The sequence below is a fragment of the Methylobacterium sp. CCH7-A2 genome (genome assembly GCF_001557075.1).
GTDB lineage: Bacteria > Pseudomonadota > Alphaproteobacteria > Rhizobiales > Beijerinckiaceae > Allobosea > Allobosea massiliensis.
This window is the reverse complement of sequence record NZ_LSKN01000119.1, coordinates 1-53,170: the sequence shown is the minus strand read 5'-3', so window position 1 is coordinate 53,170 and position 53,170 is coordinate 1. Positions and strand designations below refer to the sequence as shown.

Genomic DNA, 53,170 nt, shown 5'->3' with positions numbered 1-53,170 from the left:
CCAGAAGGAAATCAACGCGACACGTATCGCTGCTTGACAAACAGAAGGGCGTCCAGGGCAGCCAATATACCAGCCAGCACTTCCAGGAACTGCTGGCTGAGAACGGTGTCACCTGCTCGATGAGCCGATCGGGCAACGTCTGGGACAACGCCGCGATGGAGAGCTTCTTCTCCTCGCTGAAAACCGAGCGGATCAGGGGCCAGATCTACCGCACGCGCGATGAGGCCAGGGCAGATGTGTTCGACTACGTCGAGAGGTTCTACAACACGATCCGCAGGCACTCGACCATCCGCTATCTCAGCCCGGCCGAGTTCGAAAAGAAGGTCGGATTAGCTTAACTGCGCGTCCACGGAACCGGCAGCAGGCCAGATCCGCATGACTGGCTGGTGATGCCTTGGCCGCGTTATCGCGTAGACTTCAGCACCGGCAGGGTGTCGGAATCACAGGCCATGGCGTGGCAGGCGTTGAGGGACGTGTCGAGAATGGCCTATGACGTGATCGTCGTCGGGATCGGCGGCATGGGAAGCGCTGCCGCCTGGCATCTCGCCCGCCGCGGCGCGAAGGTTCTTGGTCTCGAACGCTTCGACATCCCCCACAGCATGGGCTCGTCGCACGGCATCAGCCGGATCATCCGCATGCCGTATTACGAGGATCCGGCCTATGTCCCTCTGTTGCGGCGGGCCTATGAGCTTTGGGCTGAGATCGAAGCGACGACGGGCGAGGAACTTCTGGTCATCACGGGGTCGCTCGACGCCAGCCCGGAGGACGACGCGCTTTTTCAGGGTGCCTTGAATTCGGCCCGCCTGCACGATCTGCCCCACGAGGTTTTGACCGGTGATCAGGTCAATGCGCGTTACCCCGGCTATCGCCTGCCGTCATCGCATCGTGCGGTGTTCCAGGCGCGCGGCGGGCTGATCGCCAGCGAGCGGGCGATCGTGGCGCATGTCCGCGCCGCTCAGGCGCATGGCGCGGAGATCCATGCCCGCGAGGCCGTGCTCGGCTGGGAGGCGAACCCCAACGGCGACGGCGTCGTCGTGACGACCGATCGCGGCCGCTACGAGGCTGCGCGGCTGGTGCTGACCGCCGGCGCCTGGATCGGCGACCTCGAACCCTCGCTTCGGGCCGTCGCGGTGCCCGAGCGACAGGTTCTGGCCTGGCTTCAGCCTGCGAAACCGGAGCTGTTCGCGCTCGATCGCTTCCCTGTCTTCAATCTGCAGGTCGATGAGGGCCGCTATTACGGCTTTCCGATCTACGAGGTGCCGGGCTTTAAGTTCGGCCGCTATCACCACCGCGGCGAAACCAGTCGGGCCGACGAGGTCAGGCGTGAGCCGGACGCGGAGGATGAGCGTATCCTGCGTCAGTTCAGCCAGCGCTATTTCCCCGAAGGCAGTGGCCCGACCATGGCGCTGCGGAGCTGCCTGTTCACCAACACGCCCGATGAGCATTTCATTCTCGACCGCCACCCCGCCCATGAACAGGTCGTCCTTGTTTCGCCCTGCTCGGGGCATGGCTACAAGTTCTGCAGCGTGATCGGGGAGATCATCGCCGATCTCGCCAGCGGAGACGGCACGACCCGCCACGATATCGGCTTCCTGCGCCTGTCTCGGGCTTCGCTGGCGGCTCCTCATGCGTGACGGCCTCGACGTCGCCCCACGCGGCGGCCTGCGTCTCGGCATCGACATCGGCGGCACCTTCACCGATTTCGCTCTGGTGGATTCGGCGGGCTCGCGGGTTGGCGTCCACAAGCAGCTGACGACCCCGCGCGATCCGTCTCACGCCGTGCTCGAAGGCACGCTTGCACTCTGCGAAGCCGTCGGCTGCAGCGTGTCCGACCTTGCCGAGATCGTTCACGGCACGACGCTGGTCACCAATGCCCTGATCGAGCGTCGCGGCGACCGCACCGGCATGCTCGTAACGCAAGGCTTCCGCGACCTCTTCGATATCGGCCGCGAGCAGCGCTACGACCTGTTCGATCTCAGGCTTCGCTATGCCGAGCCGATCGTCGAGCGAGGCTTCCGGGCCGAAATCCCCGAACGGTTGAAACATGACGGCTCCGTGCTCGTGCCGCTGGACGAGGACGCAGTCGCTGCGCAGACGCACCGGCTCGTCGAGGAGGAGCGGATCGAGGCGTTGGCGATCTGCTTCCTCCATGCGCATGTCGACGATCGTCATGAACGTCGCGCCCGCGAGATCACACAGGCGCTCTATCCGGCGTTGCACATCTCCCATTCGGCGGATGTCTTCCCCTATCCGCGCGAATTCGAGCGCTGGACCACGACCTGCGCCAACGCCTATTCGCAACCGCTGGTCGACCGCTATCTCTCCCGCCTCGAAACCGGGCTAGGCGAGGGCGGCTTCAGAGGGCGGCTCTGGATCATGGCCTCCAGCGGCGGTCTCATGAGCCTCGAGATGGCCCGACGCTATCCGGTGAAGCTGCTTGAATCGGGACCCGCCGCCGGTGTGCTCGTCGCGGCTCGGATCGGCACGGCGGTCGCGGGAGGTGACCTGCTCTCCTTCGATCTCGGAGGTACGACGGCCAAGGGCGCGCTCATCCGCAAGGGCAGGCCTTTTCGCGCCTATTCCTTCGAGGCCGCGCATGCCTATGAGTATCGCAGCGGCAGCGGCCTCCCGCTGCAGATCCCCGTTCTCGACATGACCGAAATCGGGACCGGAGGCGGCAGCCTCGTCGAGCCCGATGCGCTGGGTCGGCTCAGGGTCGGCCCGCGCAGCGCCGGCGCTGAACCCGGGCCTGTGTCTTATGGCCGTGGCGGCCGGACCGCGACCTTGACCGATGCCAATCTCCTGCTCGGCTACCTTCATCCCGACAGCTTTCTCGGCGGCACCATGACGCTGGATCACGCTGCGGCGGCTGAGGCCTATCGTGAGCAGGTCGGTGTGCCGCTGGGCGTCGACGCGCTGCGCGCCGCCTGGGGCGCGCATGACATGGCCAATGAGGACATCGCGCGGGCCTTCCGAATGCATGCCACCGAACGCGGTTTCGACTATCGCAGCTGCTCCATGGTCGCCTTCGGCGGCGGCGGGCCGCTCCATGCGGCGCGGATCGCCCGCAAGCTGCGGGTGCCGCGCGTGATCTTCCCGCGGGGAGCCGGCGTCATGTCGGCTTTCGGAATGCTGTCGGGCGCACAGTCCTTCGAGACCGTGCGCGCTTTCCGGCGCGGACTCGACGCGGTCGGGGAGGGCGAGCTCGAGGCCCTTCTCGCCGATCTCGACGCCGAGGCCGCCGCGCCGCTCGGCTCCGGCGGAGCCACGCATTGGCATCGCCGCTTCGACATGCGCTATCGCGGCCAGCACTACGACATCGAGGTCGAGCTTCCAGAGGTCTGCAAGCATCTCCGCGAGGCGCTGCGCACGGGTTTCATCGAGCGTTACCGCGAGATCTTCCACACCAGCCTCGACGAGCCGATCGAGATCGTCGGGTGCAAGGTCGAGGCGAGCGCTTCCGCTCCCCAGAGTTTCTCGACCAGCCCGGAGGACGACAACGACGGCGGCGAGGCGATGATGGGCCATCGTCCAGCCTATTTCCCGGCAGGGGGCGGCCTCGTCGATTGCCCCGTCCTGGCGCGCTCGCGCCTGTGGCCGGGCATGGTCGTGCACGGGCCGGCGCTGATCGAGGAAGCGGAATCCACGATCCTGCTCGACGCCGGGGATCGCGCTAAGGTGCATGGCGACATGAGCCTCGTTGCGGAGATCGCGACCCCATGACGACAGCTCACTCCACGTCCCGCCGAACCCTCGATCCGATCGACCTCGCCATCGCCTGGGACAGGCTGATCTCGATCACCGACGAAGGCGCGGCGGCGCTGATCCGCACCTCCTTCTCGATGCTGGTGCGCGAGGGCTTCGACCTTTCGGTGATGGTCTTCGACACGCGCGGCAGGCTCATCGCGCAGAGCCGCAAATGCATCCCCGTCTTCATTGGCACGGCGCCGGTGACGATGGCGCATATGCTCAGGCGGTTCCCACCGCAGACGCTGGCGCCGGGGGATGTCATCGCGTCGAATGACCCCGTCATCGGCACGGGCCACATGTTCGACCTCGCGTTGATGAAGCCGATCTTCAGGGGCGGGCGCATCGTCGCCTATGCCATGAGCATCACGCATTTGCCCGATATCGGCGGCATGGGTTTCTCGGCCGCCGCGACCGAAATCTACCATGAGGGTCTGCGGCTGCCGATCTGGAAGCTCTTCGCGGCGGGCCAGCGCGACGAGACGCTGATCGAGCTGATCAAGCTGAATGTCCGGGTGCCCGAACAGGTGCTGGGCGACATCATGGCGAGCGTGAGCTGCCTCGAGGTCGTCGACCGGCAGCTCGGCGAGTTCCTGTCCGAAGCGGGGCTTGCCGATGTCGACGACCTCGCGGTTTCGATCATCGACCAGACCGAGGCCGCCGTCAGGGCGGCACTGGTCGCCATTCCCGATGGCGTCTATGGCAACGAGGTCGAGGTCGAGGCCTTCGGCGACATACGGCGGCTCGTCTGCCGGATCGACAAGCGAGGCAGCGAGGCGGCGATCGATTTTGCCGGGTCGGGCCCCTGCGTCTTGGCCGGCATCAACGTGCCGCTGCCTTATACGCGCTCGATGGCGCTCTACACGCTGAAATGCATCACCGCGCCCAGGCTGCCCAACAATGACGGCGCCACCGTGCCGATCTCAATCAGCGCTCCTGTGGGCTGCTTGCTCAACGCCGTGCCCCCGGCACCGTCGGCCGGGCGGCATGTCATTGGCCATTTCATTCCCCCGCTGATTTTCGGGGCGTTGGCCGAGGTTGTGCCCGACCGGGTGATGGCGGGCAGCGGGCTGATCGACTTCATCACCCTGCAGGGCCGCCGGCCAGATGGCTCGGGCATGAGCACGACCTTCTGCGCGGCGGGTGGTTTCGGTGCATTGAGCGATCTCGACGGCCAGCCGACGACGCCAGGCTCTTCGAATATGGGCGGCATGTCGGCGGAGCTGTTCGAGCCCGAGAGCGGGCTCGTCGTCGAGCGCAAGAGCTTGCGGCCGGATTCGGGCGGGGCAGGGGCCTATCGCGGCGGTCCCGGGCAGGAGATCGTGCTGCGAAACGACAGCGGCTTTCCGGTTAGCGTCTTCTCCATGGCCAACCGCACCCAGTTCCCGGCGCAGGGCTTCGCTGGCGGGCAGCCGGGAGCGTGCCGCGAGCATCTCGTCAATGGCGAGACCATCTCGCCGCAAGGACGGCATGAGCTCGCGCCGGGTGATCGCCTGACGCTGCGCGAAGCGGGTGGTGCGGGTTTCGGTAGCCCTGACGCGCGGCCGGCCAGCAAGATCAGGGACGATCTCAGACGCGGCTACGCCACGCCGGAGGGCGTGTCCCACGCTTATGGGCCGGACTGGATGCGGCGTGAGGCTTAATCGGTTCGGTCACCGCACCAGTCTAATGCGTTGCCGAAACCAGGCCTCGGGCAGCGGTCTTGAAAACCGCCGTGGGTGCAAGCCCACCGTGGGTTCGACTCCCACCCCTTCCGCCATTAATTCGGCCCCTCGCTCTTTCGTCACGGGTGCCATCGAGCCGTGACCGCCCGGCCACGCCCTCCCGGAAAATGGCGGCGCTGTGGAGCGGGTTGACAGACGCCGCATTTCCGACACCTTTGTGCCCGCTCAAGGGCGGGCGGCACAAAGCCGTCGACGTCGGCGCGACCCGTCGCCTGGCGTTAACGGCCCGTTAACGTGATTGACCGAAAACTCTGGCTTCGCCGCTTTCGCGGCTCGGCCGGCCTGCTGGTTTTCGGCGCAGAATGCGGAACGACTTCATGACGCGAAGCGCGCGCTCCTCGGCCCCGGACATGACCTCCGCCACTGCCGATCAGGGCTCCGCTGCGTCTCCCGCCCCGCTGGCCGGCCGCGCGCTGCGGCTCGGCTGCGTCGCGCTCGCCGGCCTTTTCCTCGCCAACTGCGCCAACGACCAGGTGGCCCGGCGGGGCAAGTCGAAGGAGATCGGCGCCTTCCCCTCGTCGAAATACGGGCCGGCCAGCCCGCGCGTCGTCGCCGAGGGCCAGGACGTCCCCAAGGGCGGCGGACGCCAGATGATCGGCAAGACCTACACCGTCGCCGGCAAGCGCTACACGCCTTACGACAAGCCCGTCGGTTACACCGCGGTCGGCACGGCCTCCTGGTATGGCGAGGCCTTCCATGGCCGCCGCACCGCCAACGGCGAGGTCTATGACCGCCACGGCATCAGCGCCGCCCATCCGACGATGCCGCTGCCGGCCTATGCCCGCGTGACCAACATGCTCAACAACCGCTCGATCATCGTGCGGGTCAATGATCGCGGCCCCTATCATGGCGGTCGCCTGATGGACGTCTCGCAGAAGACTGCCGAGGCGCTCGCCTTCCGCCATCTCGGCACCGCGCGCGTCAAACTTGAATATCTCGGCCAGGCCTCGCTCGCCGGCTCCGACGACAAGCTTCTGCTGGCAACCCTGCGCACGGACGGCCAGCCCGCCGCGATTCCGGGCACCAGTGCCCGCACCATGGTGGCGAGTTCCGCCCCGGTCGGAACCGCGCGCTCGCAGAGCGCCGATCTCGACGACGAGCAGTCAGATCCGGCGCCCGCTCCGGCGCCCGTCGTGCGGGCCTATGCCCCCGCGGTGCCCGCTCCGCAAGCGGCGTCGGGTTTCTCGACCGCTTCCGACAGCTCGCGCCCGGTCTTCCAGACCGTGTCGACCGGCAGCGCCGAACCGCTGGGGGGCGTCCCTGTGCGCGGCGTGAAGCTGCCGCCGAGCCGCCCCTTCGACCTCGACACCATCGCCAATGCCGCAACGCCCGTCGTGGTGCCCGCCGCCATCCGCACGACGCTGCCGCCCAGCCGCTCGACGGTCGCGAGCCTGTTCGCCGCACCAGATCGCGCGCCGACCGAGCGTTTCGCCGCCTCGCATCCGCTGAACCGCGCCCTCGTCCCGCAGAATCTGCAGCCCCTGTCCGGCCGCTGAACCGGGCTTGACCATTGGCCCCGGCCTCTGCTTGAGATCGGGCATGACGATGGCCGGTTGCATCAGGGAAGGGGCCTCGGCCCGTCACGAGGCCCGCAAAGGCCCGTCGCACTGGCTTCGCCTGGCAATCGGTGCCTCGCTCGCCTTTGCGGTGACGCTGTCGAGCGTAGCGGCGCAATCCTTCCAATCCGCCGCGCCCTATGCAGTGCTGCTCGATTCCGCCAGCGGCACCGTTCTTTATGAGAAGGCCGCAGACGAGCTGATGGCGCCGGCCAGCATGGCCAAGGTCGCAACCGCGCTCGTCGCCTTCCAGGAAATCGCCCAGGGCAGACTCACGCTGGACAGCGAGATCTCCATTTCCGAGAACGCCTGGCGCAAGGGCGGCGGTGTCTCCGGTGGATCGACGATGTTCGCCCAGCTCAACAGCCGGGTGAAGCTCTCCGATATCCTGCACGGCATCATCGTCCAGTCCGGCAACGATGCCTCGATCGCGCTCGCCGAGGCCGTGGCCGGTGACGAGGCGACCTTCGCCCGGATCATGACCGAGCGCATGCGCGGGCTCGGCCTGCCGAAATCGGTCTTTCGCAACGCCACCGGCATGGGTGACCCGCAGCAGAGGGTCACGGCCCGCGAGATGGCGCTGCTGGCCGACCACATCATCAAGACCTATCCCGAGCACTACCGAATCTTCGGCGAGCGGGAGTTCACCTGGAACAAGATCCGGCAACAGAACCGCAACCCGCTGCTGACTATGGATATCGGCGCGGACGGGCTGAAGACCGGCAACATCGATGAGTCCGGTTATGGTCTCGTGGGCTCGGCGGTCCAGAACGGTCAGCGGCTGATCGTGGTGGTCAACGGGCTCAAGACCGGCCGCGAGCGCGCCAACGAGGCGCGGAAACTGCTGGAATGGGGTTTTCGTGCGTTCGAGGCGCGCCGCATCTTCGAGGCCGGCGAGATCGTCGGCGAGGCCAGCGTCTTCGGCGGCGAAAAAGGTCGCGTCGGCCTCAAGGCCAAGGGACCCGTCAGCCTGCTGCTCCCGCGCGGCAGCAGCGAGCGGCTGAACGCGCGCATCGTCTATCGCGGCCCGCTGACCGCTCCGCTTCAGGAGGGTACTGAGGTTGCGCGACTGCTCGTCACGCGCGGCGAGGTCAAGACGCTCGACATTCCCCTCTACACCGCCGAGAGCATCCAGACCGGCACGCTGCAGAGCCGCGCGCTCGACGCGCTGCTGGAGGCCGCCACAGGCTGGGTCCGCAAGGCGATGGGCCGCAGTTGAGACCGGCGGCGGCAGCGGGGCGCCTCATCACGCTCGAAGGCGGGGAGGGGGCTGGCAAATCCACGCTGGCGCGCGCGCTCAAGGAGCGCGCGGAACAACTCGGTCTGCAGGTCACGCTGACGCGCGAACCGGGAGGCTCGCCCAAGGCGGAGGCGATCCGCGAGGTCATCCTCTCGGGAGCCGTCAAGGAGCACGGCCCTTTCGTCGAAGCGCTGATGTTCTCGGCCGCGCGCATCGACCATATCGACCGCCTGATCCGGCCCGCTCTCGCCCGGGGCAACTGGGTGCTCTGCGACCGCTTCATCGATTCGACCCGGGCCTATCAGGGCGCCCTCGGCAGGGTCGACGCGGCCCTGCTGGCGGAACTGGAAGCCGTCACCATCGACGGCCTCCTGCCGGACTTGACGCTGATCCTCGATCTCGATCCCGCCATTGGCCTGGCCCGCGCCGCGCGCCGCCGGGCACCCGACGAGGCCGTCGACCGCTTCGAGGGCGAGGCGCTGGCCTTCCACCGCACGCTGAGGCAGGCCTATCTCGACATCGCCGCCGCCGAGCCGCAGCGCTGCGTCGTGCTCGACGGGGCGCTGCCGCCAGCGGCGCTGGCCCAAGCCGCCTGGACGGCCATCCGCGAGCGGCTGCCGGCGCCACAACCCGCCTGACGATCGGGGCTTGCCCCGCCGCCAGCCCCGGCCCAAAGACGGGCAAGGCGCGACGAAGGACCGACCATGCTGCCCACAACCGACGAGCCGGACCGGCTGCCCAGCGCCCCGCATCCGCGCGAGACGCTGGCGCTGATCGGCCACGAGGCGCAGGAGCGGGCGTTTCTCGCGGCGCTCGCCTCTGGGCGGATGCATCATGGCTGGCTGCTCGGCGGACCGGAGGGCATCGGCAAGGCGAGCTTCGCCTATCGCGCCGCGCGCTTCGTCCTCGCCGCGGGCGACCCCGCCGGCCGCGCCGCAAGCGCGACCTCGCTCGCCATGCCGGAGACCGACCCGGCGACGCGCCGGATCATGGCGCAGTCCCATCCCGACCTGCATCTGCTGCGCCGCATCCCGAAGCCGGACGGCAAGAGCTACACCAGCAACATTCCGGTCGATGCCGTCCGCCGCGTGCTCGACCGCTTCGGCGCCAGCGCGGCCGAGGGCGGCTGGCGCGTCTGCATCGTCGATTCGGCCGAGGATATGGACCGCTCGGCGGCCAACGCCCTGCTGAAGCTGCTCGAGGAGCCGCCGCCGCGCGCGCTGTTCCTGATCGTCGCCCATGCGCCCGGACGGATGCTGCCGACGATCCGCTCGCGCTGCCGGCTGATGACCTTCGCCGCGCTGGAGGAGGCTCAGGTGGCGCAGGCTGGCGAGACGGCGCTGGAGCGGATGGGCGGGCCCTTCGACGCCTCCGCCATCCGTCGCGCCGCCCATCTCGCTGACGGCTCGGTGCGACGCGCCCTGACCTATGTCGATCCCGAGACGCTGGCGCTGGTCGAGGCCGTGCGAGCCCGCCTCGACGCGCTCCCGCGGCTCGACCTGACGGCGCTGATGGCGTTGGCCGAGGATGTCGCGGGCAAAGCCGGCGAGGGCGACTTCGCCATCATGGTCGAAACCGTCCAGAGCTGGCTTTCGGACCATCTCCACGCGCATGCTGCAGCGCAACCGGCGCGTCTTGCACCGCTGGCGGAGGTATGGGACAAGCTGGGAGCAGCGGCCCGCGACGTCGAAACCTACAATCTCGACCGCCGCCCGCTGGTGATGACCCTGTTTCATGATCTGTCGGATGCGGTTGCCCGCTCGCGCGCAGCGTGAAGCGAACCCCGGATCGACGATGGCGACCGCCCCGAAATTCTATCTGACGACCGCGATCCACTACACCAATGGGCCGCCGCATATCGGCCACGCCTATGAGATGGTGGCCTCCGACGCGATTGCGCGCTTCAAGCGGCTCGACGGCTACGACGTCTTCGCCATGACCGGCACCGACGAGCACGGCCAGAAGGTGCAGCGCACGGCCGCCCAGAACGGCCAGTCGCCGAAGGAATTCGTCGACGGCATCGCCGGCCGCTTCCAGGAGATGGAGCAGCGGTTGGGCTGTTCCTTCGACCGCTTCATCCGCACCACCGACGCCGACCACCTGCCCTCGACGCAGGAGCTGTGGCGGCGGATGGAGGACAATGGCGACATCTACCTGTCCAAATATGCCGGCTGGTACTCGATCCGCGACGAGGCCTTCTATGCCGACGAGGAAACCACCCTACTGGCCGACGGCACGCGCCTGGGCGGGCAGGGGACGCCGGTCGAATGGGTCGAGGAGGAGAGCTACTTCTTCCGGCTGAAGGCCTATCAGGAGCGCCTGCTGAAGCTTTACGATGAGGTGCCGGACTTCGTCTCGCCGCCGACGCGCAGGAACGAGATCGTCTCCTTCGTGAAGAGCGGGCTCGAGGACCTCTCGATCAGCCGGACGACCTTCGACTGGGGGCTGCCCGTGCCGGGCGACCCCAAGCATGTGATGTATGTCTGGGTCGATGCGCTGAACAACTACGTGACCGGAACCGGCTTTCCCGATCCGCAGAACCCGCGCGCGCATTACTGGCCGGCCGATGTCCACATCATTGGCAAGGACATCGTGCGCTTCCACACGGTCTATTGGCCCGCCTTCCTGATGTCGGCCGGCCTGCCTCTGCCCAGGCGTGTCTTCGGCCATGGCTTCCTGCTCTCCAAGGGCGAGAAGATGTCAAAATCGCTCGGCAATGTCGTCGACCCCTTCGGGCTGGCGGATGCCTATGGCGTCGATCAGCTGCGCTATTTCTTCCTGCGCGAGGTCTCCTTTGGCCAAGACGGCAATTACAGCCACGAAGCCATCGTCGGCCGCATCAATGCCGACCTCGCCAACGACCTCGGCAACCTCGCCCAGCGCTCACTGTCGATGATCGCCAAGAACTGTGAGGGCCGGGTGCCGCCTTGCGGCGTGCTGACGGAGGCCGACCAGGCCATGCTGGCGCTGGCCGACGCCGCGCTGGGCAAGGCACGCGAGGCCATGACCGACTTCGCGCTGCATGTCGTGCTGTCCGAGATCTGGGCGGTGGTGGCGGAAGCGAACCGCTATTTCGCCGTCAACGAGCCCTGGCGCCTGTCCAAGACCGACCCCGAGCGGCGCGACACGGTGCTCTACGTCACCGCAGAGGTGCTGCGGCAGGTCGCGATCCTGGTCCAGCCGGTGATGCCGTCCTCCATGGCCAAGCTGCTCGATCTCCTCGGCGTGCCCGCGGAGAAGCGCGATTTCGCCGCATTGGGCGAGGGCGGTCGTTTGACGTCCGGTACGGCGCTGCCGGCCCCGAGCGGCATCTTCCCGCGCTATGTCGAGCCCGAAGGCGGCGAGGCCGCCTGATGCTGATCGACACGCATTGTCATCTCGATTTCCCGGATTTCGCCGAGGAGCTCGAGACCTATGTCGCCCGCGCCGACGCGGCGGGTGTCGGCCGGATGGTAACGATCTCGACGAGAGTCGCGCGCTTTCCGGCCTATGCGGCGATCGCCGAGCGCTTTGCCTCCGTCTGGTGCAGCGTCGGCACCCATCCCCACGGCGCGCATGAGGAACTGGACGTCACCGCCGAACAGCTCGTCGCGCTCTCGGCCCATCCCCGCTGCGTCGCCATCGGCGAGGCGGGGCTCGATTATCACTACGACAAGAGCCCGCGCGAGGCTCAGGCCCAGGGGCTGCGCGTCCACATTGCCGCTGCGCGGATCACCCAGCTGCCGCTCGTTATCCATGCTCGCCAGGCCGACGACGACATGATCGCGATCCTGCGCGAGGAGATGGGGAAGGGCGCCTTCCCCGCCATCCTGCACTGCTTCACGGCCGGCGAAGCGCTGGCGATGACGGGTGTCGAACTCGGCCTCTACGTCTCCTTCTCGGGGATCCTGACCTTCAAGACGTCCGAGGAGCTGCGCCGCATCGCCCGGATGGTTCCGCGCGACCGCCTGCTCGTCGAGACCGACGCGCCCTATCTCGCGCCCGTCCCGTTCAGGGGCAAGCGCAACGAGCCGGCCTATGTCGTTGAGACGGCTAAAGTTCTTGGGGATGTGCTGGGCCTGTCCTTCGCGGAGGTTGCGGCGCTGACCACGGCGAATGCGCGGCGCTGCTACTGGAAGATGGACCACGCCGCGCCGCTTGCGCAGGTCGCCTGAGGACGCCGCCATGAGCCTGACGGTGACGATCCTCGGCTGCGGTTCGTCCGGCGGCGTGCCGCGTCCGGCTCTCGGCTGGGGCGATTGTGACCCGACCGAACCGAAGAACCGCCGCCGCCGCTGCTCGATCCTGGTCGAGCGCGACAGCCCGGCTGGAACGACAAGGCTGCTCGTCGACACCTCGCCGGACCTGCGCGAACAATTGCTTGATGCCGGCGTCACGCATCTCGATGCGGTTCTGTTCAGCCATGACCATGCCGACCACACCCACGGCATCGACGATCTGCGCGCGCTGGTCCTGCACAACCGCAAGCGCGTCACCGTCCATGCCGACGCCCGGACGCAAACGTCGCTGACGCGACGCTTCGGCTATCTGTTCGAGACGCCGCCCGGCAGTGCCTATCCGGCGATCCTGGACCTGCAGCCACTGCAGGCAGGCGAACCGCTGGTGATCGATGGTGCCGGCGGTGCCGTCGAGGCACTACCGCTGGCCGTCGAGCACGGGCCAAACTATGAGGCGCTCGGCTTCCGCTTCGGCGGTCTCGGCTATGTGCCCGATGTCAGCCTGATGCCGCGGGCGGCCAAGGCGGCACTCGCCGGACTCGATGTCCTGATTCTCGACTGTCTGCGCGAGACGCCGCATCCGAGCCATTTCAGCCTTCGAGATGCGCTGGCGACGATCGCAGAGTTGAAGCCGGCGCGAGCCGTGCTGACCAATCTTCATGCGGATCTCGATTACAACCGTCTTCGCAACAGGTTGGAGCCCGGGATTGATGTGGCTTTCGATGGGATGAGGCTGAGCGTCTAGCGCACGCTTCGACGAACTGAGCCCACACCAGCATCGGTTTTGGTTCCATAATATGTCTTATGCGAATCGCGGATGGGGGCTCGCGCAAGTTGGCCGACGGTTCCCTCTTCCGCAGCCGGTGGATTTACGCGGACCGTCGATAGGCGAAGTAGCGTCCTTCCGGCACGCCGTCTGGCAACGCCAGCTCATCGAGCAGCGGATGCTCGATCGGCCAGCCACTGACGACCAGCGCCCCGGGCGCCGCCAGGACGACGACATGCGCCGGCAGCCAGGCGAACAGCACGCGATCCCGCTCTGCCACGCCCGTCGTCACATCGGCATGGATCAGCGCGGCGCAGCGGCCGTGGCGCGCCGCGAAGGCCGTCAGCGTCTGCGCCATGTCGCCCGCGACCAGCCGGTCCTCCGGCGGCATCGAGGCTGGGTTCGGTCCGACATCGCGCTCGAAAACGTAGATCTCGCGCTCCGGTAGCCGCTCGCGAAGATGGTCATAGGTGCGCCCGTTGCCGAGGCCGAGCTCGAGCACGAGTCCGTCGCGGCCTCCAATCTCGGCCGCGGCCCAGTCCAGCATGCGTCGCTGCGCCTCCAGACGGCGGATGAAGCTGTCGAGGCGGCTCATGCGAGGCGGAATCCGATGCTGTCACGGGAGCGGCGTCAGGTTGGTGCTCCCGCCCGCATAGCCGCCTCCGCCGCCCGCCGATACCCCCACCAACGGCAGACTTGTCAGGAGGTTCGGCGGATGGCCTTATCCGTCGTGATGCGATGCCCGCTGCCGCGGGCGCAGAACGGCCGCAAAGAGCCGTCGTCACCATCCCAGGGAGGTTTGTCGTCTTCATGCTCACATCACGCGCGCTCGTTTCTGTGGCGGCCGCCGCCACCCTCTGCCTCACGGCTTCCGGGCCAGTGCAGGCTCAGGCCTGGCCGCAGCGGCCGCTCACCTTCATCGTGCCCTTCCCGGCCGGCGGCGGCACGGACGCCTTCGCGAGGCCGCTGGCTGCGCAGCTCGACCAGCAGCTGGGCCAGCGCATCGTCATCGAGAATCGCGGCGGTGCCGGCGGCACCGTCGGCGCCTCGGCGGCATCCAAGATGACGCCGGATGGCTACGGCTTCTTCGTCGGCGCGGCGCATCACGCCATCGCCCCGGCGCTCTATCCGAAGCTGGACTACAACATCCAAACCGATTTCATTCCGATCGCCGTGATCGCGCAGCCGCCGCAGGTCATCGTCGTGCATCCCAAGGTGCAGGCGAAGACGGTTGCGGAGCTGATCGCCTATGCCAAGGCCAACCCCGACAAGCTGAACTATGCCTCGGCCGGCAACGGCACGACGCATCATCTCGCCGGTGAGCTCTTCAAGCTCCAGACCAAGACCAGCCTCACTCATGTGCCCTATCGTGGCGCCGGCCCGGCGCTGCAGGACATCGTCGCCGGCCAGGTCGACGTGCTGTTCGACGGGCTTGGCTCCTCGGCGCCGCAGATCCAGAGCGGGCGCCTGCGCGGGCTTGCGGTGGCGGCCCCGACGCGGTCTGACGCGATCCCCGATGTGCCCACCGCCAAGGAGGCTGGGCTCGACAATTACGAGGTCGCGACCTGGTATGCGCTCTGGGCGCCCAAGGGCACGCCGCCGGAAATCGTCACCCGCATGCGCACTGAGGTCGCCAAGGCGCTGCAATCGCCAATGATCGTCGAAGCCTGGAAAAAGAACGGCTCCCCGATCCCGACGCTCGCCGGGGACGATTTCGGCAAATTCGTCGCGGCCGAGGTCGCGCGCTGGGGCAAGGTCGTCGCCGACGCGCAGGTCAAGCTGGAGTGAGGCCAGCAGACGGCAGGGCGGTCGACCGCCCTGCCCGCGCGACGTCCCTCACGCCGTCAACTCCTCCTCGCCCGCGCCGTCGATCACGGCGCGGGCGATCGTCATCGGAAAGCCGGCCCGCGCCAGTGCCGCCAGATCCTTCTGCCGGTTCGCGGCTCGGTCTCCCCGGTTCCAGGGCCCCAGCCGCTTGCGCCGGGCGGCCTTGCGCGCGGCGGCCAGCTCATCTTCCTCGCTGCCTGCGCTCGCCGCCTGTGCCAGTTCACGGTCGACGCCCTTCGCCGAGAGGCTCGCCGCCACGGCCCGCGACGAGCGCCCCTTGCGCTTCAGGCTCGCGGCGCGGGCCTCGGCGAAGCGCCGGTCGTCGACGAGCCCGGACGACACGCAACGCGCCACCACCTCGTCCAGCATCGTCTCGAAACCGGCCGGATCCTGCTCATGGTGACGGCAGCTCGCGGCAACCTTGCGCGCGAGTACGCGGCGCAGCTGCGCCGCCGGCGCCGCATAGCGTTCGAGATAATGCATCGCCGCGCGCTGGAGATAATCGGGCGTGATCTTGCGCGGCGCGCGTCGCTCGGGCCGTCCCCCGTCCGAGCGGCCTCCTCCGAATCCCATCAGTCGGTGCCGGGCCGAGCGCGCCCGGCCTTCACCGCCGAGCGCTTGTCCTTGGAGACCAGCCTGCGCTCCTTGGAGGCCTTGGTGGGCTTGGTGGGCCGGCGCGCCTGCGGCCGCACCGCCGCCTCCCGGATCATCTCCAGCAGGCGGTCGAGCGCCTCCTCGCGATTCCGCTTCTGGCTGCGCTGACCCTGCGCGACGATGACGATGACGCCGTCCTGCGTCAGCCGGCCACCGGCGAGCTTCATCAGCCGGATCGCGACGTCGTTGGGCAGCGACGGAGAACGGCGCGCATCGAAGCGCAGCTGCACCGCGCTCGACACCTTGTTGACGTTCTGCCCGCCCGGACCGGAGGCGCGCACGAAGCTTTCCTCGATCTCGCTCTCGTCGATCGCGATGGACGGGGTGACTTGAATCATGGGAGGAACCCTAGAGGATTTCAGCGCGAGTTTCAGCCTTTGCAGCCCTCCCCCGACATCGCCCGCCTGATCGAGATCATGGCGGCCCTGCGCACGCCGGGCAGTGGCTGCCCCTGGGATCTCGAGCAGGACTTCGCCTCGATCGCGCCCTACACGGTCGAGGAAGCCTATGAGGTCGCCGATGCGATCGCCCGCGGCGATAGGGTCGACCTGAAGGACGAGCTCGGCGATCTCCTGCTCCAGGTCGTCTTCCACGCCCGCATGGCGGAAGAGGAAGGCGCCTTCGCCTTTCCGGACGTGGTCGAGGCGATCACCGCCAAGCTGATCCGCCGCCACCCGCATGTCTTCGGCGAGGCGCGCGACCTCGCGCCTGAGCAGGTCAAGGCGCTCTGGCACCGCATCAAGGCACAGGAGAAGCGAGACAAGGCCGAAGCCCGCCGGGCCGCGGGCTTGCCGGACAAGCCCGAGGAAAAGGGGCTGCTGGCTGGCGTCACCCAGGGCCTGCCCGCCCTCACCCGGGCCTGGAAGCTGCAGGCGCGCGCCTCCACCGTCGGCTTCGACTGGAACGATGCCCGCCTCGTGCTCGACAAGATCCGCGAGGAGACGGCCGAGATCGACGAGGCGCTGGCCTCGGGCGACAAGGCCGCCATCGCCGAGGAGATCGGCGACCTGCTCTTCGTCGTCGCCAATCTCGCCCGCCATGTCGATGCCGACCCGGAAGGCTGCCTCCAGGCCGCCAACGCCAAGTTCGAGCGCCGTTTCAAGGGCATCGAGCAGAGACTGGAGGCGCAGGGCCGCACCGCTGCGCAGGCGGATCTCGCCGAGCTCGAGGCGCTCTGGCAGCAGGTCAAGCGGGACGAGCGGGCACCCGGCTGACCGCGCGCCGCGTCATAATGGTTCGGTCCTTGCCTGCGGCGCCGGTGGCGCCGGACGGAAGCGACGAAGGGACGGCGTGACAGGACAGGCGCGATGCGCCAGAGACGAAGACGATGAGACAAAGACGTCCCGAGGCCGCTAGCGGCCGCCGCATCGAACCGCTCGCGACGCTGCCGCTGTTCCACAAGCTGGCGGGGCGCAAGGTCGTGCTCGTAGGCGGCAGCGAGGGCGCCCTCTGGAAGGCCGAACTGCTGGCCGCGACCGGCGCCGAGGTAGCGGTGTTCGCGCGCGAAGGGGCCGAGCTATTCGCCGCCCTCGCCGCGGCCCCGCCGGCCGGCACGGTCGTCGTCCATGCGCGCGGCTGGGAGGCGGAGGACCTCGCTGGCGCTGCGCTGGCGATCGGCGATATCGAGGACGCCGACGAGATCGAAGCCTTCGTCGCCGCAGCCCGACGCGCCGGCGCACCGGTCAACATCGTCGACAAGCCTGATTTCTGCGATTTCTCCTTCGGTACGCTGGTCAACCGCTCGCCGCTGATCGTGGCGATCTCGACCGACGGCGCTGCCCCCGTCTTCGGCCAGGCGATCCGCACCCGCATCGAGACGCTGCTGCCCGCGACGCTGAAGGCCTGGGCCCAGGCCGCCAAGGACTGGCGCCCCGCCGTGCAGGCGCGCGAACTGCCCTTCGCCCTGCGACGCGCCTTCTGGGAGCTGTTCACCGCGAGAGCGATGAGCGAGTCCGGCCGCCTGCCGGAGGAGGCGGACCGCGCGGAGCTGTTCGCATCGCTGGAGCGCATCGAGGCCGCGCCGGGTCGCGGCCGGGTCTCGCTCGTCGGCGCCGGCCCCGGTGACGCGGAACTCCTGACCCTGAAGGCGATCCGCGCCCTGCAGAGCGCCGACATCATCCTCTATGACGATCTCGTCTCGCCGGGCGTACTCGAGCTCGCGCGGCGCGAGGCCAAGCGCATGATGGTCGGCAAGACCGGCTACGGCCCCTCGGTCAAGCAGAGCGACATCAACGCGCTGATCGTCTCGCTCGCCGGCCAGGGCAAGCATGTCGTGCGGCTGAAGGGCGGCGACCCCGGCATTTTCGGCCGTGCCGGCGAGGAGATCGAGGCCTGTCGGGTCGCGGGCCTGCCGGTGACAATCGTGCCCGGCATCTCGGCCGCGCAGGGCGCGGCGGCGACGCTGGGGGTCTCGCTGACGCATCGGGACCATGCGCGCCGGCTGCAGTTCGTCACCGGTCACGCCCGCAGCGGCGAATTGCCGGAGGATCTCGACTGGCGGGCCATGGCGGACCCCGCCGCCACCACCGTGATTTACATGGCCCGCGCGACGCTGGCCGGCTTCCGCGACCGGGCCCTCGCCGCCGGTCTCGACCCCGCCACCCCGGCCGTCGCCATCCAGTCGGCGACGCGGCCGGACGAGCAGCATCTGCGCGCCACCATCGCCACCCTGCCCGAGCGGATTGCGGAGTTGCCCAGGGGCGGCCCCGTTCTGGTCCTGGTCGGCCATGCGCTGGGCCAGGCCCAGGCCGCCGCTTCGGACGAGGCGCAGCTGCGCCGCGCCTGACGTCGCTGCGCGCAACGGTCTCGCCTCATGCCGATCGGGCGGCTATGCCTATCGGCGAAGCAGGATCGCGAGGAACGAGAAATCATGAAAGCACGGGCGCGTTGGGTCGAAGGCATGGCCTTCATGGGCGAATCCGGCAGCGGCCACGCCGTCGTGATGGATGGCGCGCCGGAATATGGCGGTCGCAATCTCGGCATCCGGCCGATGGAGATGCTGCTGATCGGGCTGGCTGGCTGCACCGGCTTCGACGTCGTGCAGATCCTCAAGAAGGGGCGCGAGCCGATCACCGGCTGCGAGGTCGAAGTCGAGGCGCAGCGCGCCACGGAGGACCCCAAGGTCTTCACCCAGATCCACCTCGCCTACCGCATCAGCGGGCGCGGCCTGTCGCGGGCCAAGGCGGAGCGGGCCGTGACCCTGTCGAAGGAAAAATACTGCTCAGCCTCGATCATGCTCGGCGCGACCGCGAGCTTCACCTACGCGATCGACATCGTCGACGAACTTGCAGAGGCTGTTGCATGAGCGAGACCCCATTCGCCGGTCTGATCGCCCCCGAGGAGCTGCTGGCACGGCTGGGCGATCCGAAGCTTGTCGTGCTCGACATCCGCTCGTCGATCGACGGCGGCGGCAAGGCCGCCTATGAGTCCGGCCACATCCCCGGCGCCGTCCATACCGATTATGTCGGCGATGGCTGGCGCACCAAAGTCGGCCAGGCGCCCGGTCTGCTGCCGCCACTCGAGCATCTCGCCGCGCTCGTCGGCCGGCTCGGGATCAAGCCGCACTATGACGTCGTCATCGTCCCCGCCGGCGTCAGCGCCACCGATTTCGCCGCCGCGGCGCGCATCTACTGGACACTGAAAACGATCGGCCATGGCCAGCAGGCCATCCTCGACGGCGGCTTCCGCGCCTGGACGGCCGTTTCCGCGCGCCCGGTCGAGACCGGCTCCTCGCCGCAGCGCACGGCCCCGCCCTACCCGGTCGTCATGCAGCAGCGCCTGCGCAGCACGGCCGACGCCACGCTGGTGGCCTCGCGCAGCAAACTCGCGACCCTCGTCGATGCCCGCTCGGCCAGCTATTTCGATGGCCGCGAGAAGGCACCCGAAGCGGCCCGCGCCGGCCATATCCCCGGCGCCTTGTCGCGTGACTATGCCGAGGCTTTCGATCCCGCCACCGGCAAACTCAAGCCGCGCGACGCGCTGGTAGCGCTCTACGGCAGTATCCCCAAGGGCCCGGCGATCTCCTATTGCAACACCGGCCACACCGCCGCGCTCAACTGGTTCGTGCTCGCGGAGCTGCTCGGGCGCGAGGAGGTCTCGCTCTATGATGGCTCGATGACCGACTGGACGCAGGACCCCGAGCGCCCGGTGGCGACAGGGGCAGGCTGACAACAGGGCCGTCATTGCGAGCGCAGCGAAGCAATCCAGGGCCATCGAGCTCTGCCGCTCCTGGATTGCTTCGCTGCGCTCGCAATGACGATGAGGCGTCTTCGCACATAGTCCGCCGCATTTGCCAAACAGCCTGAAAGCGTTCAAAGGAAGCGCGCGCGAGCCTCGGGCCGCGCCGCCTCCATTCAGAGCTGTCGAGTTTGCCGCCGATGAACGCCGTCGCGCCGAAGATTTCTTTCGTTTCGCTGGGTTGCCCCAAGGCGCTGGTCGATTCCGAGCGGATCATCACCTCGCTGCGCTCGGAAGGCTATGAGCTCTCCAAGAGCCATGCGGGCTCCGACCTCGTCATCGTCAACACCTGCGGCTTCCTCGACTCGGCCAAGGCGGAATCGCTCGAGGCGATCGGCGCCGCGATGTCGGAGAACGGCAAGGTCATCGTCACCGGCTGCATGGGCGCCGAGCCCGAGCAGATCCGCGACCGCTTCCCCAACTTGCTCGCGATCACCGGGCCGCAGGCCTATGAGAGCGTCGTCTCGGCCGTGCACCAGGCGCTGCCGCCGCGCCACGACCCCTTCGTCGATCTCGTGCCTGACCAGGGCATCAAGCTGACGCCGCGCCACTACGCCTATCTCAAGATTTCCGAGGGCTGCAACAACCGCTGCAGCTTCTGCATCATCCCGAAGCTGCGCGGCGATCTCGTCTCGCGGCCAATCGGCGAGGTGCTGCGCGAGGCCGAGAAGCTGGTCAAGGCCGGCGTCAAGGAACTGCTGGTGATCTCGCAGGACACCAGCGCCTACGGCCTCGACATCAAGTACCAGCCCTCGCTATGGCAGGACCGCGAGGTGCGCACCCGCTTCTTCGAGCTCGCCCGCGAACTCGGCCAGATGGGGGTCTGGGTGCGGATGCACTATGTCTACCCCTACCCGCATGTCGACGAGGTCATCCCGCTGATGCAGGAGGGGCTGATCCTGCCCTATCTCGACATCCCCTTCCAGCACGCTTCTCCCAATGTCCTCAAGGCGATGAAGCGTCCGGCTCATCAGGACAAGACGCTCGACCGGCTGCGGAAATGGCGCGAGATCTGCCCCGACCTCGCCATCCGCTCGACCTTCATCGTCGGCTTCCCCGGCGAGACCGAAGAAGACTTTCAGTTCCTGCTCGACTGGCTGAAGGACGCCAGGCTCGAGCGCGTCGGCGCCTTCAAATACGAGCCGGTCAAGGGCGCGCCCGCCAACGACCTCGGCCTCCCCCTCGTCCCCGAGGAGGAGAAGGAGGCGCGCTGGCACCGCTTCATGAAGGCGCAGGCCGAAATCTCGACGCGCATCGTCAGGAACCGCGTCGGCAAGCGGATTCCTGTCATCATCGACGAGGCCGGCCCGACCGTGGCCAAGGGCCGCTCGAAATGGGATGCGCCGGAGATCGACGGCAACGTCTATGTCTCAAGCCGCCGCCCGCTGCGCCCGGGCGACATCGTCTCCGTCAAGATCGAGCGCGCCGACGCCTACGACCTGCACGGCGTCGCGGTCTGAGCATTGTCCCGTCATTGCGAGCGCAGCGAAGCAATCCAGGGGACGTCGAGCGCGACCTTCTGGATTGCTTCGCTGCGCTCGCAATGACGATCAGCGTCAGAAGATCTGGCAGATCCGGCGGATGACCTTGCCGTTGCGGTCGCGCGCGACCGTGTTGTCGCCGTTGCAGGCACCCATGGCCTGAGTCTCGTCCTGCGCCGTCCTCCCACCCTTCGGCGGCGTGTCGCAACTGTCAGTCGGGCAGTCCGTTCGCGCCCGGCGCGGCTCGGAAGGGCGCGTCAGGCGCGCCTTGTCCTCGGCGGCGATCGCCAGCGTCAGGCCGGGCGCCCCGGCCGGCAGCGTGACGCGGCCCTGGCGGCCGTTCTGCTGCGCGAGCGCAACCGTCGCGATGGTGAGCGAGGCGAGGAAGAAACCGCAGTAGCGAAGGGCGCGGGACATGGGCGTCACCCGAATGAGCATCAGCGTTCTGCTGACCCTCCTTCGTCGCGGCGGCGCGGCCGTAGGTTCACATCGCCGGTGACACGGCACGGCGGCGCGGCCAAAGCCGTCGCCCCAGCCACCAGCCAAAACGCTGCGCCAGCATGGCGAGCGCGATCGCGTAACCGATCAGGGCGAGCATCCAGCCGACTGCACTGAGGCTGAGCGCCCCCAGCACCAGCGCCCCGCGCCCCAGCACCTTCAGGATCGCCCGCGTCGTCGTGCCCTTGGCCGCGCCGAGCTTCGCCGCCTTGCCGATGTCGCCGGCATCCTCCGCGACGGCGAGCACCTGCCGCAGTCCCCGCGAACCGGTACGCGTATAGACCGCGCCGGCATCCTGACCGAGCGCGGCGAAGCGCGCCATCGCCGCCGGCTTGACGATGCCGCCGGCCGCGACGCGCGCCGCCGCGAGGTCTAGCCGGGACGCCGCCGTCAGGCTCGCATTCAGGGCCGGGCGGTCGATCGCATCGACCGCCGTGCGCGTCAGGTTGGCGGTCAGAGCGGGCGAGAGTATCTTCGCCTTGCTCGCCGCCTTGACCGCGCTCAGGCCGTTGCGGGCCGGCAGCGAACCACCGAGGCTGACCCAGGTCGCGGCGCTAATGGCGAGCCCCGCCGCGGCGATGGCGAGCACGGCGCCGTCAGCCCCCTCCCCGCCGAGCCATTTGCGGCCCTCGACGGCAAGGTCGCGCAGATCGCCATAGCCGGTGACGTCGCCGACGAGCGCGCCCGCGAAGGCCGCGCCGCTCTCGCGGTCGCCGGCGAGGAAGCCCTGGCCGAAATCGCTGACGGCCTGGATGATGGCGCCGTCCTTCAGCGCCTGCAGCTTTTGCCGACGCTCGGCCGACACCGGCAGACCGCGCTCGGCGGCCAGAGCGACGAAGCTCTCGGCCAGTTCCGTGTCGCGCGCCGCCAGCGCCGCGTCGATCTCGGCGTCGATCCGGGCAGCGTTGAGCACGCCTGCGAGGCGCAGGTCGGCCAGTACAGCGGGGTCTTCCGCCGCCGCGACCTCGCGCCAGTGCTGGACGCCCTGCGGCAGCACGAGCGACCCGGCCGCCGCCAGCGACAGCCCGAGCCCGAAGCCGAGCACAACCCGTTTCATCCCGCCTGCGACCCCTGCCCGATCCGTCCCGCACCACCGGGACGAATAGGCGATACCAGTCGATTGGGGCGAGATTTCAAGGCACCGCGCGTCGGCTCAGGGAATCAGCACCGTCGAGCCCGTGGTGCCGCGGCTCTCCAGCGCGCGATGCGCGTTTGCAGCGTCCGCCAGCGCGAAGCGCGCGTTCACCGGCACCACGACCTTGCCGGACGCGACCGCGCCAAACAGGTTAGACGCCATCTCGACCATGGTCTCGCGCTTGGCGATATGGGTGAAGAGCGTCGGCCGCGTCACATAGAGCGAGCCCTTGGGGCCGAGCAGGCCGAGATTGAAGGGCTCGACCGTGCCGGACGCATTGCCGAAGCTTGCCAGCACGCCGAAGGGCTGCAGGGTGTCGAGCGAGGGCAGGAAGGTGTCCTTGCCGACGCCGTCATAGACCACGGCGCAGAGCTTGCCGCCGGTGATCTCCTTCACCCGCGCCACGAAATCCTCCTCGCGATAGAGGATGACATGGTCGGCGCCATGCGCCTTGGCGAGTTCGCCCTTCTCCTTGGAGCCGACGGTGCCGATCACGGCAGCGCCCAGCGCCTTGCCCCATTGGCAGAGGATGAGCCCGGTCCCGCCGGCCGCGGCATGGACGAGGATCGTGTCGCCCGGCTTTACCTTGTAGGTCCGGTGCAGCAGATACTCCGCCGTCATGCCCTTCAGCATCATGCTCGCGGCAGCCTCGAAGGAGACCGCCTCGGGCAGCGCCACCGTCGAGTTGACCGCGACGATGCGCTCCTCGGCATAGGAGCCGAGCGTCGCGACATAGGCCACCCGGTCGCCCGGCTTGAACTCGGTGACGCCCGGGCCGACGGACACGACCTCGCCGGCCGCCTCGTTGCCCGGAACGAAGGGCAGATGCGGCGCGGGATAGAGCCCGGTGCGGAAATAGGTGTCGATGAAGTTGAGACCGATGGCCCGGTTGCGCACCAGAAGCTCGCCCGGCCCCGGCGCCGGCAGCGTGATGTCCTCGAGCTGCAGCACCTCGGGCCCGCCGGTCTTGTGGATGCGGATCGCCTTGACCATGTCGTCATCTCCCTGAACGTTGGGACAGGACCATAAGGCCTTGGCGCGGCTGCGCAACGGGGCCGGGGCGCGGCCGGCGCATCACGTCCCTGCGATCCTGCGACGCCCCGCCCCGTGGCCAATCCCGCCCGTCTGGCGTAACCAGAACGGCATGACGACACCGCGCATGGACCAGGTCGACATCGCCATCGTCGGGGCCGGCGCCGTCGGGCTCGCGGCCGCGCTTGCGCTGGCCGAAGGCGCGCGCCGCATTGCCCTGCTCGGCCCCATCCCGACCCATCGCGATGGCCGCACCGTCGCCCTGCTCGACGGCTCCTGGCGGCTGCTCGGCGAGCTCGGCCTGCATGACGCGCTGGCCGACAAGGCCGCACCGCTGGCCGTGATGCGCCTCGTCGACGACACCGGCAGCCTGTTCCGCCAGCCCCCGGTCGAGTTCCGCGCCTCCGAGGTCGGCCTGCCGGCCTTCGGCTGGAATGTCGAGAATGCCGAGCTGGTCGCAGCGCTGGCGGCCAGGCTCACCACCACCGCCGGTATCCGCCACGAGCCCGGCCTGGTCTCCGGCATCACGCCCGACGAGGACGGCGTCGTGCTGTCGGGCGAGGGCTTTTCGCTGCGGGCCAGGCTCGTCATCGGCGCCGACGGGCGCCGCTCGCGGGTGCGCGAGGCGGCCGGCATCGCCGGCCGCGACTGGGATTATCCGCAGAGCGCTCTGACCGCGATCTTCGCCCATGCCCGCGACCATCGCGACGTCTCGACCGAATTTCATACCCGCAAGGGTCCCTTCACCCTCGTCCCCCTGCCCGGCCGCCGATCCTCGCTGGTCTGGCTGCTCGATCCCGCCGAGGCAGACGGGGTCGCGGCGCTCGACGACGCCGCCTTCGCCCGCCGCGTCGAGCGGCAGGCGCATTCCCTGCTGGGCACGATGCGGCTCGACGGGCCGCGCGGCCGCGTGCCGATGGGCGGGCTCTCGGTCGAACGTTTCGGCGCCGATCGCATGGTCCTCGTCGGCGAGGCCGCCCATGTCTTCCCGCCGATCGGCGCGCAGGGCCTCAATCTCGGCCTGCGCGACGTGACGGCGCTGCGCGATGCGGTGGACGAAACCTCCGATCCCGGCGCGCCGGCGGCGGTCGCGGCCTATGACCGGGCCCGGCAGGCCGATGTGCGCCTGCGCACCGGCGCGGTCGACACGCTCAACCGCACGCTGCTGACCGATCTCATGCCGGCGGATCTGCTGCGCGGCGCCGGTCTCCTGGCGCTGTCCCGCATCGGCCCGTTGCGGCGGCTGGTGATGCGGCAGGGGCTCGCCGGCGGGATGGCGCGGTAGCGCCCCTACCCCAGCAGGCTCTCAGTATCCGCTCCGCTGGCCGCGACCTCGCGCAAGGCCATCGCCTGCTCGCGGAACACCGGCGCCAGCGGCAGCGGCGTCGAGACCAGCCGGCGACCGCCAGGCTCCTGGACCTGCGTGTCGAACAGCCCGCGCGCCGTCAGATGCGGATCGGCCACCGCCTCCTCCAGCGTGCGCACCACCGTGCAGCAGCAGTCACGCGGCTCCAGCGTTTCGCGCCAGTGAGCGGCGGGCCGGCCGGCGATGATCGCCGCAATGCCGGCACGCGTGGCCTCGGGATCGGCGCGGTCGTCGCGCAGGGCGGGCGCGAGCCCGATCGCCTCGCTGAAGGTGTCCCAGAATTTCGGCTCCAGCGCCCCCACCGCCAGGAACCAGCCGTCCTGCGTCGCATAGAGGCCGTAGCGCGGGCTCGCTCCGGTCAGCAGCCCCTCCCCGCCCTCCGGGTAGCTGCCGCTCGCCTGGCCCTGCGCCAGCCCGTACCAGGCGAAGGCCGGCATCGCATCAGTCATGGCGATGTCGAGATGGCAGCCCTGTCCGCTGCGCTCGCGCTGGCGCAGCGCGAGCAGGATGTTGAGCACGGCCGGCATGGTGCCACCGGCGATGTCGGCGACCAGCGGCGGCGGCAGGGGAGCCGCCGCGCCGGCCCGCAGCGACTGGCCGAGCAGCCCGCCGACCGCCTGGTAGTTGATGTCGTGCCCGGCCTCCTGCGCGCGCGGGCCGAACTGGCCGTAACCGCTGATCGAACAGTAGATCAGCCGGGGATTGATCGCCGCAAGCGCCGCAGGACCAAACCCGAGCCGCTCCATCACGCCCGGCCGGAACTGCTCGATCAGGATGTCGGCGGCCTCGATCAGCGGCGTCAGCCGCGCCAGCGCGTCCGGTGCCTTCAAATCGATCTCGACGCTCGCCTTGCCGCGGTTGAGCACGGCATAGGGGGCCGACGTCTCGCCGAAGCGCGGCGGAAAGCGGCGCATCTCCTCCCCGCCCGGCCGCTCGACGCGGATGACCCGCGCGCCGGCCTCGGCCAGGAACAGGCTCGCCATCGGCCCCGGTAGCAGGGTGGAGAAATCGAGGACCGTGAGGTCGTCCAGCGGCAGCATCGGCAATCCGGCGCGGGGCCGGCGGACCGGCGATCAGGGGAAGAGGTCGGCCGCCATCCTGCCCGTCTTCACCAGCCACAGGAAGCCCGTCAGCGACACCATCGAGACGACGGTGCCGATCAGGATGCAGGCCGAGGCGCGGTCGATGCCGACGCGGTACTGCGTCGAGATCATGAAGATGTTCAGCGCCGGCGGCAGCGCCGCCATGATCACGCCGGTGAAGATCCAGATGTCGGGGAAATTGCCGATCGCCGAGAGCAGCAGCCAGATCAGCAGCGGGTGCAGCACGAGCTTGATCGCGACCAGCACCGGCACCTCGGCCGGCAGCGTCTTCATCGGCCGCAGCGCCACGGTGACGCCGAGCAGGAAGAGCGCACAGGGCGCGGCCGCCTGCGACAGCCACAGCGTCATCTTGTCGAGCACCGAGGGCAGCTCGAAATGGGTCGCGCTGGCGAGGATGCCGAGCAGCGTCGCGACGTTGAAAGGATGCGTCGCGACCTGCCAGGCGACCTGCCGGGCGGTATCGAGCGGGCTCTTCTTCTCGACGCCCGCCAGCGCCATCAGAAAGGGGATGATCGAGAACAGCAGCAGGCTGTCGAAGACGAAGATCAGCACGAGCGGCGCGCTCGCAGCCGGCCCCAGCGCCGCCAGCAGCAGGGGCGGACCCATATAGCCGATGTTGGAATAGGAGCCGGCGACGCCCTGCATCACCGCCTGCGGCAGGTCGCCTCGCGTCGCCCGCAGGCCGACCGCAAGCGACAGCATGAAGACCAGGAAGGTCGACAGCGTCGTCGCCAGGATGAAGCGGCCATTGGCCAGTTCCGTCACCGGCTTGTCGGCGATCAGCCGGTAGAACAGCGGCGGCAGCGCGACATAGATCAGGAAGAACTGCAGCCAGACCAGCCCCGCCTCTGGCAGGCGCTTCCACCGGCCGATGACGAAGCCGAGCAGGATCAACCCGAAGAAGGGCGCGACGAGATTGGCGATGGTGGCGAGATCGGCCATGCGGTCGACAGTCCCAGCGGAGGCGCCGACCGCGAGAGGGATCGACCTGCCCGGCGCTGTTTAGCCGGTGCCGGCCCGCACGCAAGACGCAAGGACGCCGGGGCGTCCAGCGAAGGATGCGGGCAAGACTGAATACCTAGGAATAAATAGACGGATTATCGTCCTAGGCATTCTGTCTCCGCTATCTCTCCCACCCAAGGGAGGATGGACGCGCCCTTCCCGCTCCGCCACATTCGCTGCACCGCAGCAGGGAGTGCCCGATGACCACCAAGACGCCGCGCCAGTTCTTCCGGCCTCTCGCGATCGGCGCGCCCGAGCCCTTTCGGGAGCTGCCGCTGCGGCTCGAGCGGATGATCCATTTCGTGCCTCCGCATCTGGAGAAGGTTCGCGCCAAGGTCGGCGACCTCGCGCCTACCGTCGACATCGTGCTCGGCAATCTCGAGGATGCGATCCCCGTCGAGGCCAAGCAGGCGGCGCGGGACGGCTTCATCGCCATGGGCCAGGCGGTGGATTTCGGAAAGACCGGGCTGTGGACGCGGGTGAATGCGCTGAACTCGCCCTGGTTTCTCGACGACATCACCGCGATCATGGGCCAGATCGGCGGCAAGCTCGACGTCGTGATGGTGCCCAAGGTCGAGGGCCCCTGGGACATCCATTATGTCGACCAGCTGCTCGCCCAGTTCGAGGCGAAGTATTGTCTGCCCAAGCCGATCCTGATCCACGCCATCCTTGAGACGGCCGAAGGCGTCAAGAACGTCGAGACCATCGCCACCGCCTCGCCGCGCATGCACGGCATGAGCCTGGGCCCGGCCGATCTCGCCGCCTCCAGGGCGATGAAGACGACGCGCGTCGGCGGCGGTCATCCCGAATACAAGGTCATCGCCGATCCCACATCCGATGGCGCGCCGCGCGCCGTCGCGCAGCAGGACCTCTGGCACTACACGCTGGCGAAGATGGTCGATGCCTGCGCGGCGGCCGGCATCAAGCCCTTCTACGGCCCCTTCGGGGATTTTGCGGACGAGGCCGCCTGCGAGGCCCAGTTCCGCAATGCCTTCCTGCTCGGCTGCGCCGGCGCCTGGACGCTGCACCCCTCGCAGATCGCCATCGCCAAGCGCGTCTTCAGCCCGGATCCGGCCGAGGTCGCCTTCGCGAAGCGCATCCTTGAGGCGATGCCCGACGGCTCGGGCGCGGTGATGATCGACGGCAAGATGCAGGACGACGCCACCTGGAAACAGGCCAAGATCATCGTCGATCTCGCGAGGCAGGTCGCGGCGCGCGATCCGCAGCTCGCCGCGCATTACGGCATGTGATGGGGCGCAGCGCGAAAAGCGGTTGATTTCGACCTATTTGCGACGCAATTCTCACGCAAGCGCAAGGGTTCACCCTGCTCTTCCGTACCGATGGATCGATCAGAGATGCAAGCACGTTCCGCCAAGTTCAGGATCGGCCAGGTCGTCAAGCACCGGGTCTACCCGTTCCGGGGCGTGATCTTCGACGTCGACCCGGTCTTCTCCAACACCGAGGAATGGTGGCTGGCGATCCCCGAGCATTTGCGCCCGTCCAAGGACCAGCCCTTCTACCACCTCTTCGCCGAGAACGAGGAGACGGAATACGTCGCCTATGTCTCGGAGCAGAACCTCGTCATCGACGACACCGGCCGCCCCGTGCGCCATCCGCAGGCGAAGGAATTCTTCCGCCGCGACCGCAAGGGCCGCTACCAGATCGACCGCGCCGGGCTGAACTGACCGGCAAGCCGGCTCCCGAGCCCCTGAAGCGAAACAGGCCGCCCTCCCGGGCGGCCTGTCTGCTTTTGAGGCGGTGAAACCTGCTCAGGGCTTCGGCGGGGTCGCCGGAGCGGCACCCGGAGCCGGAGCGGCGCCCGGCGCCGCATTGGCCCCGCCGCCGCCGAGCCGCTGGCGCAATTCCTCCTGGCGCTTGGCCAGTTCGTCCTGGAGCTGCTTCTGCTGCTCTTCCAGCACCTTCGGGTCGATCGCCGGGCCGTCGAAGCCCTTGGCGAAATCCGTCAGCGGGATCGAGAAGGAGACCTCTCGGGCGCCCTGGTTCTGCACGCTGACGCTGAGATTGTTGCCCTTCTTCATCGCGTTGATGAAGTCGTCCTTCACCTGCGCCTCGGCGAAGCAGCCATTCGGGAAGCAGATCGCGTAGCGCCCGGCGGTCGGCTGGGCGGTGTCGACGCCGAAGCGGATGCCGGGCTGCAGCAGCAGGCCGAGCGGCATCAGGAAGCGCACGATCTTGTTGGGGTCGCCCTTGACGTCGTAGATCGCGACGGCGAGCACCGGCTGGCCCTGATCCGAGACGAAGTCGCGGGTGGTGTAGCAGATTTCCTTGTTGGCGGCCTCGTCCTTGCCGCAGACCTTGGTCCAGCTCGTCTGCGAGGGCTCCGGCTTGACCTGAACGACGGTCGGCCCGCTCGCCTGACCCTGGGCCGGCTGGGCGGGAGCCGGCTGCGCCGGGCGCGGATTGGCGGGACGCGGTTGCGCCTGCTGCGCGAAGGAGGCCATCGGCGCGAGGCCGATCGCGGTGCTGAGTGCAACGCTCAGGGCGCGAGCGGACAGGCGAAACGAAGCGGACATGGCACTTTCCTTAAATCACGCGAATTCGGGATCACGACTTCGCAAGCCGCGCGCGTCACCACCGACAGCCCCATCGCATATCCGCGCCGGCTATCGCAAGCCGTGCACTTCAGGGGCGAATGCGGCGTGAGCATGACGTATCGGCTCCGGCTTTAGCGAGTTCCGCCAAGGGATTCCAGCCCGAATAGCTGCCCGGCGCCGGCCCCGTCGTGATATCGTCGGCCCGAGAATCAGGTCGGACGATGCTTTTGCTTGACGCGGCCCGGGCGGCCTCACGCGCCGCGGCCTTTACCCTGACGGTCCTGTCGGCGCTCATCCTGGGGATGGCGGCGGCGGCGCGCGCCGAATCGCCCGCGATCGACCACGCCATTGCGATGCATGGCGAGCCAGCCCTGCCGCGCGGCTTCGCGCATCTGCCCTATGCCGATCCGAAGGCGCCCAAGGGCGGGCGCATCGTCTTCGGCCAGCAGGGCACCTTCGACAGCCTGAACCCGCTGGTCGTGCTCGGCGTCGCGCCCGACGCCGTCCCGCGCTATGTCCAGCAGAGCCTGCTCTTCCGCTCGGCCGACGAACCCTTCACAGCCTATGGGCTGCTCGCCTCGCGGGTGGAGCTGAACGAGGCCCGCACCCGGCTGGCCTTCGAGATCGACGAGCGCGCCCGCTTCTCCGACGGCACGCCGGTGACCGCGCAGGACGTGGTCTTCACCTTCGAGATGCTGAAGACGAAGGGCAAGCCCTTCCACCGCTCCAGCCTCGGCCGCGTCACCCGGGTCGAGGCCCCCTCGCCGCGCCGGGTCGAGTTCGAGCTGGGCGACGGCAGCAATCGCGAGCTGCCGCTGGTCATCGGCGCCATGCCGATCTTCGCCAAGCATGCGACAAATGCCGAGACCTTCGGCGAGACCAGCTTCAAGCCGGCGCTGGGCTCGGGCCCCTATGTCGTCTCCGATCTCGTTCCGGGCGCGACCATCACCCTGAAGCGGCGCAGCGACTTCTGGGCCGAGGATCATCCGCTGACCCGCGGCCTCTATAACGCCGACGAGATCCGCTACGATTTCTATCGCGACGCAAACGCCCTGTTCGAGGCCTTTAAGGCCGGGCTCTACGATGTCCGCATCGAGCCGGATCCAACGCGCTGGATGACCGGCTACGACATCCCCGCCGTCCGCGACGGGCGCATCGTGAGAGAAACGCTGCGCTTCGAGGCGCCCAAGGGCATGACCGGGCTCGTCTTCAACACGCGCCGCCCGCTCTTCGCCGACATCCGCGTGCGCGAGGCGCTGGCGATGATGTTCGATTTCGAATGGGTCAACCGCAATCTCTTCCACGGGGTCTATCGGCGCGCCGGCAGCTTCTTCTCGGACTCGGAGCTCTCGGCGCTCGGCCAGCCGGCGGGGCCGCGCGAGCAAGCCCTGCTCGCCGCCTTCCCCGGCGCCGTCAGGCCCGACATCCTGGCGGGCACCTGGGTCCCATCGGCCACCGACGGCTCGGGCCGCGACCGCGAGCAGGCCCGCCGTGCGCTCGATCTGCTCAACAAGACGGGCTACGGCCTCGTCGACGGCGTGCTGCGGACGATGAAGGGCGGCGATCCGCTCGCCTTCGAGATCACCGTCACCAACCGCCCGCAGGAGCGTCTGGCACTGAACTACGCCCAGTCGCTCGGCCGCCTCGGCATCCGCGTCGATGTCCGGCTGATCGACGACGTGCAGTACTGGCGCCGGCTCTCGGCCTTCGACTTCGACATGATCCAGTGGACCTGGCCGGTCTCCGCCTCCCCCGGCAACGAGCAGATCGGCCGCTGGGGCTCGGCCAATGCCGGCCGCAAGGGCTCACTGAACTATGCCGGTGTCGCCTCGCCGGCCGTCGACGCGACCCTGCAGGCGCTGTTGGCGGCCCGCGAGCGGGAGGACTTCGTCGCCGCCGCGCGCACGCTCGACCGGCTGCTGCTCTCGGGCTTCTACGTCGTGCCGCTCTACTACCTGCCGGACACCTGGATCGCCCATGGGCGCGACATCGTGCTGCCGGCGCGCAAGCCCGCCTTCTTCCTGTCCACCGAAGTCCTGGCGCGCCTCCCGGCGACGCCGGCCCCGGCCAATTGAGAGACGGCGCGATGCGGGCCGAACCGGACGAAGCCACCGCCCTGCTCGACGGCCTCCATTTCGACACGCTGCTCCAGGCGCTCGCGGCCGGGCGCGGCTATGAGCCAGCCCTGCGCGACCCGCCGGGCCGCCAGGGCTGGAGCGATGTCGTGCCGGGCTCGCTCAGCTTCGGCCAATTGCACGCCGCGACCGACCGTCTCGCCCGTCTCCTTTCGATCAACCGGGCCCAGCCCGGCGCCCGCGTCGCGATCCTGGCTCCGCTCGGCCCCGAAGCGGTGCTCTCCGTATTGGCCTGCCTGCGGGCCGGCCTCTCGCCGATGCTGATGCCGATGCACGGCAACGAGCTGGAATTGCTGCGGCTGATCGAAGCCACCGACGCGGTGATGGCGCTCGGCGTCGCCCGCGTCGGCCCACTGCGCCCGCTGCTGATGCTGCGGGAACTCGCGGTGCGCGCCTTCGGCACGCGCTTCGTCGGCGGCTTCGGCGCGGAGGTGCCGGACGGCATCGCCCCGCTCGACAGGCTGATGGACAGCGCGACCTTGCACCCGCTGCCGGAGGTCGAGCGGCGGGCCGGACTCCAGGTCGTCGACGGCGCGACGATGTCAGGCCCTGTCGAGATCAGCGAGCGCGACGTGCTCGGCAAGGCGCTGGAGATCTCCCGCCTGCTCAAGCCGATGGAATCTTCGCGGATCGTGACTACACTGGTCGGCGGCGATCTCGCTGCGCTCGCCAGCGGCCCCGCCATGGCGATGCTGACGGGTGTCGAGCTGCTGCCGCTCGGCCTGTTCAGCCTGGGCGACCTGCAGGCCTGCATCGAGGGCGGCCGCAACGTGCATCTGGTGCTGCCGGGCGCGATGGAGCCGGCCCTCGCGCAGTCACGCCTGGCGAGCCACCCCGCGCTGGCGAGCCTCGTCTTCGTCCAGCGCCCGGCCGGCAGCCGCGCCCTACCCGCCATCGACCGGCCAGACGTCGCGATCGTCGACATCGATGTCGCGGGCGCCGCCGAGATCTCCGTCAGCCGGCGCTGAGCTGCAGGCGCTTCACGCGGCCTTCTTGCGCTCGGCGATCCGCGCCAAATCGGTCAAAAGGCGCCGGGTCTCCTTCAGCCGGGCTTCCGCCGACTCCAGGTCGTCGATGAAGACGACGCGCATGTCCGGGCGCACCTTGGCGAGCGTCCCCATCTTCGCGACATAGGAGACGAGCCCTTCAGGGTTCGCGAACTCGTTGTCGCGGAAGGCAACGATGATGCCCTTGGGCCCGGCCTCGACCTTCTCGACATTGGCGCGCTTGCACAGCGCCTTGATCGCGACGATCTCGAGCAGCTGCTTGACCTCCTCCGGCAGTGGGCCGAAGCGGTCGACCAGTTCGGCCCCGAAGGACTGCAGCTCGCCGTCGTCGTCGAGGGTCGAAAGCCGCTTGTAGAGGGTCAGCCTCAGCGTCAGATCGGTGACGTAATGCTCGGGGATCATCACCGGCGCGCCGATCTGGATCGTCGGCGACCACTGCGTCTCGCTCTCGTACTCGACACCCGCCTTGAGGGCCGCCACCGCCTCTTCCAGCATCTGCTGGTAGAGCTCGTAGCCGACCTCCTTGATATGACCGGACTGCTCGTCGCCGAGCAGATTGCCGGCGCCGCGAATGTCGAGATCGTGGCTGGCGAGCTGGAAGCCGGCGCCGAGCGTATCCAGCGACTGCAGCACCTTGAGCCGCTTCTCGGCCTGGTCGGTCAGCTTGCGGGTCGCCGGCACCGTGAACAGCGCATAGGCGCGCACCTTGGAGCGACCGACGCGGCCGCGCAGCTGGTAGAGCTGGGCCAGGCCGAACATGTCGGCGCGGTGGATGATCAGCGTGTTGGCGGTCGGGATGTCGAGCCCGGATTCGACGATGGTGGTCGAGAGCAGCACGTCGTACTGGCCCTCGTAGAACGCCGTCATCACGTCCTCGAGCTGGCCGGCCGCCATCTGGCCATGGGCGATGCCGACCTTGGCCTCGGGCACCTGCTTGTCGAGGAAATCCTTGACCTCGGCGATGTCCTCGATCCGCGGGACCACGTAAAAGGAGCGCCCGCCGCGATAGCGCTCGCGCAGCAGCGCCTCGCGCACGATCAGCGGGTCGAACGGCGTCACGAAGGTCCGCACCGCGAGACGGTCGACCGGCGGCGTTGCGATGATCGAGAGCTCGCGCACCCCGGTCATGGCGAGCTGGAGCGTGCGCGGGATTGGCGTCGCCGTCAGCGTCAGCATATGCACCTCGGCGCGGAACTCCTTCAGCCGCTCCTTGTGGTTGACGCCGAAATGCTGCTCCTCATCGACGATGACGAGGCCGAGATCCTTGAACTCGACGCCCTTGCCGAGCAGCGCATGGGTGCCGACGACGATGTCCATCGTGCCGTCCTTGATGCCGGCCTTCACCGCTTTGAGGTCCTGTGCCGAGACGAAGCGCGAGGCCTGGCCGACATTCACAGGCAGGCCTTTGAAGCGCTCGGCGAAGTTGCGGTAATGCTGCCGCGCCAGCAGCGTGGTGGGCACCACCACCGCGACCTGCTTGCCGGCGAGCGCGCAGGCGAAGGCGGCGCGCAGCGCGACCTCCGTCTTGCCGAAGCCGACATCGCCGCAGACCAGCCGGTCCATCGGGCGGCCGGCTGCCATGTCGTCCAGCACGGCGTCGATGGTGTTCTGCTGGTCCTCGGTCTCCTCATAAGGAAAGCGGGCGCAGAACTCGTCATAGAGCCCTTCCTGCGGAATCAGCCGCGGCGCTTCCTTCAGCGCGCGCGCGGCGGCGATCGCGATGAGCTTGCCCGCCATCTCGCGGATACGCTGTTTCAGCTTGGCCTTGCGGGCCTGCCAGCCGCCGCCGCCGAGCCGGTCTAGCGCAACCTCGGTGTCTTCCGAGCCGTAGCGCGAAAGCAGCTCGATGTTCTCGACCGGCAGGAACAGCTTGGAATCGGCCGCGTAATGGATCTCGAGGCAGTCATGCGGCGCCCCGGCGGCTGCGATCGACTGCAGCCCGACGAAGCGCCCGATGCCGTGATCGACATGGACGACGAGGTCGCCCGGCGCGAGCGAGGAGAGCTCGGCGATGAAGTCCTGCGGCCGGCGCGTCTTCTTGCGCGGGCGCACCAGGCGGTCGCCGAGAATGTCCTGCTCGCCGATGACGGCGAGCTTGCCGGCCTCGAAGCCGGTCTCGAATCCCCAGACCGCGAGCGCCGTGGTGCCCGGCTTCAGATCGAAGGCGGCCCGCAACGAGCCCGTCATCTGCACGGTCTTGAGGCCGTGATCGGCCAGCACATGGGCCAGACGCTCGCGCGATCCCTCGGACCAGGCCGAGAGGATGACGCGCTTGCCGTCCTTCTCCAGCGCCTTCACATGCGCGACCGCTGCGTCGAAGACGCCGCCGGCATTGTCGGCACGCTCGGCGGCGAAGCTCCTGCCCTGCCTCGCACCCAGATCGACGATCAGCTTGCCGTCGCTGTCGGGCAGCTGGAAGGGCGTCAGCGTGGCGACGCCGGACTGGTCGACGATGCCGCGCCAGTCGGCCGGCGAGAGATAGAGCGCGTCCGGCTTCAGCGGCTTGTAGGGCACGCCGCCGGCGCTCGGCTGCTCCATCGCCGCCTTGCGGGCGTCGTAATAGTCCTTGATCAGGCTGATTCGTTCGCCGACCGCATCCTCGCCCTGATGGTCGAGCACCAGCGGCACATCCGGCAGATAGGTGAAGAGCGTGTCGAGCCGCTCCGCCAGCAGCGGCAGCCAGTGCTCGAGCCCGGCCGGACGGCGGCCTTCGCTGACGGCTTCGTAGAGGGTGTCGTCGCGACCCGGCGTGCCGAAAGTGGTGATGTAGCTCTGGCGGAAGCGCCGGATGCTCTCGCTCGTCATCTGCGCTTCGGACATCGGCACGAGGTCGAGGCCCCGCATCTGCCCGGTCGTGCGCTGCGTTTCCGGATCGAAGGTGCGGATCGATTCCAGCGTGTCGCCGAAGAAATCGAGCCGGATCGGCGCCGGCATCCCCGGCGGGAAGAGATCGACGATGCCACCCCGCACCGCGAATTCGCCGGTCTCGCGCACGGTCGAGGTGCGCAAGTACCCGTTCATGTCGAGCCAGCGCGCCAGTTGCTCGGTGTCGACCATGTTGCCCGGCGCCGCCGAAAAGCTCTCGGAGGCCACCTTGGAGAAGGCCGGCACGCGCTGCAGCGCGGCGCTGACCGTCGTCAGCAGCAGCCGCGGCTTGTCGCCGGACTTGGTCTTGGCCAGCCGTGACAGCGTCGTCATCCGGTGCGCGACGATCGAGGGCGCGGGCGAGACGCGGTCATAGGGCTGGCAGTCCCAGGCCGGGAACGTCATCACCTCGAGATCGGGCGCGACGAACTGCAGCGCGTTTTCGAGCACCTGCAATCGCTGGCCGTCGCGGGCGACGAAGACCAGCATCGCCGCGCCTTCCGCCTTCTTCGCCCGGGCCCGGGTCAGATCGGCGAGAACGACGGCATCGAACCCGTCCGGCACGCTGGCGAGCGTCGGCTTGTCGCCCCGATGGAGCGCATCGAGGATGCGGTCGCTCTGCAGCTTGGCGATCTGGGCGGGAGGCGGAATGCTCATGGAAGCGCGTCATTCTCGGGCTTGACCCGAGAATCTCGGGACGAGAGGGCAATGGATTCAGAGATGGTCGGGTCAAGCCCGACCATGACGGATGTGCTGACTTGCGTCCGGTTGGCGGCTCACACGTGGATCGGCCGCTCGTGATGGTGGAACGCTTTCAGCCGGCGGAAGACGGGGGTGTCGTAGTTCGAGGGGACCTCGGCCTCGCCGGTGATCCAGCTCAGGAGATCGCGGTCGAGCACCTCGATCAGCCGCTCGAACTCGTCCAGCTCGGCCTCCGTCAGCGTGCCGATATGCGCGTCCGCGAATCCGCCCATGATCAGATCGTTCTCGCGCATGCCGCGATGCCAGGCGCGGAACAGGATCTTGCGGCGGCGCGGATCGAGATCGGCGCTGGTGCGGGACGAACCACTCATCGAAACCTCGGCGGGACGGAAACCACGGGGATGGGCAATGGCGACGGGGCCGGCCCCATCGCGGAGCCTGCCGATGCGGGCTATATAGCCATCGCCTCCTGCGAAGTCAGCGGCCCGCCGGCGGCAAAACCTCACACTCCTGACAAAGCCGAGTTGCCGTTTGCGCCCGTCCCTGCTCGATCCCCTCTTCGCCCCGGTGACGACGCTGCCCGGCGTCGGACCCAAGACGGCGAAGGCGCTCGACAAGCTCCTGGGCGACGAAACCCGCGGCGCTCGTGTCGTCGACCTCCTCTTCCATCTGCCGGTGGGGGGGATCGACCGGCGCCCTAGCCCGACGATCATCGACGCCCCGATCGGCGGCATCGCCACCTTTTCGGCGCGGGTCACTGAGCATCGTCCGCCGCCACCCGGCAAAGGCAAGGCGCCCTATCGGATCCTCGTCGAGGACGAGACCGGCGACGTCACGCTCGTCTTCTTCCATGCCGATGTCCGCCATCTGCTGCAGACCCTGCCGATCGGCGCCTACCGCATCGTCTCCGGCAAGCTCGAGCTGTGGGAGGGCATGCGCCAGATGGTGCATCCCGACCGGCTGCTCGACCCCGCCCAAGCGGCGACCCTGCCGACGATCGAGCCGGTCTATGGACTGACCGAGGGCGTCGGCCCCCGAGTCATGGCGCGGATCGCCGCCGCCGCCGCCGAAAAATGCCCGGCTCTGCCGGAGTGGCAGGACCCCGCCTTCCTCGCCCGCAGCGGCTTTTTGCCCTTCCTCGAATCCGTGCAGGCCCTGCACCATCCCGCCGATCTCAAGGCCGTCGAGGGCGACACGATCGCCCGCCGCCGTGTCGCCTATGACGAGTTGCTGGCGAGCCAGGTCGCGCTCGCGCTGGTGCGCCGCCAGCAGAAGAAGAGTGCCGGCCGCGCCACGGCGGGCGATGGCCGCCTGCGCCATGCCATCGCCAGCGCCCTGCCCTTCACGCTCACCGACGGCCAGCGCCAGGCGCTCGCCGACATCCATGCCGACATGGAAAAGCCCGAGCGCATGCTGCGGCTCCTCCAGGGCGATGTCGGCTCCGGCAAGACCGTGGTGGCGCTGATGGCAATGGCCGCCGCCGCCGAGGCGGGCCGCCAATCCGTGCTGATGGCGCCGACCGAGATCCTGGCGCGCCAGCATGCCGAGAGATTGGCCCCGCTTGCCCAGAAGGCCGGGCTGAAGCTCGCTCTGCTCACGGGCCGTGAAAAGGGGCCGGGCCGGGCGCGCGTGCTGGGTGGCCTGGCGACCGGCGAAATCGACATCGCCGTCGGCACCCACGCGCTGTTCCAGGAGGGCGTCGCCTTCCGTGACCTCGCACTCGCCATCGTCGACGAGCAGCACCGCTTCGGCGTGCATCAGCGGCTGCTGCTCGGCTCCAAAGGCGAGGCGGTCGACATTCTGGTGATGACCGCGACGCCGATCCCGCGCACGCTGTCGCTGACCTGGTTCGGCGACATGGACATCTCGATTCTCGCCGAGAAGCCCGCCGGCCGGCAGCCGATCGTGACCAAGGCGATTTCCTCGGAACGCCATGACGAGGTCGTCGGCGCCGTTGGCCGCGCGGTCGACAAGGGCGCGCAGGTCTACTGGGTCTGCCCGCTGGTGCAGGAATCCGACACGCTCGATGTCGCCGCCGCGCAGGAGCGCTATGACGCCCTGCGCGAGGTCTTCGGCGACAGGGTCGGGCTGCTGCATGGCCAGATGCCCGGCCGCGACAAGGATGCCGCCATGGCCGCCTTCGTGGAAGGCAAGACCCGCATCCTGGTCTCGACCACGGTGATCGAGGTCGGCGTCGACGTGCCCAATGCCAGCGTCATGGTGATCGAGCATGCCGAGCGCTTCGGGCTGGCCCAGCTTCACCAGCTGCGCGGGCGCATCGGACGCGGATCGGCCGCCTCGACCTGCCTTTTGCTCTACAAGGGCCCGCTCGGCCCCGTCGCCGAAGCCCGCCTCACGATCATGCGCGAGACCGAGGACGGCTTCCGCATCGCCGAGGAGGATCTGCGCCTGCGTGGCGAGGGCGAGGTGCTCGGCACCAAGCAATCCGGTTCGCCGGACTGGCGCGTCGCCCGGCCCGAAACCGATGGCGACCTGCTGGCAGCGGCGCGCGACGATGCGCGCCTCCTGATCGAGCGCGACCCGCAGCTCGACAGCGAGCGCGGCCGGGCGATCCGCACGCTCCTCTACCTTTTCGAGCGCGATGTCGCGATCCGGCTGCTGCGAGCCGGTTGACCCGGCTCAGCGGCAGCGCGCGACCGGCATGCGCGTCAGGCGGAAAACCCGGTCGTCCGCCCCCTCGTTCAGGCTGCGCCCCTCGCCGCCGGCGCAGCCGCCCGAGGTCGTGAACCAGGCGCCCTCGCTGGCGTCGCCGATCAGCAGCGTGTCGCGATCCTCGATCCGCAGCCTGAAGCCGCCGCCGTCGCAACTGTCGGACGAGCAGCGGACGACGCCTTCCACCACGCGGCAGGACCCTGAGCCGACGAAACGGCGCGAGCCGCGGTCCCGATAGGTCACGATCAGGCGGAAATAGGCGCTCCGGCCCTCGCTGGCCTCTCGCTGCGCCTCGAGGCCGCGTTCGAGCCTGATCGTGGGAAAATCCCGCACCAGCCTGATCGAGCTCACCTTCTGCCGGGGATGGGCGCGCAGATGGGCGGCATCGTAGAACCGCGCATAGCAGACCGGCTCCAGCTTTGGCAGCGCCGCGTCCAGCGCTGTTTCTGCTGTCTGAGCGAACGCCGGCACGGCGAGGAGCGACACCATCGCAAGCCCTCCGAGCAGGCCCCTCACGGCCGGCACCGCGCCGCCGGGGCGCGCTCCAGCACGAACACCCGGTCGGCGGCCTTGTCCCCGAGCCAGACGACGTCGCTCTCGCGGGAGCAGGACCGGCCGATGCCGATGGCATGGGGAAGATGCTGGCCCTCGACCGTTCCGCCGATCCGCAGGACCAGACGGTTCGGGCCTTCGACAAGGATGTCGACATCGCCGCGCCCGCAGGCGGAGGCGCATTGCAGCCGCTCCCGCCCCCCCTCTCCGACCTCCCAGGCCCTTAAGCCGTGACAGTCCAGTGGCTCGGGCCCGACCCTTCCCGAGCCTCGCAGCCGTGCACTGACGGCGAGGGCCAGCTGGGGCGCCTCGGGACCGTCGATCGCCTCACGACGCAGCGCGGCGCGGTCCCGAGCAATGACGATCTCCGCGACGCTCTGGGCCGGGTTCGCTGCAAGATGCGTGCGGTCGTAGCGGCGGATGAAGCAGGCTTCGGTCTCTTCGGGAAAGGCAAGCCGATATTCGGTTGCCCCGGCCGACAGTGCTGAGGGAACCGAAAGCAGAGCCGCAAGGGCGGGACGACCGAATGTCCTCATCCAAGCCTCGCCATTTCGGCGGCGCCTGTAACCACCTTTAGCGCATCACACCCGCAATCGCGGCGCGATGCAATGGTTTCGTCAGGCTGGCGCCCCGCCGGGGGCGCGCAGCGTGGGCTTTGCCGCAGCCCCCGGCTGAATCAATCCGGCCGACATGATCAGCTTGGCGCCGTCCTCGACGGTGATCGACAGCTCCACCACCTCGCGGCGCGGCAGGTAGAAGAAGAAGCCCGTCGTCGGATTGGGCGTGCAGGGCAGGAAGACGCCGATCTGATCGTTCCCGTCCGGCAGGCGCCCGGCGATCTCGGGCGCCGCCTCCTGCGCGATGAAGACGATCGACCACATGCCGGGCTGCGGGAACTGCACCATGCCGACCTTGCGAAACGAGGTGCCCGATTGCGAGAAGATCGTCTCGAAGACTTGCTTCACGCCCTTGTAGAGCCCGCGGACGACCGGCATCCGGTTGAGGATCGCCTCGCCGGCGTCGATCAGCGTGCGGCCGACGAGGTTGGCGGTCATGAAGCCGAGCAGCGTCAGCCCGATCAGCCCGATGATCAATCCGAAGCCCGGCACCGGATAGGGCAGATGCGTATCGGGCCAATACGCCGCCGGGATCAGAGGCTTCACCAACCCGTCGACGAAATTGACGAACCACCACGTCACCGAGGCGGTGATGGCGAGCGGCGCCGCGATGACGAGTCCGGTCAGGAAGTAACGCCGCAGGCGTGTCCCGAAGGTCGGGTTCAGGAGATCCGCCTGCGCGACGAGGCGGGGATCCGGCGGGGTCGGCGTCATGCGAGCGATCCGATCAGTCTGGCAGGCGCGAGGCTGAACGCGCGATGCGACAGACGTGCCAGCGGCATCGGACGAATTCAAGGACCGGGTCGGAGTTCGCCGGCGGAGCGCTTGCGGGCTCCGCCGCGGCAGTGCTTTCGTGCGACTCACTTCGGCGAATCGGCGGGACCATTCCGAGAATGACGCGGTTCCACCGTTACCGCCGGCCTTTCCTGTTCGCAGCCGGCTGGGTCCTGACCGCAATCGGCGTGGTCGGCATGATTCTGCCGCTGATGCCGGGCACGGTCTTCCTGATCATGGCGGCCTGGTGCTTCTCGCGGTCCTCGCCCCGCTTCGAGGCCTGGCTGCTCGGCCATCCGCGGCTGGGCCCTCAGGTGCGGCGCTGGCGCGAATCCGGCACGATCGCCCGCCCGGTCAAGCTCGTCGCCTGCGCCTCGATGGTGCTGAGTTTTGGCATCCTGACGCGGACCAGCGCGCCGCCGATCGCCCTGTGGACGACGGGCGCCTGCCTGCTGGCGGCGGGACTCTATGTCGCCAGCCGCCCGGAGGCGTGACCCGCCGCCCGCTTACTCGACGGTCACGGATTTCGCCAGATTGCGCGGCTGATCGACGTCCTTACCCATGAAGACAGCCGTCTGATAGGCGATCATCTGGATCGGAAGCGCATAGACGATCGGTGCGAATGTCGGGTCCATGTCGGGCATGATGATCGTCGCTTCGGGCTCGATCCCGCAATGGGCGGCCCCCTTCGCGTCGGTGACGAGGATGATGCGGCCGCCACGGGCCGCGACCTCCTGCATATTGGAGGCCGTCTTCTCGAAAAGCGCGTCATGCGGCGCGACCACGATCACCGGCATGTCTGAGTCGATCAGCGCAATCGGACCGTGCTTGAGTTCTCCCGCCGGATAACCTTCTGCATGGATGTAGCTGATTTCCTTGAGCTTCAACGCAGCTTCCAGCGCCAGTGGATAGCTCGTGCCACGGCCGAGATAGAGCACGTCCCGGGCCTTCGACAGCTCGCGGGCGAGCGTCTCGATCTCGGGTTCGAGCTGCAGCGCCTTCGCCATCAGCCCTGGAAGGGCGATCAGGTGCTGCACATGCACGGCCTCGTCCTCGGCCGAGAGCGTGCCACGGGCGCGGGCTGCAGCGAGCGCAAGCGAGGCGAACACGGCAAGCTGGCAGACGAAGGCCTTGGTCGAGGCGACGCCGATCTCGGGACCGGCAAGCGTCGGCGCGACGGCGTCGCTTTCGCGTGCAATGGTCGAGGTCGGCACATTGACGACCGAGAGGATGACCTGCCCGTTCTCGCGGGCATAGCGCAGGCCGGCCAGCGTATCCGCGGTTTCGCCGGATTGCGACACGAAGAGCGCCAGACCCTGCTCCGGCAGCGGCGCCTCGCGATAGCGGAATTCCGACGCGACATCGATCTCGACCGGCAGCCGCGCCAGCTTCTCGAACCAGTACTTCGCGATGAGACCCGCATAGTAGGACGTGCCGCACGCGCTGATCGTCAGGCGCGACAGCCCCTTCCAGTCGATCTGGTCGCCGAAGGGCAGCCGGACCTGGCCTTTGGCCATGTCGAGATACTGCGTCAGCGTGTGGCCGACGACTTCCGGCTGCTCGTAGATCTCCTTCGCCATGAAGTGGCGGTGATTGCCCTTCTCGACGAGGAAGGCCCCCGCCGCGACGCGCTGGGCGCGGCGCTGCACGGGCTGGTTCGCCTTGTCGTAGAAGGTCGCGCCTTTGCGGTTGAGTACGACCCAGTCGCCCTCTTCCAGATAGGCGATGAGATTGGTGAAGGGGGCGAGCGCCAGCGCATCCGAGCCGAGATACATCTCACCGTCGCCGATGCCGACCGCGAGCGGCGAGCCCTTGCGGGCGCCGATCAGCAGATCGTCCTGCCCCTCGAACAGGAAGGCCAGCGCGAAGGCGCCGTGCAGGCGCGGCAGGCTAGTGGCGACGGCATCGACCGGCGTCTTGCCGCGGTCGAGCTCACGGGTAACGAGATGGGCGACGATCTCGGTGTCGGTCTCCGTCTCGAAGACATAGCCATCGGCCTGGAGCTCTGCCCGCAGCTCGCGGAAATTCTCGATGATGCCATTATGAACGACGGCGAGCTTGGGCGTGGCGTGCGGATGCGCATTCGTCTCGTTGGGCTTGCCATGCGTCGCCCAGCGCGTGTGGCCGATGCCGATCAGCCCTTCCAGCGGCTCGCTCGACAGCCGGACCTCGAGATTCTTGAGCTTGCCCTCGGCGCGGCGACGGGTGAGTTGCCCGCGCTCGAGCGTCGCGACGCCGGCAGAATCGTAGCCGCGATATTCGAGCCGCCGCAGCGCCTCGACCACCTGGCCCGCAACCGCTTCCTTGCCCAGAATCCCGACGATGCCGCACATGCGCATACCTCTTCAGCCGTTGCCGTTCGCGATCCGCTTAGCGGCTTCGCGCCACAAGGCAAAATCACTCTAAATGTCCAACTATGAACGGCCGCTTGCGCCGTTTCTCCGGATTCAGGGCTTTCTGGCCGCGGCCTTGCGCGCGAGTGCAGCCTCGCGGAAGCTCTTCGCCCAGCCATCCTTGACGATCTGACGCCCCCGCCCGAGCGCCAGCGCATCGGCCGCGACATCCTCCGTCACCACCGAGCCGGAGCCGACGATCGCGCCCGCGCCGATCGTCACCGGCGCGACGAGGGAGGAGTTGGAGCCGACGAAGGCGCCGGCTCCGATGGTCGTGCGATATTTGAAGAAGCCGTCGTAATTGCAGGTGATCGTGCCGGCCCCGATATTGGCCTCGGCGCCGACGGAGGCGTCACCGATATAGGTGAGGTGGCTGACCTTGGCGCCCGCGCCGATCTCGGCGGCCTTGATCTCCACGAAGTTGCCGACCTTGGCCTTGTCGGCGAGCCGGGCCCCGGGCCGCAGCCGCGCATAGGGCCCGACGCTGGCCTGCGGCCCGACATCGGCGCCCTCCAGATGGGAGAAGGCGTGAATGACCGCGCCGTCCGCCACGCTGACGCCGAGACCGAACACGACATGCGGCTCGATCACCACGTCGCGGCCAATCTGCGTGTCGTGGCTGAAGAACACCGTCTCGGGTGCGATCAGCGTCGCCCCCTCCGCCATCACCTCCCGCCGTCGGCGACGCTGGAACTCGGCCTCGGCAGAGGCGAGCTGGATGCGATCATTGACCCCCTGGACCTCGCTCTCGGGAGCGGCGATCGCCCGCGCCTCGAGCCCCCGCCCCCGCGCGAGCGCCACCGCATCCGGCAGATAGTACTCCGATTGCGCGTTGTCGTTGCCGATGGCCTCCAGCAGGCTCAGGGCTTGATGCCCCTCCAGCGCCATCAGCCCGGCATTGCAGAAGCGGACAGCCCGCTGCTCCGGCGTCGCGTCCTTGTGCTCGACGATCGCCTCCAGCGCGCCATCATGCAGCAGCAGGCGGCCATAGCCGGTCGGGTCCTGCGCCTCGAAACCCAGCGCCACGACGCCGGCGCCCCGCGCCAGTTCCGCCCGCAGCGCGCCAAAGGTGTCCGGCCTGATCAGCGGCGTGTCGGCGAAGGCGACGATGACGTCGTCGAAGCCCGCGGCCAGCGCCTCATGGGCGGCGAGCGCTGCATGGGCGGTGCCGCGCCGCTCGGCCTGCACGGCGATCGTAACCTCCGGTAGCAGGCGGCGCGCCGCATCGGCCACGTCCTCCCGCCCGGGACCGACAACGACAACGATCCTGTCCGCGCCCGCCGTCGCCAGCGCCGTCAGCGCATGGCCCAGCAACGAGCGCCCGCCGATCTCGTGCAGCACCTTCGGCCGCGCCGACCGCATCCTCGTCCCTTCGCCTGCGGCCAGGAGAATTGCGAGGCAGGACCGGGCAGGCTGCATTTCCGTCATGATTGTCGGTTCCTTTGCCGCCGCGCCAAGGCTTTTCCGGTCGCGGTGACGCATAGTGGTGTTGCAACGGCCGTGGATAGCCGATCCCACTGTCATTTGCCAAAGTCGAACAGCCAATTGTGGGTTACGTCTGTTGCCCGCACCCAGGAGACGAGTCATCGGCCAGATTTCGCCGGCCCTGCCGCTTTTCATGTCACCCGGAAATGCTCTAGAAGCGCGCGAGGACGAGGGCGTCGTCCGCGCATGTTGGGTCTGATGTCGAAACCTTTGAATCGTCGGCAGTTTCTCGAAGGTTCCGGCAGCGCTGCGGCAGCCTCGCTGCTCGCGGCGGGACAGGCTTCGGCCCAGGCGCCGACCGCGCTCGCCGCGATCAACCAGTCCTTCCTGTTCGAGGGCAAGACCTTCGATCCTGCCCTCGTGGTCGATGCGGCGCGCATCCTGGCACAGCGACCTGTCGTGCCGCTCGTCGCGACGGATCTGCCCGACGGCTACGCCACCCTGCCCTTCGATCTCTATTCGGGCATCCGAGCCCAGCCCGGCGCGCTGATCTGGGCCGGGGAGAATCGCGGCTTCACCGTCGAGCCGCTTCACCGAGGCTATGTCTTCTCGAATCCCGTGAGCCTCTTCACGATCGAGGACGGCACGGTCCGCCGCGTCGCCTTCGACCGCTCCAAGTTCGATTACGGCCGCGTGCCGCCGCCGCCGGCGAATGCCGACCTCCAGTTCTCCGGCATGCGGATCGCCACCGGGCTCGAGCGGCCCTTCGAGGTCGCCATGTTCCAGGGGGCGACCTTCTTCCGGTCTCTGGCGCGCGGCCAGAATTTTGGCGCCCTCGCCCGCGCCCTGATCCTGCGGCCGGGCGAGACGCGCGGCGAGGAGATCCCCTTCTTCCGTGCCTTCTGGATCGAGCGGCCGAGCCCCGCTTCGGGCCTGCTCGTCATCCATGCCCTGCTCGATTCAGAGAGCCTGACGGGTGCGCTTCGGATGACGTTGCGCCCTGGGGACGTCACGCTGATCGACGTCGAGATGACGCTGTTCGCCCGCCAAGTGCTCGATCATATCGGCTTCGGCTGCACGATGGGCACCTTCCTGTCCGGCCCGCAGAGCCGCCGCGGCTTCGACGATGTCCGCCCGGCCGTCCACGAGATCTCCGGCGTGCAGATGCGCTCCGGCACGGGCGAGTGGATCTACCGGCCGGTGAGCAATCCGGCGACGCTCCAGGTCTCGTCCTTCATGGACAGCAATCCGAAGGGGTTCGGCCTGGTCCAGCGCGAGCGCGACCCGGCCGCCTTCATGGATGACGACCAGCGCTTCGAATTGCGGCCGAGCGTCTGGATGGAGCCGCTCGGAGACTGGGGCGCCGGCTCGGTCCAGCTCATCGAGATCCCGAGCGAATCCGACATCAACGACAATGTCATCATGTACTGGCGTCCGCGGCAGCCCCTGGCAGCCGGCAGTGAAACCTCGATCGCCTATCGTCAGGCCTGGTGCTGGCAGCCGCCCGAACGGCCGGGCCTGGCTCTCGCGACGCGGATGCGCCAGGGCCGTGGCTCGCAGGGCCGGCGCCGGCGCTTTCTCGTCGACTTCACGGGCGACCGGCTGGCCGATGCAGGAACCGTCGCCGCGACACGCGCCCATATCAGCACGACGCCCGGCCAGATCCATAACATCCGGCTCTGGCCCTTCCCCGAGCGCAAGCTGATGCGCGTCGGCTTCGAGGTCGATCCCGGCACCGATTCGCTCTGCGAGCTGCGGCTCGTCCTGCAGTCGGGCGGACAGCCCGTATCAGAGACCTGGTTGAACCGATGGACGTGGTGACCGCGGCCCGCCCCGGCGAGGTCACGGCGCCGGATCACAGGGCTGCGGCGCGTCCGCTGCCCGCGACCCCGCCCGAGAACCGCCTGATCATGCCGGTTCAGTCCTTCCGGAGCTGGAAGGACGAGGACCGCCGCAGGCCGGTCGCGCCGCGCGCCTGGAAGACGCCGTGGCTGAAGCGCTTGCTCGTCTTTGGCGGCGGCCTCGCGCTCACCGCCTATGGCGCGTGGGAAATGTACAACGTCGTGTCGGTCAGCCGCACGACCTCGCTGCAGTACGTCCTACTCGTCCTCTTCACGGTCAATTTCTCCTGGATCGCGCTCGCCTTCACCAGCGCCGTCCTCGGCTTCTTCGGGCTGCTCTTCGACCGCACGCGCCCGGTCCATGTCGACAGCCTGCAGCATCGCACCGTCGTGGTGATGCCGATCTACAACGAATCGACCGCCCGCACCTTCGCGGCCCTGGCGGCGATCCGGGAATCGGTCGAGGCGACGGGCCTCGGCAGCCATTTCGACTATTTCATCGTCTCGGACACCACCAATCCGGATGTCTGGATCGCCGAGGAGCGCGCCTTCCTGGCACTGCGCGAGCGGCTTGGCCCCGAGGCGCGCGTCTATTACCGGCACCGGCCGAAGAACCATCACCGCAAGGCCGGCAATATCGCCGACTTCGTCACCCGCTGGGGCGGGCACTACGAGCACATGGTCGTGCTCGACGCCGACAGCCTGATGACCGGCACCTGCATCGTGCGCCTCGCCGCCGCGATGGAGGCCGATCCGGATGCCGGCATCATCCAGTCGCTGCCGCTGATCATCAACCGCAACACCTTCTTCGCGCGGCTTCAGCAATTCGCGGCCCGCGTCTACGGCCCCGTGATCGCGACCGGGCTCGCCATGTGGTCCGGCCGCGACGGCAATTACTGGGGCCACAACGCGATCATCCGCACCAAAGCCTTCGCCGACCATTGCGGCCTGCCGGACCTCAAGGGCAAGCCGCCCTTCGGTGGCCATGTGCTGAGCCACGACTTCGTCGAGGCCGCCCTGATCCGCCGCGCCGGCTGGTCGGTCTACATGCTGCCCGACCTGACGGGCTCCTATGAGGAAAGCCCGCCCTCGCTGATCGACGTCTCGGTGCGCGACCGGCGCTGGTGCCAGGGCAATCTGCAGCATTCGCGCATCATCGGCGCCAAGGGCTTTGTCGCGCCGACGCGGCAGCACTTCGCCACCGGCATCATGGGCTATCTCGCCTCGCCGCTCTGGCTGATGCAACTCGTGGTCGGCATCCTGATCGTGCTCCAAGTCAGCTATGCGCGCCCTGAGTACTTTACCCAGGAATTCACGCTCTTCCCGGTCTGGCCGCGCTTCGACCCCGAGCGCGCGCTCAACCTCTTCGCCCTGACCATGGCGATCCTGCTCGCGCCGAAGCTCTTCGGGCTGCTGCTGACGCTGTTCAACGGGAAACTCCGGCGCGCCGGCGGCGGCGCGATCCGTCTCATCGTCTCGGCGTTGATCGAGGTGCTGTTCTCGGCCTTCTTCGCGCCGATCATGATGCTGATCCAGTCGGGTTCGGTCTTCCAGATCCTGCTCGGCCGCGACACGGGCTGGAACCCGCAGCGCCGCGACGACGGTTCGATCCCGCTCAAGGACATCATCCGTCGGCACCGCATGCACACGCTGCTGGGGCTGGTCACCGGCATCTCGGCCTTTCTGATCGCGACCTCGCTCTTCGCCTGGATGTCGCCGACGATCGTCGGTCTCGTGCTGGCGATCCCGCTGTCCTGGGCTTCCGGCCAGCTCGCGATCGGGCTCTGGCTGAAGCGGCGCAAGCTGCTCTACACGCCCGAGGAAGGCGATCCGCCGGCGGTGGCGCTGCGGGCCAATGCGCTCCAGGCCGAGTTCGCGGCGGCGGGCTATGACGACGCGGACGGGCTGCGCGCGCTCCATGCCGAGCCGGCGCTGCGCGAGGCCCATGAGGCGATGCTGCCCGAGGCGCCGCCGCGCCGCCGCGGCGAGATCGAGGCCGACCGCGCCGTCGCGCAGGCCAAGCTCGTCGATGCCGAGACGATCGACGATGCCGCGATCTGGCTGAAGCCGAAGGAGCGCATGGTGGTGCTGCACGACCGGGCGCTGGTGGCGCTGCTGGCCTCGCTGCCGGCCGAGCGCCCGGCCACCTGAACGTCTGCCTGCGGGCGCCTCAGAAGCTCATCGCCGCCGCGTTGATGACGCCGGCCGCCAGCGAGGCGGCGCCGAGGAACAGCGCGGCGGCGAGTTCGCCCGCCGCGATCCGGGCCGAGAGATTCGGCAGGACGATCCGGACCAGCACATAGACGATCAACTGGACGACGATCGCGACCACGCCCCACACCAGCAGATCGGCGATGGTGGTCGAATGCACCACCGCGCTCGACAGCGGCAGCGCGAAGCCGGTAAGGCTCAGCCCCAGCGAGAGCGCCGCGGCGATGTTGTTCTGCCGGATCAGCCCGAACTCGTTATGCGAGGTCGCCACCGTGTAGACGAGCAGGTAGACGCCGACCAACGCCAGCGACACCGAGAAGAACAGGGCGAAATCGGGAAGCTTCAGCAGCGCCTGGGCGATCATGTCGGTTTCGAATCCATCAGAAGGAGCGGACCGATCCTGACGCTCATCCCCGCTCGAAGGCAATCACGCAGCCCATCGCCGCCTCGGCCGGAACCACGATTCGGTCCTCGCCTTGCCCGAAGGCGATCTCCGCCGCCTCGAGCCGGCTCGCGACGGCGTCGAGATCCGGCACGGTGACGCAGAAGCCGAGGAAGCGCGCCGGCGTCGGATCCGGCTCGACATGGTAGATCGCCTGCGCGGCCTCGGGGTCGAGCACGTCGAGACGCCCGCGCGGCAGGCCGAGCACATAATCGGCATTGCCCTCCAGCACCTCGGGGAAGCCGGCGAAGGCCGTGAGGAAGCCGCGATGCGTCGCCGGACCGTCCGTCACCATCACCGCAGCCGAGAGCGCGCTCACGCCATTCGCATGCTGCTGGAAGGCCGGGTTCCAGAAATTCTGCGGCTCGTGCTGTTGGCAGACGAAGAAGCCGCATTCCGGCGCCAGCGGGTCGGCGGCGAAGGCGAGCGAAAACGCGACGCGTACCGTGCTGCCATCCGGCCGCTTCGCCTGGCGCTCGAAGAAGAACGGCTCGAAATCGCCAATCCCCGCCGTCTGGAACGCAGCCGCATCGGCCTTGGCGTCCGTGCTTTCGAGAACCAGCATCGACAGCCCCTCGCCTCGCCCGAGCGCCTCGCGCACGAAATGGCCGAAGGAGAACTGGCGCGGCGCCGGCGGCACGACCGCTGTCGCATCGCCGATCGTGATCAGCTCCAGGAACGAGCCCGGGAACTGCACGATGCGGTTTTCGGTGCCCCAGGGATGGCGGTTGCGGGCGCCAACGGTGAAGCCGAGCCGCTCGTAGAAGGCTCCGGCCGCGTCGAGATCGCGCACTCCGATCACGAGATGGTCGAGGCCGCGCGGGGCGGCGGCGAGGATCGTGCGGGGCTGGGTCGTTTCAGGCATGGGCTGGCTCGCTTGCGGCAGGCTCGGGCGCTCAGGTCTAGCAGGTTGCCCGGGCGCGGTCATGCGCGGCGGCGGTCAAGCGCCGCCCGCTCAGGCCTCGATGTAATGCGGCACGAAGCGCGAGGTGTTGCGCGTGATCGGCGAGACGTCCTCACGCAGGCACAGCCCGCAGGCCTGCGAGGCGACCAGCCAGGAGCCGAGCACGGCATAATGCCCATCAGCCTGGAACAGATTGAGCGCGGCATCCTGCAGCACGAAGCCCTCGGCGCCATAGGGGCCGTCATCGCTGTCGAGCACTTGGCCACGCTCCGTCAGGGTGACATTGGCTCCCTCGCGCGAATAGAGCGGCTTGCGCACCCGGCGCGGCGAGAGCGAGGCGCAGCGCGGATCGTTCTCGAAAAAGGCCGGCAGCAGATTGGGATGGCCCGGCTCCATCTCCCACAAACAGGCCAGCAGGCCCTTGTTCGAGAGCAACGCCTTCCAGGGCGGTTCGACGAACTGGCAGCGCGACGTGGCAAGGTTGGCGGCATAGCCCTCGCGGAACAGCCACTCCCAGGGGTAGAGCTTGAACAGCGTCTCGATCGGCTGGTTGGCGCCGTCGCAGAAGCGCCCGTCCGAGAGCAGGCCGATTTCCTCGACATAGGTGAAGCGCGCATCGAGCCCGGCCTGAACGGCGCAGTCCATCAGATAATCGACCGTGCCCTTGTCCTCGGCGCTCGACTGGACGCAGGCGAGATGCAGCCGATAGGGCGAGGGCGCGCGCAATTGGGCGAAGGCTGCGATCAGCCTCTCATGCAGCGAGTTGAACTGGTCGCAGCCCGGCCCCAGCACGCCGCGCGCCATCCCCTGCTCCAGCCAATCCCACTGGACCACGGCCGATTCGAACAGCGCCGTCGGCGTATCGGCATTGTACTCCAGCAGCTTGGCGGGCCCGCTGCCGTCATAGGCGAGGTCGAGCCGGCCATAGAGATTGCGGTCGCCGCGTCGCCAGCTCTCGCGGATGAAATCCCACTGGGCCGCGGGAATCGCCAGCCGCGCCAGCACCGCATCGTCGTCGATGGCGCGCTCGATGAAGGCGAAGCAGAGCTGCTCGATCGCCTCGGTCGGCGCCTCGATGTCGCGCTCGATCTCGTCGAGCGTGAAGGCATAGGCCACGCTCTCGTCCCAATAGGTTTCGCCATCGAGCGTGTGGAAGGCGAATCCCAGCCGCTCGACCTGCGCCTGCCAATCCAGACGCGGCGTGAGAGAGACTCGGCGCATCTCAGGAGGACGATGACGAGGAGAAGGAGCGTGCCGTCGATCCGAAGCCACCGCGCGAGGTCGTGCTGGTGGTCGTCACGACGCCGGGAGAGCTGCCGCTGCGCGCCACCACCGCGGCGCCCGAGGTCGTCGAGTAGGCGCGCGAGGAGGATGAACTGCCGCGGCCACCATAGCCGCCACCGCTGCTGCCGGAGGAGGATGAGCGCGCCTGCTGACATTCGGGGGCGGCGCTCCCTGGGGGGCAGGCTTCCCGCGTCGGCGGCAGCAAGGGCTGCGCCGCGCCCCCACCCTGCGCGAGGCTGCGCGCCAGCATGAACCCGGCCAGCGCGGGGACCACCACGGAAGCGCCGTTCCAGACCGCCGAACGGCAGGAGCCCGAACCGTACTCGGCCTCGCAGGCGCTGGTGCTGGAGAACTTCTTGGCGTCCCGCAGATGGTTGGCGGTCGCCTCGTTGAAGCGCTGCTCGCATTGCGTCGAGGTCAGCTGGCCGCCGGCGCGACAATCGGCGAGGCTGTTGTAGACGAGGCTGTCCTCCGTCGCCTCCTCGCGCCCGCTGCCCCAGATCGTCGCGACGAGCACGACGCCCGCTGCTGCGAGGCCGATCTGGGTCGAGCGCTTCATCGCCGCCTCCTCAGACCGTCATGCTGGCAGCCGCCAGCGTGCCCGAGATCACCGCGATCACGGCCAGCATCGCCGCCGAGGGCAACCGGTCCTCCTCGATCTTGCGCGACAGCTCGGGAATCAGCAGGCGCGCCAGCCCATAGGCGCCGAACTGGATGATCATGGCGACAATAGCCCAGAGCACAAGGTCGGGAATGCTGCTGGCCTGCGCGATCGCCTTTTCGAGCGGAACGGAAAACCCCGTGACATTGCCGCCGAGCGCGACGGCGGCGGACAGGTTGCCGCCGCGGATCAAGGCGAGTTCATCATGGGCGGTGAGGCGCAGATACACGGCCGTGAAACAGCCGATCAGCGCCGCGCCGACGACGAAATAGAGCAGGAAGGCGGGCAGACCCGCCATCGAGATCGCCATGTCCCTGCCCCCGGCATCCGTGACTCTCGGTCGATCAGACCATCGGCTTCCCGACAGGTCAACGCATCCGCCAAATGCATGATGACGGCGCGCGGCTACGTCCGCCCGCGCTCGCACGCGGGCGTCGTCATGAGGGGCAGCGGAGCGCCGCGAGGCGCATTGGGTAACAAGCCACATCCATTGAGCCAGGATGCGGCGCGGATGGATTGAGCCACCATCCGCACGCCCCGTGGCG

Annotated in this window: 47 protein-coding genes; 26 read left to right on the top strand and 21 right to left on the bottom strand. The window is 68.6% G+C overall.

All coding sequences use genetic code 11. The features are described 5' to 3' along the window. From AX750_RS10400 to AX750_RS10350, 11 genes are all read left to right on the top strand, one after another. Window positions 1–338, top strand: a 338-nt coding sequence (locus AX750_RS10400; protein ID WP_156446532.1) for an IS3 family transposase, incomplete at its 5' end; no start/stop codon positions are given. A 144-nt stretch (window positions 339–482) separates the two neighbouring features. Further along, the gene (gene solA / locus AX750_RS10395; RefSeq protein ID WP_066720495.1) at window positions 483–1,634 is read left to right on the top strand and encodes an N-methyl-L-tryptophan oxidase; all 1,152 of its coding nucleotides are present in this window, start codon (window positions 483–485) and stop codon (window positions 1,632–1,634) included. Then, window positions 1,627–3,723 (top strand): hydantoinase/oxoprolinase family protein, encoded by a 2,097-nt coding sequence (locus AX750_RS10390; protein ID WP_066720498.1) that lies wholly within the window; start codon window positions 1,627–1,629, stop codon window positions 3,721–3,723. Before solA ends, AX750_RS10390 begins: the two co-directional genes overlap by 8 nt. Further along, window positions 3,720–5,390, top strand: coding sequence for a hydantoinase B/oxoprolinase family protein (locus AX750_RS10385; RefSeq protein WP_066720501.1), 1,671 nt, complete (start codon window positions 3,720–3,722; stop codon window positions 5,388–5,390). The genes AX750_RS10390 and AX750_RS10385 overlap by 4 nt, the downstream gene beginning before the upstream one ends. Before the next feature lie 398 nt (window positions 5,391–5,788). Beyond that, the gene (locus tag AX750_RS10380; protein WP_066720503.1) at window positions 5,789–6,967 is read left to right on the top strand and encodes a septal ring lytic transglycosylase RlpA family protein; all 1,179 of its coding nucleotides are present in this window, start codon (window positions 5,789–5,791) and stop codon (window positions 6,965–6,967) included. A gap of 43 nt (window positions 6,968–7,010) precedes the next feature. Beyond that, on the top strand, window positions 7,011–8,246 hold the full coding sequence (locus tag AX750_RS10375; protein WP_245282365.1) for a D-alanyl-D-alanine carboxypeptidase family protein: 1,236 nt from the start codon (window positions 7,011–7,013) through the stop codon (window positions 8,244–8,246). Next, window positions 8,243–8,905, top strand: a complete 663-nt coding sequence (gene tmk / locus AX750_RS10370) for a dTMP kinase (RefSeq protein ID WP_066720505.1) — start codon at window positions 8,243–8,245, stop codon at window positions 8,903–8,905. Before AX750_RS10375 ends, tmk begins: the two co-directional genes overlap by 4 nt. Before the next feature lie 66 nt (window positions 8,906–8,971). Then, the gene (locus AX750_RS10365; RefSeq protein ID WP_067254035.1) at window positions 8,972–10,042 is read left to right on the top strand and encodes a DNA polymerase III subunit delta'; all 1,071 of its coding nucleotides are present in this window, start codon (window positions 8,972–8,974) and stop codon (window positions 10,040–10,042) included. 19 nt (window positions 10,043–10,061) lie between these two features. Then, window positions 10,062–11,621, top strand: a complete 1,560-nt coding sequence (gene metG / locus AX750_RS10360; RefSeq protein WP_066718373.1) for a methionine--tRNA ligase — start codon at window positions 10,062–10,064, stop codon at window positions 11,619–11,621. Beyond that, complete coding sequence (locus tag AX750_RS10355) at window positions 11,621–12,421, top strand: TatD family hydrolase (RefSeq protein WP_066718371.1); 801 nt, start codon at window positions 11,621–11,623, stop codon at window positions 12,419–12,421. The genes metG and AX750_RS10355 overlap by 1 nt, the downstream gene beginning before the upstream one ends. A gap of 10 nt (window positions 12,422–12,431) precedes the next feature. After that, complete coding sequence (locus AX750_RS10350) at window positions 12,432–13,229, top strand: MBL fold metallo-hydrolase (protein WP_066718369.1); 798 nt, start codon at window positions 12,432–12,434, stop codon at window positions 13,227–13,229. A 124-nt stretch (window positions 13,230–13,353) separates the two neighbouring features. On the opposite strand, the gene AX750_RS10345 is transcribed toward AX750_RS10350, so the two are convergent. Continuing rightward, window positions 13,354–13,845 (bottom strand): class I SAM-dependent methyltransferase, encoded by a 492-nt coding sequence (locus AX750_RS10345; protein WP_066718367.1) that lies wholly within the window; start codon window positions 13,843–13,845, stop codon window positions 13,354–13,356. 215 nt (window positions 13,846–14,060) lie between these two features. On the opposite strand from AX750_RS10345, the gene AX750_RS10340 reads away from it, so the two are divergent. Further along, on the top strand, window positions 14,061–15,038 hold the full coding sequence (locus AX750_RS10340; RefSeq protein ID WP_066718366.1) for a tripartite tricarboxylate transporter substrate binding protein: 978 nt from the start codon (window positions 14,061–14,063) through the stop codon (window positions 15,036–15,038). A gap of 48 nt (window positions 15,039–15,086) precedes the next feature. Here AX750_RS10340 and AX750_RS10335 read toward each other — a convergent pair whose 3' ends face one another. Together AX750_RS10335 and arfB are read right to left on the bottom strand one after the other, a co-directional pair. Beyond that, window positions 15,087–15,650 (bottom strand): regulatory protein RecX, encoded by a 564-nt coding sequence (locus tag AX750_RS10335; RefSeq protein ID WP_066718364.1) that lies wholly within the window; start codon window positions 15,648–15,650, stop codon window positions 15,087–15,089. Further along, window positions 15,650–16,069, bottom strand: a complete 420-nt coding sequence (arfB, locus tag AX750_RS10330) for an alternative ribosome rescue aminoacyl-tRNA hydrolase ArfB (RefSeq protein ID WP_066718362.1) — start codon at window positions 16,067–16,069, stop codon at window positions 15,650–15,652. The genes AX750_RS10335 and arfB overlap by 1 nt, the downstream gene beginning before the upstream one ends. Before the next feature lie 39 nt (window positions 16,070–16,108). Between arfB and mazG the strand changes: the two genes are divergently transcribed. The 5 genes from mazG to rimO all read left to right on the top strand — a co-directional run bounded on the left by mazG (window position 16,109) and on the right by rimO (window position 21,427). After that, entirely contained in the window at window positions 16,109–16,945 is an 837-nt protein-coding gene (mazG, locus tag AX750_RS10325; RefSeq protein ID WP_066718360.1) for a nucleoside triphosphate pyrophosphohydrolase, read from the top strand. Window positions 16,946–17,058: 113 nt separating this feature from the next. After that, window positions 17,059–18,516: a siroheme synthase CysG gene (gene cysG / locus AX750_RS10320; RefSeq protein WP_066718356.1), complete on the top strand. Its 1,458-nt coding sequence runs from the start codon at window positions 17,059–17,061 to the stop codon at window positions 18,514–18,516. Between the two features lie 84 nt (window positions 18,517–18,600). Further along, a complete protein-coding gene (locus tag AX750_RS10315) occupies window positions 18,601–19,035 on the top strand; it encodes an OsmC family protein (protein WP_066718348.1) in 435 nt (144 codons plus the stop codon). Continuing rightward, the gene (locus tag AX750_RS10310; RefSeq protein WP_066718346.1) at window positions 19,032–19,898 is read left to right on the top strand and encodes a sulfurtransferase; all 867 of its coding nucleotides are present in this window, start codon (window positions 19,032–19,034) and stop codon (window positions 19,896–19,898) included. Before AX750_RS10315 ends, AX750_RS10310 begins: the two co-directional genes overlap by 4 nt. 209 nt (window positions 19,899–20,107) lie before the next feature. Next, a complete protein-coding gene (gene rimO / locus AX750_RS10305) occupies window positions 20,108–21,427 on the top strand; it encodes a 30S ribosomal protein S12 methylthiotransferase RimO (protein WP_066718344.1) in 1,320 nt (439 codons plus the stop codon). Between the two features lie 96 nt (window positions 21,428–21,523). Here the strand turns inward: rimO and AX750_RS26460 are convergent, their stop codons facing one another. The 3 genes from AX750_RS26460 to AX750_RS10290 form a co-directional block, all read right to left on the bottom strand. Continuing rightward, entirely contained in the window at window positions 21,524–21,865 is a 342-nt protein-coding gene (locus tag AX750_RS26460; RefSeq protein ID WP_197426552.1) for a hypothetical protein, read from the bottom strand. 67 nt (window positions 21,866–21,932) lie between these two features. Further along, on the bottom strand, window positions 21,933–23,003 hold the full coding sequence (locus AX750_RS10295) for a hypothetical protein (protein ID WP_156446454.1): 1,071 nt from the start codon (window positions 23,001–23,003) through the stop codon (window positions 21,933–21,935). A gap of 96 nt (window positions 23,004–23,099) precedes the next feature. After that, window positions 23,100–24,074, bottom strand: coding sequence for a quinone oxidoreductase (locus AX750_RS10290; protein WP_066718340.1), 975 nt, complete (start codon window positions 24,072–24,074; stop codon window positions 23,100–23,102). Window positions 24,075–24,225: 151 nt separating this feature from the next. Here AX750_RS10290 and AX750_RS10285 point away from each other — a divergent pair, with 151 nt between their 5' ends. Next, the gene (locus AX750_RS10285) at window positions 24,226–25,398 is read left to right on the top strand and encodes a UbiH/UbiF family hydroxylase (RefSeq protein WP_066718338.1); all 1,173 of its coding nucleotides are present in this window, start codon (window positions 24,226–24,228) and stop codon (window positions 25,396–25,398) included. A gap of 5 nt (window positions 25,399–25,403) precedes the next feature. Here the strand turns inward: AX750_RS10285 and AX750_RS10280 are convergent, their stop codons facing one another. Both AX750_RS10280 and AX750_RS10275 read right to left on the bottom strand, forming a co-directional pair. Further along, window positions 25,404–26,519: a CaiB/BaiF CoA-transferase family protein gene (locus AX750_RS10280; RefSeq protein WP_066718336.1), complete on the bottom strand. Its 1,116-nt coding sequence runs from the start codon at window positions 26,517–26,519 to the stop codon at window positions 25,404–25,406. Between the two features lie 33 nt (window positions 26,520–26,552). Further along, window positions 26,553–27,524, bottom strand: coding sequence for an AEC family transporter (locus AX750_RS10275; RefSeq protein WP_066718333.1), 972 nt, complete (start codon window positions 27,522–27,524; stop codon window positions 26,553–26,555). 260 nt (window positions 27,525–27,784) lie between these two features. Between AX750_RS10275 and AX750_RS10270 the strand changes: the two genes are divergently transcribed. Both AX750_RS10270 and hspQ read left to right on the top strand, forming a co-directional pair. Then, window positions 27,785–28,834, top strand: a complete 1,050-nt coding sequence (locus AX750_RS10270) for a CoA ester lyase (RefSeq protein WP_066718329.1) — start codon at window positions 27,785–27,787, stop codon at window positions 28,832–28,834. Between the two features lie 105 nt (window positions 28,835–28,939). Then, complete coding sequence (gene hspQ / locus AX750_RS10265; RefSeq protein ID WP_066718326.1) at window positions 28,940–29,269, top strand: heat shock protein HspQ; 330 nt, start codon at window positions 28,940–28,942, stop codon at window positions 29,267–29,269. An 84-nt stretch (window positions 29,270–29,353) separates the two neighbouring features. On the opposite strand, the gene AX750_RS10260 is transcribed toward hspQ, so the two are convergent. Then, window positions 29,354–30,118, bottom strand: a complete 765-nt coding sequence (locus AX750_RS10260) for an invasion associated locus B family protein (RefSeq protein WP_066718324.1) — start codon at window positions 30,116–30,118, stop codon at window positions 29,354–29,356. Between the two features lie 242 nt (window positions 30,119–30,360). On the opposite strand from AX750_RS10260, the gene AX750_RS10255 reads away from it, so the two are divergent. Continuing rightward, window positions 30,361–32,214: an extracellular solute-binding protein gene (locus AX750_RS10255; protein ID WP_066718321.1), complete on the top strand. Its 1,854-nt coding sequence runs from the start codon at window positions 30,361–30,363 to the stop codon at window positions 32,212–32,214. 11 nt (window positions 32,215–32,225) lie between these two features. Continuing rightward, complete coding sequence (locus AX750_RS10250; RefSeq protein ID WP_066718319.1) at window positions 32,226–33,242, top strand: AMP-binding protein; 1,017 nt, start codon at window positions 32,226–32,228, stop codon at window positions 33,240–33,242. Between the two features lie 12 nt (window positions 33,243–33,254). On the opposite strand, the gene mfd is transcribed toward AX750_RS10250, so the two are convergent. Both mfd and AX750_RS10240 read right to left on the bottom strand, forming a co-directional pair. Next, window positions 33,255–36,803 (bottom strand): transcription-repair coupling factor, encoded by a 3,549-nt coding sequence (gene mfd / locus AX750_RS10245; protein ID WP_066718316.1) that lies wholly within the window; start codon window positions 36,801–36,803, stop codon window positions 33,255–33,257. A gap of 119 nt (window positions 36,804–36,922) precedes the next feature. Further along, window positions 36,923–37,219 carry a succinate dehydrogenase assembly factor 2 gene (locus tag AX750_RS10240; protein WP_066718313.1) on the bottom strand — a complete coding sequence of 99 codons (297 nt, stop codon included), beginning with the start codon at window positions 37,217–37,219 and terminating at the stop codon, window positions 36,923–36,925. A gap of 160 nt (window positions 37,220–37,379) precedes the next feature. Here AX750_RS10240 and recG point away from each other — a divergent pair, with 160 nt between their 5' ends. Continuing rightward, the gene (recG, locus tag AX750_RS10235) at window positions 37,380–39,482 is read left to right on the top strand and encodes an ATP-dependent DNA helicase RecG (protein ID WP_066718309.1); all 2,103 of its coding nucleotides are present in this window, start codon (window positions 37,380–37,382) and stop codon (window positions 39,480–39,482) included. 6 nt (window positions 39,483–39,488) lie between these two features. Here the strand turns inward: recG and AX750_RS10230 are convergent, their stop codons facing one another. From AX750_RS10230 to AX750_RS10220, 3 genes are all read right to left on the bottom strand, one after another. Next, window positions 39,489–40,010 carry a hypothetical protein gene (locus AX750_RS10230; RefSeq protein WP_066718306.1) on the bottom strand — a complete coding sequence of 174 codons (522 nt, stop codon included), beginning with the start codon at window positions 40,008–40,010 and terminating at the stop codon, window positions 39,489–39,491. Window positions 40,011–40,033: 23 nt separating this feature from the next. Next, entirely contained in the window at window positions 40,034–40,609 is a 576-nt protein-coding gene (locus AX750_RS10225) for a hypothetical protein (protein WP_066718303.1), read from the bottom strand. 81 nt (window positions 40,610–40,690) lie between these two features. Then, window positions 40,691–41,404: a DUF502 domain-containing protein gene (locus AX750_RS10220; RefSeq protein WP_066718300.1), complete on the bottom strand. Its 714-nt coding sequence runs from the start codon at window positions 41,402–41,404 to the stop codon at window positions 40,691–40,693. A 179-nt stretch (window positions 41,405–41,583) separates the two neighbouring features. Between AX750_RS10220 and AX750_RS10215 the strand changes: the two genes are divergently transcribed. Next, entirely contained in the window at window positions 41,584–41,958 is a 375-nt protein-coding gene (locus tag AX750_RS10215) for a YbaN family protein (protein WP_066718296.1), read from the top strand. A gap of 12 nt (window positions 41,959–41,970) precedes the next feature. Here the strand turns inward: AX750_RS10215 and glmS are convergent, their stop codons facing one another. Further along, entirely contained in the window at window positions 41,971–43,797 is a 1,827-nt protein-coding gene (glmS, locus tag AX750_RS10210) for a glutamine--fructose-6-phosphate transaminase (isomerizing) (protein ID WP_066718293.1), read from the bottom strand. A 114-nt stretch (window positions 43,798–43,911) separates the two neighbouring features. Then, window positions 43,912–45,276, bottom strand: coding sequence for a bifunctional UDP-N-acetylglucosamine diphosphorylase/glucosamine-1-phosphate N-acetyltransferase GlmU (glmU, locus tag AX750_RS10205; protein WP_156446456.1), 1,365 nt, complete (start codon window positions 45,274–45,276; stop codon window positions 43,912–43,914). 264 nt (window positions 45,277–45,540) lie between these two features. Here glmU and AX750_RS10200 point away from each other — a divergent pair, with 264 nt between their 5' ends. Then, complete coding sequence (locus AX750_RS10200; protein WP_082734996.1) at window positions 45,541–47,103, top strand: glucan biosynthesis protein; 1,563 nt, start codon at window positions 45,541–45,543, stop codon at window positions 47,101–47,103. Next, window positions 47,091–49,274: a glucans biosynthesis glucosyltransferase MdoH gene (gene mdoH / locus AX750_RS10195; RefSeq protein ID WP_066718288.1), complete on the top strand. Its 2,184-nt coding sequence runs from the start codon at window positions 47,091–47,093 to the stop codon at window positions 49,272–49,274. The genes AX750_RS10200 and mdoH overlap by 13 nt, the downstream gene beginning before the upstream one ends. A 19-nt stretch (window positions 49,275–49,293) precedes the next feature. On the opposite strand, the gene AX750_RS10190 is transcribed toward mdoH, so the two are convergent. The 5 genes from AX750_RS10190 to AX750_RS26455 all read right to left on the bottom strand — a co-directional run bounded on the left by AX750_RS10190 (window position 49,294) and on the right by AX750_RS26455 (window position 52,935). Further along, window positions 49,294–49,698: a DUF350 domain-containing protein gene (locus tag AX750_RS10190; RefSeq protein ID WP_066718286.1), complete on the bottom strand. Its 405-nt coding sequence runs from the start codon at window positions 49,696–49,698 to the stop codon at window positions 49,294–49,296. Between the two features lie 43 nt (window positions 49,699–49,741). Further along, on the bottom strand, window positions 49,742–50,641 hold the full coding sequence (locus AX750_RS10185) for a VOC family protein (protein ID WP_066718283.1): 900 nt from the start codon (window positions 50,639–50,641) through the stop codon (window positions 49,742–49,744). Window positions 50,642–50,731: 90 nt separating this feature from the next. Further along, window positions 50,732–51,901: a glutathionylspermidine synthase family protein gene (locus AX750_RS10180; RefSeq protein WP_066718281.1), complete on the bottom strand. Its 1,170-nt coding sequence runs from the start codon at window positions 51,899–51,901 to the stop codon at window positions 50,732–50,734. A 1-nt stretch (window position 51,902) separates the two neighbouring features. After that, window positions 51,903–52,523 (bottom strand): DUF1190 domain-containing protein, encoded by a 621-nt coding sequence (locus tag AX750_RS10175; protein ID WP_066718278.1) that lies wholly within the window; start codon window positions 52,521–52,523, stop codon window positions 51,903–51,905. A 10-nt stretch (window positions 52,524–52,533) separates the two neighbouring features. Further along, window positions 52,534–52,935: a DUF350 domain-containing protein gene (locus AX750_RS26455; protein WP_066718276.1), complete on the bottom strand. Its 402-nt coding sequence runs from the start codon at window positions 52,933–52,935 to the stop codon at window positions 52,534–52,536. Window positions 52,936–53,170 lie beyond the last annotated feature (235 nt).

Bases quoted from the DNA above. Each gene is read 5' to 3' on its own strand.
- solA (WP_066720495.1), top strand. From the start codon at position 483: ATGGCCTATGACGTGATCGTCGTCGGGATCGGCGGCATGGGAAGCGCT.
- AX750_RS10390 (WP_066720498.1), top strand. From the start codon at position 1,627: ATGCGTGACGGCCTCGACGTCGCCCCACGCGGCGGCCTGCGTCTCGGC.
- AX750_RS10385 (WP_066720501.1), top strand. From the start codon at position 3,720: ATGACGACAGCTCACTCCACGTCCCGCCGAACCCTCGATCCGATCGAC.
- AX750_RS10380 (WP_066720503.1), top strand. From the start codon at position 5,789: ATGACGCGAAGCGCGCGCTCCTCGGCCCCGGACATGACCTCCGCCACT.
- AX750_RS10375 (WP_245282365.1), top strand. From the start codon at position 7,011: ATGACGATGGCCGGTTGCATCAGGGAAGGGGCCTCGGCCCGTCACGAG.
- AX750_RS10365 (WP_067254035.1), top strand. From the start codon at position 8,972: ATGCTGCCCACAACCGACGAGCCGGACCGGCTGCCCAGCGCCCCGCAT.
- metG (WP_066718373.1), top strand. From the start codon at position 10,062: ATGGCGACCGCCCCGAAATTCTATCTGACGACCGCGATCCACTACACC.
- AX750_RS10355 (WP_066718371.1), top strand. From the start codon at position 11,621: ATGCTGATCGACACGCATTGTCATCTCGATTTCCCGGATTTCGCCGAG.
- AX750_RS10350 (WP_066718369.1), top strand. From the start codon at position 12,432: ATGAGCCTGACGGTGACGATCCTCGGCTGCGGTTCGTCCGGCGGCGTG.
- AX750_RS10345 (WP_066718367.1), bottom strand. From the start codon at position 13,845: ATGAGCCGCCTCGACAGCTTCATCCGCCGTCTGGAGGCGCAGCGACGC.
- AX750_RS10340 (WP_066718366.1), top strand. From the start codon at position 14,061: ATGCTCACATCACGCGCGCTCGTTTCTGTGGCGGCCGCCGCCACCCTC.
- AX750_RS10335 (WP_066718364.1), bottom strand. From the start codon at position 15,650: ATGGGATTCGGAGGAGGCCGCTCGGACGGGGGACGGCCCGAGCGACGC.
- arfB (WP_066718362.1), bottom strand. From the start codon at position 16,069: ATGATTCAAGTCACCCCGTCCATCGCGATCGACGAGAGCGAGATCGAG.
- cysG (WP_066718356.1), top strand. From the start codon at position 17,059: ATGAGACAAAGACGTCCCGAGGCCGCTAGCGGCCGCCGCATCGAACCG.
- AX750_RS10315 (WP_066718348.1), top strand. From the start codon at position 18,601: ATGAAAGCACGGGCGCGTTGGGTCGAAGGCATGGCCTTCATGGGCGAA.
- AX750_RS10310 (WP_066718346.1), top strand. From the start codon at position 19,032: ATGAGCGAGACCCCATTCGCCGGTCTGATCGCCCCCGAGGAGCTGCTG.
- rimO (WP_066718344.1), top strand. From the start codon at position 20,108: ATGAACGCCGTCGCGCCGAAGATTTCTTTCGTTTCGCTGGGTTGCCCC.
- AX750_RS26460 (WP_197426552.1), bottom strand. From the start codon at position 21,865: ATGTCCCGCGCCCTTCGCTACTGCGGTTTCTTCCTCGCCTCGCTCACC.
- AX750_RS10295 (WP_156446454.1), bottom strand. From the start codon at position 23,003: ATGAAACGGGTTGTGCTCGGCTTCGGGCTCGGGCTGTCGCTGGCGGCG.
- AX750_RS10290 (WP_066718340.1), bottom strand. From the start codon at position 24,074: ATGGTCAAGGCGATCCGCATCCACAAGACCGGCGGGCCCGAGGTGCTG.
- AX750_RS10285 (WP_066718338.1), top strand. From the start codon at position 24,226: ATGACGACACCGCGCATGGACCAGGTCGACATCGCCATCGTCGGGGCC.
- AX750_RS10280 (WP_066718336.1), bottom strand. From the start codon at position 26,519: ATGCTGCCGCTGGACGACCTCACGGTCCTCGATTTCTCCACCCTGCTA.
- AX750_RS10275 (WP_066718333.1), bottom strand. From the start codon at position 27,524: ATGGCCGATCTCGCCACCATCGCCAATCTCGTCGCGCCCTTCTTCGGG.
- AX750_RS10270 (WP_066718329.1), top strand. From the start codon at position 27,785: ATGACCACCAAGACGCCGCGCCAGTTCTTCCGGCCTCTCGCGATCGGC.
- hspQ (WP_066718326.1), top strand. From the start codon at position 28,940: ATGCAAGCACGTTCCGCCAAGTTCAGGATCGGCCAGGTCGTCAAGCAC.
- AX750_RS10260 (WP_066718324.1), bottom strand. From the start codon at position 30,118: ATGTCCGCTTCGTTTCGCCTGTCCGCTCGCGCCCTGAGCGTTGCACTC.
- AX750_RS10255 (WP_066718321.1), top strand. From the start codon at position 30,361: ATGCTTTTGCTTGACGCGGCCCGGGCGGCCTCACGCGCCGCGGCCTTT.
- AX750_RS10250 (WP_066718319.1), top strand. From the start codon at position 32,226: ATGCGGGCCGAACCGGACGAAGCCACCGCCCTGCTCGACGGCCTCCAT.
- mfd (WP_066718316.1), bottom strand. From the start codon at position 36,803: ATGAGCATTCCGCCTCCCGCCCAGATCGCCAAGCTGCAGAGCGACCGC.
- AX750_RS10240 (WP_066718313.1), bottom strand. From the start codon at position 37,219: ATGAGTGGTTCGTCCCGCACCAGCGCCGATCTCGATCCGCGCCGCCGC.
- AX750_RS10230 (WP_066718306.1), bottom strand. From the start codon at position 40,010: ATGGTGTCGCTCCTCGCCGTGCCGGCGTTCGCTCAGACAGCAGAAACA.
- AX750_RS10225 (WP_066718303.1), bottom strand. From the start codon at position 40,609: ATGAGGACATTCGGTCGTCCCGCCCTTGCGGCTCTGCTTTCGGTTCCC.
- AX750_RS10220 (WP_066718300.1), bottom strand. From the start codon at position 41,404: ATGACGCCGACCCCGCCGGATCCCCGCCTCGTCGCGCAGGCGGATCTC.
- AX750_RS10215 (WP_066718296.1), top strand. From the start codon at position 41,584: ATGACGCGGTTCCACCGTTACCGCCGGCCTTTCCTGTTCGCAGCCGGC.
- glmS (WP_066718293.1), bottom strand. From the start codon at position 43,797: ATGTGCGGCATCGTCGGGATTCTGGGCAAGGAAGCGGTTGCGGGCCAG.
- glmU (WP_156446456.1), bottom strand. From the start codon at position 45,276: ATGCAGCCTGCCCGGTCCTGCCTCGCAATTCTCCTGGCCGCAGGCGAA.
- AX750_RS10200 (WP_082734996.1), top strand. From the start codon at position 45,541: ATGTCGAAACCTTTGAATCGTCGGCAGTTTCTCGAAGGTTCCGGCAGC.
- mdoH (WP_066718288.1), top strand. From the start codon at position 47,091: ATGGACGTGGTGACCGCGGCCCGCCCCGGCGAGGTCACGGCGCCGGAT.
- AX750_RS10190 (WP_066718286.1), bottom strand. From the start codon at position 49,698: ATGATCGCCCAGGCGCTGCTGAAGCTTCCCGATTTCGCCCTGTTCTTC.
- AX750_RS10185 (WP_066718283.1), bottom strand. From the start codon at position 50,641: ATGCCTGAAACGACCCAGCCCCGCACGATCCTCGCCGCCGCCCCGCGC.
- AX750_RS10180 (WP_066718281.1), bottom strand. From the start codon at position 51,901: ATGCGCCGAGTCTCTCTCACGCCGCGTCTGGATTGGCAGGCGCAGGTC.
- AX750_RS10175 (WP_066718278.1), bottom strand. From the start codon at position 52,523: ATGAAGCGCTCGACCCAGATCGGCCTCGCAGCAGCGGGCGTCGTGCTC.
- AX750_RS26455 (WP_066718276.1), bottom strand. From the start codon at position 52,935: ATGGCGATCTCGATGGCGGGTCTGCCCGCCTTCCTGCTCTATTTCGTC.